This is a genomic window from Acidimicrobiales bacterium (genome assembly GCA_022452145.1).
Lineage (GTDB): Bacteria > Actinomycetota > Acidimicrobiia > Acidimicrobiales > MedAcidi-G1 > UBA9410.
Map to the genome: position 1 here is coordinate 1 of JAKURY010000013.1, position 55,732 is coordinate 55,732.

At 68.8% G+C, this 55,732-nt stretch carries 59 protein-coding genes and 1 other RNA gene (1 of these 60 cut by a window edge); 37 read left to right on the top strand and 23 right to left on the bottom strand.

Annotated elements, in window-relative coordinates:
* The coding region (gene argS / locus MK177_06255; GenBank protein ID MCH2426920.1) for an arginine--tRNA ligase at nt 1–860 on the bottom strand (860 nt) is incomplete at its 3' end.
* A gap of 196 nt (nt 861–1,056) precedes the next feature.
* Between argS and MK177_06260 the strand changes: the two genes are divergently transcribed.
* Nucleotides 1,057–2,055: a hypothetical protein gene (locus tag MK177_06260; protein MCH2426921.1), complete on the top strand. Its 999-nt coding sequence runs from the start codon at nt 1,057–1,059 to the stop codon at nt 2,053–2,055.
* Between the two features lie 26 nt (nt 2,056–2,081).
* Here MK177_06260 and MK177_06265 read toward each other — a convergent pair whose 3' ends face one another.
* The 3 genes from MK177_06265 to MK177_06275 form a co-directional block, all read right to left on the bottom strand.
* The gene (locus MK177_06265; GenBank protein MCH2426922.1) at nt 2,082–2,399 is read right to left on the bottom strand and encodes an antibiotic biosynthesis monooxygenase; all 318 of its coding nucleotides are present in this window, start codon (nt 2,397–2,399) and stop codon (nt 2,082–2,084) included.
* Nucleotides 2,400–2,403: 4 nt separating this feature from the next.
* Nucleotides 2,404–2,700, bottom strand: a complete 297-nt coding sequence (locus tag MK177_06270; GenBank protein MCH2426923.1) for a hypothetical protein — start codon at nt 2,698–2,700, stop codon at nt 2,404–2,406.
* Nucleotides 2,701–2,775: 75 nt separating this feature from the next.
* A complete protein-coding gene (locus tag MK177_06275) occupies nt 2,776–3,672 on the bottom strand; it encodes a DMT family transporter (protein ID MCH2426924.1) in 897 nt (298 codons plus the stop codon).
* A gap of 127 nt (nt 3,673–3,799) precedes the next feature.
* Between MK177_06275 and MK177_06280 the strand changes: the two genes are divergently transcribed.
* From MK177_06280 to phnE (MK177_06295), 4 genes are read left to right on the top strand one after another with little or no spacing between them, the layout of a single operon-like run.
* Entirely contained in the window at nt 3,800–4,849 is a 1,050-nt protein-coding gene (locus tag MK177_06280; protein MCH2426925.1) for a phosphate/phosphite/phosphonate ABC transporter substrate-binding protein, read from the top strand.
* Nucleotides 4,850–4,886: 37 nt separating this feature from the next.
* Nucleotides 4,887–5,696, top strand: coding sequence for a phosphonate ABC transporter ATP-binding protein (gene phnC, locus MK177_06285; protein MCH2426926.1), 810 nt, complete (start codon nt 4,887–4,889; stop codon nt 5,694–5,696).
* Nucleotides 5,693–6,493 (top strand): phosphonate ABC transporter, permease protein PhnE, encoded by an 801-nt coding sequence (gene phnE / locus MK177_06290; protein ID MCH2426927.1) that lies wholly within the window; start codon nt 5,693–5,695, stop codon nt 6,491–6,493. The genes phnC and phnE (MK177_06290) overlap by 4 nt, the downstream gene beginning before the upstream one ends.
* The gene (gene phnE, locus MK177_06295; GenBank protein MCH2426928.1) at nt 6,490–7,377 is read left to right on the top strand and encodes a phosphonate ABC transporter, permease protein PhnE; all 888 of its coding nucleotides are present in this window, start codon (nt 6,490–6,492) and stop codon (nt 7,375–7,377) included. Before phnE (MK177_06290) ends, phnE (MK177_06295) begins: the two co-directional genes overlap by 4 nt.
* Nucleotides 7,378–7,396: 19 nt before the next feature.
* Here the strand turns inward: phnE (MK177_06295) and MK177_06300 are convergent, their stop codons facing one another.
* The gene (locus MK177_06300; protein MCH2426929.1) at nt 7,397–8,572 is read right to left on the bottom strand and encodes an iron-containing alcohol dehydrogenase; all 1,176 of its coding nucleotides are present in this window, start codon (nt 8,570–8,572) and stop codon (nt 7,397–7,399) included.
* A 67-nt stretch (nt 8,573–8,639) separates the two neighbouring features.
* Between MK177_06300 and MK177_06305 the strand changes: the two genes are divergently transcribed.
* Nucleotides 8,640–9,587, top strand: a complete 948-nt coding sequence (locus tag MK177_06305; protein MCH2426930.1) for an ROK family protein — start codon at nt 8,640–8,642, stop codon at nt 9,585–9,587.
* On the opposite strand, the gene MK177_06310 is transcribed toward MK177_06305, so the two are convergent.
* Both MK177_06310 and MK177_06315 read right to left on the bottom strand, forming a co-directional pair.
* Entirely contained in the window at nt 9,584–10,480 is an 897-nt protein-coding gene (locus MK177_06310; protein ID MCH2426931.1) for a metal ABC transporter permease, read from the bottom strand. The genes MK177_06305 and MK177_06310 overlap by 4 nt on opposite strands.
* Before the next feature lie 108 nt (nt 10,481–10,588).
* Nucleotides 10,589–11,284: a dienelactone hydrolase family protein gene (locus MK177_06315; GenBank protein ID MCH2426932.1), complete on the bottom strand. Its 696-nt coding sequence runs from the start codon at nt 11,282–11,284 to the stop codon at nt 10,589–10,591.
* A 161-nt stretch (nt 11,285–11,445) separates the two neighbouring features.
* Between MK177_06315 and speB the strand changes: the two genes are divergently transcribed.
* The 7 genes from speB (at nt 11,446) to MK177_06350 (ending at nt 18,786) form a co-directional block, all read left to right on the top strand.
* Nucleotides 11,446–12,402, top strand: coding sequence for an agmatinase (speB, locus tag MK177_06320; GenBank protein ID MCH2426933.1), 957 nt, complete (start codon nt 11,446–11,448; stop codon nt 12,400–12,402).
* Nucleotides 12,403–12,912: 510 nt separating this feature from the next.
* Nucleotides 12,913–13,881, top strand: a complete 969-nt coding sequence (locus tag MK177_06325) for a hypothetical protein (GenBank protein MCH2426934.1) — start codon at nt 12,913–12,915, stop codon at nt 13,879–13,881.
* A gap of 159 nt (nt 13,882–14,040) precedes the next feature.
* Entirely contained in the window at nt 14,041–14,343 is a 303-nt protein-coding gene (locus tag MK177_06330; protein MCH2426935.1) for a DUF971 domain-containing protein, read from the top strand.
* A 145-nt stretch (nt 14,344–14,488) separates the two neighbouring features.
* Entirely contained in the window at nt 14,489–14,752 is a 264-nt protein-coding gene (locus tag MK177_06335) for a ferredoxin (protein MCH2426936.1), read from the top strand.
* A 219-nt stretch (nt 14,753–14,971) separates the two neighbouring features.
* The gene (locus MK177_06340) at nt 14,972–16,330 is read left to right on the top strand and encodes a beta-lactamase family protein (protein ID MCH2426937.1); all 1,359 of its coding nucleotides are present in this window, start codon (nt 14,972–14,974) and stop codon (nt 16,328–16,330) included.
* Nucleotides 16,331–16,404: 74 nt separating this feature from the next.
* Nucleotides 16,405–17,982: a molybdopterin-dependent oxidoreductase gene (locus MK177_06345; GenBank protein MCH2426938.1), complete on the top strand. Its 1,578-nt coding sequence runs from the start codon at nt 16,405–16,407 to the stop codon at nt 17,980–17,982.
* Nucleotides 17,983–18,093: 111 nt separating this feature from the next.
* The gene (locus MK177_06350) at nt 18,094–18,786 is read left to right on the top strand and encodes a hypothetical protein (GenBank protein MCH2426939.1); all 693 of its coding nucleotides are present in this window, start codon (nt 18,094–18,096) and stop codon (nt 18,784–18,786) included.
* 66 nt (nt 18,787–18,852) lie between these two features.
* Here the strand turns inward: MK177_06350 and MK177_06355 are convergent, their stop codons facing one another.
* The gene (locus MK177_06355; protein ID MCH2426940.1) at nt 18,853–20,082 is read right to left on the bottom strand and encodes an aminopeptidase P family protein; all 1,230 of its coding nucleotides are present in this window, start codon (nt 20,080–20,082) and stop codon (nt 18,853–18,855) included.
* A gap of 96 nt (nt 20,083–20,178) precedes the next feature.
* A complete protein-coding gene (locus tag MK177_06360; protein ID MCH2426941.1) occupies nt 20,179–21,345 on the bottom strand; it encodes an aminotransferase class I/II-fold pyridoxal phosphate-dependent enzyme in 1,167 nt (388 codons plus the stop codon).
* A 157-nt stretch (nt 21,346–21,502) separates the two neighbouring features.
* Between MK177_06360 and MK177_06365 the strand changes: the two genes are divergently transcribed.
* The 4 genes from MK177_06365 to MK177_06380 all read left to right on the top strand — a co-directional run bounded on the left by MK177_06365 (nt 21,503) and on the right by MK177_06380 (nt 26,162).
* Nucleotides 21,503–22,579, top strand: a complete 1,077-nt coding sequence (locus MK177_06365; protein MCH2426942.1) for an ABC transporter permease — start codon at nt 21,503–21,505, stop codon at nt 22,577–22,579.
* Nucleotides 22,576–23,508: an ABC transporter permease gene (locus tag MK177_06370; protein ID MCH2426943.1), complete on the top strand. Its 933-nt coding sequence runs from the start codon at nt 22,576–22,578 to the stop codon at nt 23,506–23,508. The genes MK177_06365 and MK177_06370 overlap by 4 nt, the downstream gene beginning before the upstream one ends.
* A gap of 113 nt (nt 23,509–23,621) precedes the next feature.
* Nucleotides 23,622–24,566 (top strand): BMP family protein, encoded by a 945-nt coding sequence (locus tag MK177_06375; protein ID MCH2426944.1) that lies wholly within the window; start codon nt 23,622–23,624, stop codon nt 24,564–24,566.
* A gap of 75 nt (nt 24,567–24,641) precedes the next feature.
* On the top strand, nt 24,642–26,162 hold the full coding sequence (locus MK177_06380; GenBank protein ID MCH2426945.1) for an ABC transporter ATP-binding protein: 1,521 nt from the start codon (nt 24,642–24,644) through the stop codon (nt 26,160–26,162).
* 11 nt (nt 26,163–26,173) lie between these two features.
* Here the strand turns inward: MK177_06380 and lpdA are convergent, their stop codons facing one another.
* From lpdA to MK177_06400, 4 genes are read right to left on the bottom strand one after another with little or no spacing between them, the layout of a single operon-like run.
* Nucleotides 26,174–27,565, bottom strand: coding sequence for a dihydrolipoyl dehydrogenase (gene lpdA, locus MK177_06385; GenBank protein MCH2426946.1), 1,392 nt, complete (start codon nt 27,563–27,565; stop codon nt 26,174–26,176).
* A 6-nt stretch (nt 27,566–27,571) separates the two neighbouring features.
* Complete coding sequence (locus MK177_06390) at nt 27,572–28,819, bottom strand: 2-oxo acid dehydrogenase subunit E2 (GenBank protein ID MCH2426947.1); 1,248 nt, start codon at nt 28,817–28,819, stop codon at nt 27,572–27,574.
* A 14-nt stretch (nt 28,820–28,833) separates the two neighbouring features.
* The gene (locus tag MK177_06395; protein ID MCH2426948.1) at nt 28,834–29,823 is read right to left on the bottom strand and encodes an alpha-ketoacid dehydrogenase subunit beta; all 990 of its coding nucleotides are present in this window, start codon (nt 29,821–29,823) and stop codon (nt 28,834–28,836) included.
* Nucleotides 29,820–30,821: a thiamine pyrophosphate-dependent enzyme gene (locus tag MK177_06400; protein ID MCH2426949.1), complete on the bottom strand. Its 1,002-nt coding sequence runs from the start codon at nt 30,819–30,821 to the stop codon at nt 29,820–29,822. Before MK177_06400 ends, MK177_06395 begins: the two co-directional genes overlap by 4 nt.
* Before the next feature lie 314 nt (nt 30,822–31,135).
* Here MK177_06400 and MK177_06405 point away from each other — a divergent pair, with 314 nt between their 5' ends.
* Genes MK177_06405 through MK177_06420 form a run of 4 tightly spaced genes read left to right on the top strand, consistent with a single transcriptional unit; the run spans nt 31,136 to nt 33,434 of the window.
* Nucleotides 31,136–31,609 (top strand): pyridoxamine 5'-phosphate oxidase family protein, encoded by a 474-nt coding sequence (locus tag MK177_06405; GenBank protein MCH2426950.1) that lies wholly within the window; start codon nt 31,136–31,138, stop codon nt 31,607–31,609.
* A gap of 52 nt (nt 31,610–31,661) precedes the next feature.
* Entirely contained in the window at nt 31,662–32,366 is a 705-nt protein-coding gene (locus MK177_06410; GenBank protein ID MCH2426951.1) for a hypothetical protein, read from the top strand.
* A 16-nt stretch (nt 32,367–32,382) separates the two neighbouring features.
* Nucleotides 32,383–32,868: a hypothetical protein gene (locus MK177_06415; GenBank protein MCH2426952.1), complete on the top strand. Its 486-nt coding sequence runs from the start codon at nt 32,383–32,385 to the stop codon at nt 32,866–32,868.
* The gene (locus MK177_06420; protein MCH2426953.1) at nt 32,868–33,434 is read left to right on the top strand and encodes a histidine phosphatase family protein; all 567 of its coding nucleotides are present in this window, start codon (nt 32,868–32,870) and stop codon (nt 33,432–33,434) included. Before MK177_06415 ends, MK177_06420 begins: the two co-directional genes overlap by 1 nt.
* An 11-nt stretch (nt 33,435–33,445) precedes the next feature.
* On the opposite strand, the gene MK177_06425 is transcribed toward MK177_06420, so the two are convergent.
* Nucleotides 33,446–34,537: an ecdysteroid 22-kinase family protein gene (locus tag MK177_06425; protein ID MCH2426954.1), complete on the bottom strand. Its 1,092-nt coding sequence runs from the start codon at nt 34,535–34,537 to the stop codon at nt 33,446–33,448.
* A gap of 158 nt (nt 34,538–34,695) precedes the next feature.
* Nucleotides 34,696–35,391 (bottom strand): pentapeptide repeat-containing protein, encoded by a 696-nt coding sequence (locus MK177_06430; GenBank protein MCH2426955.1) that lies wholly within the window; start codon nt 35,389–35,391, stop codon nt 34,696–34,698.
* 89 nt (nt 35,392–35,480) lie between these two features.
* On the opposite strand from MK177_06430, the gene MK177_06435 reads away from it, so the two are divergent.
* On the top strand, nt 35,481–36,338 hold the full coding sequence (locus MK177_06435; protein MCH2426956.1) for a hypothetical protein: 858 nt from the start codon (nt 35,481–35,483) through the stop codon (nt 36,336–36,338).
* A gap of 20 nt (nt 36,339–36,358) precedes the next feature.
* On the opposite strand, the gene rnpB is transcribed toward MK177_06435, so the two are convergent.
* Nucleotides 36,359–36,721, bottom strand: an RNA gene (rnpB, locus tag MK177_06440) — RNase P RNA component class A.
* Between the two features lie 71 nt (nt 36,722–36,792).
* Here rnpB and MK177_06445 point away from each other — a divergent pair.
* A complete protein-coding gene (locus MK177_06445) occupies nt 36,793–37,092 on the top strand; it encodes a WhiB family transcriptional regulator (protein ID MCH2426957.1) in 300 nt (99 codons plus the stop codon).
* A 17-nt stretch (nt 37,093–37,109) separates the two neighbouring features.
* Entirely contained in the window at nt 37,110–38,138 is a 1,029-nt protein-coding gene (trpD, locus tag MK177_06450; GenBank protein ID MCH2426958.1) for an anthranilate phosphoribosyltransferase, read from the top strand.
* Between the two features lie 89 nt (nt 38,139–38,227).
* Here trpD and MK177_06455 read toward each other — a convergent pair whose 3' ends face one another.
* Together MK177_06455 and MK177_06460 are read right to left on the bottom strand one after the other, a co-directional pair.
* Nucleotides 38,228–39,631, bottom strand: coding sequence for an alpha/beta hydrolase (locus MK177_06455; GenBank protein MCH2426959.1), 1,404 nt, complete (start codon nt 39,629–39,631; stop codon nt 38,228–38,230).
* Between the two features lie 37 nt (nt 39,632–39,668).
* Nucleotides 39,669–41,345 (bottom strand): DEDD exonuclease domain-containing protein, encoded by a 1,677-nt coding sequence (locus tag MK177_06460; protein ID MCH2426960.1) that lies wholly within the window; start codon nt 41,343–41,345, stop codon nt 39,669–39,671.
* Nucleotides 41,346–41,429: 84 nt separating this feature from the next.
* Here MK177_06460 and MK177_06465 point away from each other — a divergent pair, with 84 nt between their 5' ends.
* From MK177_06465 to MK177_06485, 5 genes are all read left to right on the top strand, one after another.
* The gene (locus MK177_06465) at nt 41,430–41,642 is read left to right on the top strand and encodes a hypothetical protein (GenBank protein MCH2426961.1); all 213 of its coding nucleotides are present in this window, start codon (nt 41,430–41,432) and stop codon (nt 41,640–41,642) included.
* A gap of 36 nt (nt 41,643–41,678) precedes the next feature.
* Entirely contained in the window at nt 41,679–42,785 is a 1,107-nt protein-coding gene (queG, locus tag MK177_06470; GenBank protein ID MCH2426962.1) for a tRNA epoxyqueuosine(34) reductase QueG, read from the top strand.
* Nucleotides 42,782–43,915, top strand: coding sequence for a glycosyltransferase family 4 protein (locus MK177_06475; protein MCH2426963.1), 1,134 nt, complete (start codon nt 42,782–42,784; stop codon nt 43,913–43,915). The genes queG and MK177_06475 overlap by 4 nt, the downstream gene beginning before the upstream one ends.
* A 137-nt stretch (nt 43,916–44,052) precedes the next feature.
* Nucleotides 44,053–44,511, top strand: a complete 459-nt coding sequence (locus MK177_06480) for an SRPBCC family protein (protein MCH2426964.1) — start codon at nt 44,053–44,055, stop codon at nt 44,509–44,511.
* A 62-nt stretch (nt 44,512–44,573) separates the two neighbouring features.
* A complete protein-coding gene (locus MK177_06485; GenBank protein ID MCH2426965.1) occupies nt 44,574–45,752 on the top strand; it encodes an aminotransferase class I/II-fold pyridoxal phosphate-dependent enzyme in 1,179 nt (392 codons plus the stop codon).
* Here MK177_06485 and MK177_06490 read toward each other — a convergent pair.
* Genes MK177_06490 through MK177_06510 form a run of 5 tightly spaced genes read right to left on the bottom strand, consistent with a single transcriptional unit; the run spans nt 45,712 to nt 49,623 of the window.
* Nucleotides 45,712–46,368, bottom strand: coding sequence for a GerMN domain-containing protein (locus MK177_06490; GenBank protein ID MCH2426966.1), 657 nt, complete (start codon nt 46,366–46,368; stop codon nt 45,712–45,714). The genes MK177_06485 and MK177_06490 overlap by 41 nt on opposite strands.
* A complete protein-coding gene (locus MK177_06495; protein ID MCH2426967.1) occupies nt 46,368–47,753 on the bottom strand; it encodes a HAMP domain-containing histidine kinase in 1,386 nt (461 codons plus the stop codon). Before MK177_06495 ends, MK177_06490 begins: the two co-directional genes overlap by 1 nt.
* Before the next feature lie 18 nt (nt 47,754–47,771).
* Entirely contained in the window at nt 47,772–48,452 is a 681-nt protein-coding gene (locus MK177_06500; GenBank protein MCH2426968.1) for a response regulator transcription factor, read from the bottom strand.
* A gap of 58 nt (nt 48,453–48,510) precedes the next feature.
* Nucleotides 48,511–49,302, bottom strand: coding sequence for an inositol monophosphatase (locus MK177_06505; GenBank protein MCH2426969.1), 792 nt, complete (start codon nt 49,300–49,302; stop codon nt 48,511–48,513).
* A gap of 15 nt (nt 49,303–49,317) precedes the next feature.
* On the bottom strand, nt 49,318–49,623 hold the full coding sequence (locus tag MK177_06510) for a hypothetical protein (protein MCH2426970.1): 306 nt from the start codon (nt 49,621–49,623) through the stop codon (nt 49,318–49,320).
* A gap of 78 nt (nt 49,624–49,701) precedes the next feature.
* Between MK177_06510 and MK177_06515 the strand changes: the two genes are divergently transcribed.
* The 8 genes from MK177_06515 to rsmH form a co-directional block, all read left to right on the top strand.
* Nucleotides 49,702–50,253: an NUDIX hydrolase gene (locus MK177_06515; GenBank protein ID MCH2426971.1), complete on the top strand. Its 552-nt coding sequence runs from the start codon at nt 49,702–49,704 to the stop codon at nt 50,251–50,253.
* A gap of 12 nt (nt 50,254–50,265) precedes the next feature.
* Entirely contained in the window at nt 50,266–51,510 is a 1,245-nt protein-coding gene (locus tag MK177_06520; GenBank protein ID MCH2426972.1) for a DNA polymerase IV, read from the top strand.
* An 88-nt stretch (nt 51,511–51,598) separates the two neighbouring features.
* Entirely contained in the window at nt 51,599–51,997 is a 399-nt protein-coding gene (locus tag MK177_06525; protein ID MCH2426973.1) for a DUF3040 domain-containing protein, read from the top strand.
* Between the two features lie 44 nt (nt 51,998–52,041).
* Nucleotides 52,042–52,956 carry an ROK family protein gene (locus tag MK177_06530; GenBank protein ID MCH2426974.1) on the top strand — a complete coding sequence of 305 codons (915 nt, stop codon included), beginning with the start codon at nt 52,042–52,044 and terminating at the stop codon, nt 52,954–52,956.
* Between the two features lie 8 nt (nt 52,957–52,964).
* Nucleotides 52,965–53,228: a hypothetical protein gene (locus tag MK177_06535; GenBank protein ID MCH2426975.1), complete on the top strand. Its 264-nt coding sequence runs from the start codon at nt 52,965–52,967 to the stop codon at nt 53,226–53,228.
* Nucleotides 53,229–53,311: 83 nt separating this feature from the next.
* Entirely contained in the window at nt 53,312–53,884 is a 573-nt protein-coding gene (locus MK177_06540; protein ID MCH2426976.1) for a hypothetical protein, read from the top strand.
* Between the two features lie 258 nt (nt 53,885–54,142).
* On the top strand, nt 54,143–54,568 hold the full coding sequence (locus tag MK177_06545) for a hypothetical protein (GenBank protein ID MCH2426977.1): 426 nt from the start codon (nt 54,143–54,145) through the stop codon (nt 54,566–54,568).
* A gap of 245 nt (nt 54,569–54,813) precedes the next feature.
* Nucleotides 54,814–55,732 carry the 5' portion of a 16S rRNA (cytosine(1402)-N(4))-methyltransferase RsmH gene (rsmH, locus tag MK177_06550; GenBank protein ID MCH2426978.1) on the top strand. Its footprint extends 44 nt past the window's final position, so the window shows 919 of its 963 coding nt (coding positions 1–919); it begins with the start codon at nt 54,814–54,816; the stop codon falls past the right edge of the window.

Below are 55,732 nucleotides of genomic sequence, written 5' to 3' on the forward strand. Positions count from 1 at the left end.
GATTTGACCAGCACTCGGTCCTTGTCGTCGCCGTAGTCGCTGCTCCGCAACCACAGGGCTCCATCGTCCTCGTAGGTCGCCCCGGCCCACTGCAGATCGGCAAGCGTGTCCTCCACGGCGCCCGACTCGACCATGGAGCGTTCACTGAACCAAGCGTCGAACCCGATGCCCAGAGACTCGAGGACTGCTCGCTGGTCGGCCACGGCCCGCTCCCTACCCCATTCAACCGGGTCGGCACCGGAGGGCATCTCGGTCGCCCAGTCGGCCACGTAGGCCCCCTGGTAGCCGGCCTCGGGGACGTCAGTACCGGCGGCCAGGGCGGCCAACGAGTCGGCGAAGAGACGCATCTGGGCGCCCCGGTCGTTGACGTAGAACTCGCGTGACACCGGATGGCCACACCTCTCCAAGAGGCGGGCTACTGAGTCGCCGAAGCAGGCGCCCCGGCCATGGCCGGCGTGGAGCGGTCCGGTGGGGTTGGCGCTGACGAACTCCACGATGATCGGCTGGTCGTGTCCGGTGGTGAAGCGCCCCCAGCCGTCGACCCCGGCGGTGACCACATCGGCCAATAGGTCGTGGAGCCAGGTGTGGGCAAGCCGGAAGTTGACGAAGCCCGGCCCAGCCACCTCCACCGCAGTGACGTGCGGCGGGGGTTCGGTGGTGAGCGCCTCGGCGAGGGCGGTGGCCAGTTCCCGGGGGTTGCGTCCCGCTGCTTTGGCGGTGGCTAATGCAGCGTTGGTGGACCAATCGCCGTGGTCGGGGTTGGACGGACGTTCTACCTGAACCACTCCGGGGTCCGGGGTCACCCCGAGTCGGGTCAAGACGGCTCGTACCGAGTCGATGAGGCTGTCGCGGACGTCCATGGTGTCGGCTCCGGAAGGCGGATGCGGCGCCGGGCGGCGGCAGCCCCGGTGCCAGCGATGCTACAGGAGGGGGTATCGGCCGGGCTCCGACTTCCCGTGCGGATCCGGCCGGGCGACCCGAGGGTCAATGGGCCAACTGCGAATAGTGTCGCGGCGTGAGGTCGCTCGGCGCACAGACTCTCGCTTCCACCGGCTCGTGAGCGCACGAGTCGTCGCCCTGCTCGTTGGGTCCATCGCAATCGGCTGCTCCGGTCCGGGTCCCTCGGCCGCCCCCACAACCACAACCGTTCCGCCGGAGGTGCTCAAGGTGGCGACCATCAACCTGTTGCACGGCCTCGAGTACGCCAGCGACTGCGCCCCCGCGACCGACCAGTGCGCTGCTCCGGCCCGACTTCGAGCCCTCTGGGCCCTGATCCAGGACGACCTGGGTTGTCCCGACGTGGTCGCCCTCCAGGAGGTCAGCCCCCGCCAGCAGGAACTGGTACCTGACACGCTCCTGGTCCTTTGCGAGGGGCGGTACCAACTGGTGGTCGACGACCGGGGCCTACCCGACCAGGAGATGATCCTGACCAACATCCCGGTTCTCGACGAGGCATACACCGAATTGGCCGGCGCTCCGATCTGGTCGGCCCACTGGGCCCGGTTGGGGACCGGGTTCGGACCGGTGGACGTGGTCGCTACGCACTTCGCCAGTGGCAGCTTCAACCTCGAGTGCGGGGAACCGGGGGTAATGGGCTGCAGCGAGGCGTGTGCTTTGGGCGACGACTACGGGGCTTGCCATCCCCGCCAGACACTGGCCCTGCTGGAGGGTCTCTCGACCGACGCGGTCCTACAATTGGTAGTAGGCGACCTGAACCGGCCGATCGGGGACTCCCGGATCACAACCCTTACCGACGCCGGATTTGTCGACGCCTACCTAGAGGCTGGCCGGCCAGAATGTGACCCGGAAACAGGCGAGGGATGTTCCTGCTGTGTCGAGGGTGGGCCACCCCTGGCCGGCCTGGACGACCCCGCCAAGCGGTTCACCGAGCGGATCGACTTCGTCCTGGCCCGGCCCGGACCGGGCTGTTCGCTAACCGTCGATCCCGGGACTACCAGACACTGGGCGGACCGACCACTGGACACCCCGGTGGAGGGCCTGTGGTGGGCCGCCGACCATGCAGGGGTGATGGCTGGTCTGTCGGTGACCTGCTAGTCAGACCCACCGAGAGACAGGGCCGATCAGTCAGGCCGTTGGAACTCAATGGCGCGGTCCACCCGGGCCACCTCAACCGTGTATTGGCTGTAAAAACGGTCGCGTCCCTCGCCCTGGGCCTCCCGGTGGTCCAAATCGGCCCTCCAGGCTGCGATGTCCTCCTCGGACCGCCAGTAGCACACCGTGATTCCGAAACCATCGAGCCCCCGGGCCGAGTACATGCCCAGGTAGCCGTCGTAGCCGCCGACCAGTTCGGCCATGCGGTCGGCGGTCTCGTCGTAGCCTTCGAGATCGCCGCTCAGTTGGGTCGTGAAGATCGTGGCGTAGTAGGGAGGATCCCCCACCGGGTCAGGCCCGGCTGCCGCTGAATGTGGCGGTGCCGAAGGCCCCCAGCTTGGCTTCGCCGCTGATCTCGTCGCCGTCGACGGTGGCCGTCGCCTCAATGGTGATGGGCATGGGCTGGGTCATATTGACCGTCCACGACAAGCTGTCGCCGTCCGCCGTGCCGTTCTCGAGTTCCATGCTGCCCTGTGGGCCCGACATGGTCCCGGTCAGCGTGTTGCCGTCTGTCGCTAGTTCAAGGGTGCCTGCTTGGGCGCCCATCGGGGTGTTTAGGGTCACGTTCCAGGTGCCGTCGGCGCTCATGACGCCCTCCGATCTCAGAGTGAATGGCTGGTGTGGGCCGCTCAACGTAGATGACTGTCAGAGGCCATGCCGAATTTAGGTCCCCCCTCTGGAGGCCAACCGGGCGTCTCGTCGCACCACCCCGGCGAGTACGCCAAGGACCACCACCCCCCCGAGGGCCTGGACCGGGGTGAGGTGCTGGTCGAGGATCAGCCAGGCTCCCAGGGCGGACAGCACCGGGATGGCCAGGGTTAGCAGACCCGCCACGCTGAGCGACACGTGGAGGTGTGCCCAGTTCATGAGGTAGTGGCCGGTTCCGGGGACGGCCAGCAGCACGAGGAGCCATGCGAACTGGCGACCGGACGGCACGGGGAGGACCGGCGTTCCTGCCTCGATCGCTGCGATGGGCAACACGGTGACGGCGCCGATGATCATGGCCACCGTTTGGAGGGTGAAGGTATCCACCGATGCTCGGATGTCCTTGACGACAACGAAGTAGGCGGAGAACAGGACCATGGCCAGCAGGGCTAGTAGGTCGCCGCGTGGGCTCCACACAGCCTCCGATGAGGCCCCCCACATGACAAGCACCACACCACCGATGGCCACCGCCGAGGCGCCGAACAGCCAGCCGGTGACCGTCTCCCGATAGCGGCGGGAAGCTACGGCCAGCAACAGGATGGGCTGGAGAGCACCGATGATGGTGGCGTTGGCGATCGTTGTGGTCCGGAGCGCGGTGAAAAACACCCCGATCTCCAGCCCGAGGAGCACCCCGGCCGGTACCACCAGGCGCACCGTCCGCCAGGTCAGGCGCCGACCGATCAGCAGGAACACCAGGCCATAGACACCAAACCCGATGAATTGGCGCCAAAAGGCAATCTGGATGCCCGGCATCTCCAGGCGGGCCACCATGATGTTCCCGGCCGACCAGCACACCACGGCTAGCGCCGCCGAAGCCCGACCGAGGCTGGCTTGGTCGCGAACTGGCCCAGTCATGGCGGCACCCTACGGGCCGGGTCGACCCCCGAGGCCGACCATGGTTAGCCGCCCTGTGCGCCGCCGGCCGACCTTGGCTAGTGTCGCGCAAAATGTGATCGCCCAGAGGAGGGTTTCCGTGCGAAAGATGCGACTCATTGGCGCCGTGCTCGCCCTGTCCGTTGTGGCAGCAGCCTGCAGTGACTCCGACAAAGAAAGGGTTAACGCCTCCTGGCCGGACAAAATCACCTTCGGTTTCGTGCCAAGCGCGGAGCAGGAGAAGCTCCAGGACAACGTCGACCCGATCATGGAGGTCCTCGAAGACGCTCTCGGCATCGAGGTCGAGGGTGTGGTGACCACCGACTACACCGGCCTGGTCACGGCAATGGGCACCGGTCAGGCGGACCTGGGTGCCTTCGGACCATTCGGCTATGTCCTAGCCCAACAGCAGTTCGGGAACATGGAGGTGCTGATCCAGGCCATCCGGTACGGCGCGGCGACCTACCACGGCCAGTGGATGACCAACGACCCGAGCATCTGCGACAGCCCGCCCCAGTCGGGCACTGCACTCGAAAACGGCGACGACGGCATCACCCAGGTGGGGGCGCTCGACGCGGTTGCCCTCCAGGTCGGCGTCTACTTCGGCGACTCGGGCAAGGCCCTCGGCGAAACCGTCGACGCCGGCGCGGTGTCGCCGGGTATGTCCTGCACTGCCGATCTGAGCAAGGTCGTTGGGAAGCGGGTCGCCTTCACCTCTGAGAGTTCGACATCGGGGTACATCTACCCGGCGCTCCAGCTCATCCGAGCTGGGATCGACCCCGAGACTGACATTGTTCCGATCTTCTCCGGTAGCCACGACGCTTCAGTCGCCGCGGTGTATAACGGCGACGCCGACATCGGCATCTCCTACGACGACGCGCGGCGGAGCATGCGTAAGACGAACCCGGACGTCGGCGACAAGGTGATCGTGTTCAACATCACCGGTGAGATCCCCAACGACGTCGTGGCAGCCAGTTCACTGCTGCCCGATTCGCTCCAGAACGCGGTCTACAACGCCATCTCGGCCTATCTGATGACCGACGAGGGCGAAGCGGCATTCGACGAGATGTACGGCTGGACCGACATTCGCCGGGCCGTCGAGTCCGACTTCGACATCGTCCGCGAGGCGGCTGCGATCCTCGGCATAACCGAGCCATAATGCCCGGTCGGGGCGTAACCCCCGAGCCGACAACGACATGGTGATCCAGCTCGAGAAGGTCTCGGTCACCTACCCGGGCGGAGTCGAGGCGCTCCGCGGCGTTGACCTCACGGTCGACAAGGGGGAGTTCGTCGTCATCGTCGGGCTCTCTGGTGCCGGCAAGTCGACACTACTCCGGGTCCTAAACGGCTTGGTTCCCGCCACCTCGGGTTCCGTCGTCGTCGACGGGACCGAGGTAGTCGGAGCGTCGGCGGCCACCCTCCGCCGGGTGCGGTCCCGGATCGGGATGATCTTTCAGACCTTCAATCTGGTGTACCGCACCACGGTGATCAACAACGTGCTCATGGGACGGCTCTCGGAGACCCCTGCATGGCGGTCCACCCTCGGGCTCTGGCCCGCCCCCGAGCGGGAGATCGCCATGCAGGCCCTGGAACGGGTGGGCATCGTCGAGAAGGCCTATGTCCGGGCCTCGGACCTCTCCGGAGGGCAGCAGCAGCGGGTGGGGATCGCCCGGGCCCTGGCCCAGGAGCCGTCACTGATGCTGGCCGACGAACCGGTTGCCGCACTCGACCCAGTTACTAGTCGGCAGGTCATGGGCGATCTTCAACGCATCAACCGGGAGTTGGGGATCACCACGTTGGTCAACCTGCACTTCCTGGACCTGGCCCGGGAATACGGCCGACGGCTGATCGGCTTGAGGGACGGACTGGTGATCTTCGACGGTGACATCGGTGACGTCGATGACGCGATCTTTCGGGATATCTACGGTCGGGATATCACCGCCGAGGACCTCCTGGCCGTCGGTGGGGAACCGAACCCACCCACGGCCGGTTCCCCGGACGCGTGACCCTCACCGCCGAAGGGCCGACCCGGCCGAACCGACCCCGGACCCGGCCGCTTACCTACGCTGTCGCCGCGTCCCTAGTCGCCGGCACCACCTGGGCGGCGGTCAAGGTGGGCTTCGACCCATCGACATTCTGGAAGGTCTGGTCAAATCCGCTGTGGGAGAAATTCTGGCCTGTTCCGTGGGACTGGGTGTTCGACGGGCGCAACGTGATTCGCCCCTTAATCGAGACGTTCCAGATCGCCATCGTCTCGACAGTCATCGGCTGTGGCCTGGCCTTGCCGATCAGTTTCGCGATGTCGTCGCTGACCACGCCGAACCGACCCACCTACCTGGTCAGTCGGGCAGTAATGAACGTGGTGCGCGCCGTACCCGACCTGTTCTGGGCCAAGTTGTTGGTCACGGCGATCGGTATCGGCGCCTTCGCCGGGTCGTGGGCCTTGTCGGTGTTCTCGCTGGCCGTGATGGTGAAGTTGTTCTCCGAGACGGTGGACGGTGCCGACCCCCGTCCCCTCGAGGCAGCCCGGTCGGCCGGCGGTCGGCACGCACCGGTGGTCCGCACTGGAGTGCTGCCCTCGGTCTTCCCGGCTTACGTGGCCTACGCCTTGTATGTCTTCGAACTCAACATCCGGGCCTCGATAGTCCTCGGACTTGTCGGTGCCGGCGGGATTGGCCGGGTGATCGAAGCGCAACGCCAGTTCTTCCGCTTCGACCGGGTGCTGGGGATACTGATGATCATCTTCGTCGCTGTGTGGGTCATCGAGCACGTCAGCGTGGCCCTCCGAAAGAGACTGACGTGACGGCTCCCACGACCACCGACTACGCCGCCCCCCGGCCCCTACCGCCCGGCAAGGTGCGCACCCGGCGCTGGGTCATCGCATTGGTGATCGTGGTGGCCACCGTCTGGTCGGTGTCCGGCCTGCAGGTGACCCTCGACCGGCTGCTGGGCGCTCCGGGCGACGCTTGGGCGATCCTCCGCCAGATGACGCCCCCGGCATTCTCCGAGGTTTACGAGCGGGGGGCGCTGGGCAAGATTCTGGAGTCGGTGTATATCGCCTGGATCGGGACGATCATTGGCGCTGCCCTGTCCCTGCCCCTGGCCTTTCTGGCCGCCCACAATGTGGCCCCCCACTGGGTGCGGGTGCCGATACGCCAGCTGTTCAACGCGATCCGGGCGGTGCCCGAGTTGATTCTGGCCGTGATCTTCATCCCGATCACCGGACTCGGAGCCTGGGCGGGCACCATGGCCATCGGCATCCACTCGATAGGCACGCTCGGTAAGTGGGCCGCCGAGTCGATCGAAAGCATCGACGACGGCCCCATTGAAGCGGTAGAGGCCTGCGGGGGCCGCTGGGCGAGCGAGATGCGGTGGGCGGTCCTTCCTCAGGTGATGCCGAACATTGCCTCCTACTGGCTGTTCCGGTTCGAAATAAACGTGAGGGCCTCGGCGGTCCTGGGGATGATCGGAGCCGGAGGGGTTGGGTCCGAACTGGTCTTACACCTGTCGTTCCGGAACTTCCCGGCAGCCTGCGCGGTGCTACTGATGACCATCACCGTGGTGCTGACCATCGACACGGTCTCGGCCGCGGTCCGCCGGCGGATCATCCGGGGGGCCACTGGGACCGGAGACGAGGCGTCCCGATCAACCGAGGCCCTCGTCGACCTGACCGGCCTCAGACGCTGAACCCACGACCCCGGTTGGTTCAGCGCAGGCCGTCCAGGTGGCCCTCACAGGCCGCGTCGAACACCCTGGCGGCGAACTCGGGCGTGCAGGGGACCGGGTTGGTGGCCGCCGACGGGTCGACGGCGGCCGCGGCGGCGATCCGCTGACCCGCGTCGGGGTCCACACCCAGTTCGACGACGGTGTGGGGTATGCCCAAGTCGGAGCGCATGGTCACCACGTGGTGCAGGAACCCGTCGAACCCGCCGTCAATGCCAGCCCGAGTGGCCAGCTCAGCGACCGCCGCTTCGGCCGGAGACCGGTTGGCGGCCAACACGTAGGGCATCACCACCCCGTTGGTGGTGCCGTGGTGGGTGTCGAAGGCGGCGCCTATCGGATGGGAAAGGGCGTGCATGGCACCCAAGCCCTTCTGGAAGGCCACAGCTCCCATCGAGGCGGCGACCAGCATGCCGGTCCGCCCCTCCAGGTCGGCCGGGTCGGCCACCACCCGGGGAAGGTGCTCAAGGACCAGCCGACATCCCTCCATACCGATGGCCTGGGCCATCGGGTGGAAGGTCGGCGAACAGATCGCCTCAAGATTGTGGGCAAGGGCGTCGAAGCCGGTGCCGACGGTGACGGCCCGGGGCATCCCCACGCTCAACTTGGGGTCGGCGATCACCTGCGCAGGGAGCATCACCGGGTGAAAGATTATGACCTTGCGCCCCTCGGCCTCGTTGGTGGCCACCCCGGAGCGGCTGACCTCTGATCCGGTGCCTGCGGTGGTCGGCAAAGCGACCACGGGGACGACAGCTCCCGTGTCGGCCCGCTTCCACCAGTCGCCAATATCCTCGAAGTCCCAGATAGGCCGGGTCTGGCCGACCATAAAGGCGGCCATCTTTCCCACGTCGAGGGCCGAGCCTCCGCCAACGGCCACCACCCCATCGTGGCTTCCCTCCCGGAGGCCAGCCACTGCAGCGTCCACGTTGGCTTCCACCGGGTTAGGTCGCACTCCGGTGAACAGGCCGTGGTCGAGCCCGGCTGCGGCTAGGGCGGCCAGCACCTCCCCGAACAGGGGTAGGTCGGCTAATCCCGGGTCGGTGACCACTAGGGGTCGGAAGATCCCCGCCTCGGCACACGCCGCACCCAACTCGGCTACCCGCCCCGGGCCGATCCGGATCCGGTTGGGGAACCCCCAAGTGGCAGTCAGGTTATGGGTCATCGTTGCACGGTAGCGCCCGACCAGGTGGGTAACCGGTGGACCGGTGGGCCGTTTACGCTGATGGGCCGTGGGGCGGGCAGTCATTGGGATCGACGTCGGAGGCACCAAGGTCCGTGCGGTGATGGTCGAGGTGGCTACCAACGAGGTCGTGGATCGGGAGGTGTCGTCGAGCAGCGACGACGGCCCGACTCTGGTCGACACGCTTGCCAACCTGGTGGTCGGACTTGGTGACCGAACCGGCCGCGAGGTGGCAGCGGTCGGACTGGGGGTGGCCGGCTTGGCCCACCGGTCAGGGGTTGTCCACTACTCCCCGAATCTTCCAGGCTTAGGCGGCTTTCCGATAGGCCCAGAACTTCAAGAGGCCCTGGGCGTGCCTGTGGTGGTCGGCAACGATGCCACCGCGGGAACGTTCGCCGAGTGGCGACTCGGTGCCGGCCAGGATGCCGACAACTTTGCCATGGTGACCCTGGGGACGGGCATCGGGACCGGGTTCGTGGTCGACGGTCGGCTCCTCCGGGGAGCAAGCGGCTTCGCCGGCGAGTCGGGCCACATGGTGGTGGACGTCGACGGCCCCGCGCACCGGACCGGGCAGCGGGGGCCGTGGGAGTACTTCGCCTCGGGGACGGCGCTCGACCGGTTAGGCCGTGAGGCTGCGGCCTCGGGCGAATTCCCCTGGGGGGTGGCCGAGGCCGGGGCGGTCGATGCGGTGGCCAGCCAGCACGTGGCTGCCGGGGCCGCTGAGGAGGAGGAGGATGCCCTGAGGATCCTTGACGGGTTCTGCCGGGAGGTGGGCCAGGGGCTGGCCAACCTGGTCCTGGTGCTGGACTTGGAGTTGGTGGTGATTGGTGGCGGGCTGTGCGGCATCGGTGAGCCATTGCGGGCCGGGGTCGAGCACTGGTTGCTGGAGTTGCTGCTGGGGTCCGAGTACCGACCCGCTGTCCGGGTGGTGCTGGCCGAGTTGGGGGCCGAAGCCGGAGCGCTGGGCGCGGCCCTGATAGCTACCGAGGTTCTCTAGCGGGACAGGGACGGCTCGGCGGGTCGGGGCCGGCCGACTCGGTTGCCGGAGATCGCTCGGCGGGCCGATGTTGCCACCAGCACCAGGAGGAAGACCACCACCGCGCTGAGGGCCATGGTCGCCCCGGCGGCGGTGTTGTGGTGATGGCCGATCAGGAGGCCGACCACCGCCGAGAACGTCCCGAGGGCCACCGCGGTGGTCATGATGACCGGCACCCGGCGGACCAGCAGGGTGGCGGTGGCCGGTGGGCCGACGAGGAAGGCGAAGACCAGAAGGTTTCCTACGGCTTGGAAAGAGGCCACGATCGAGAAGGCCAGAAGGGCCAGCAGGGCAGCGTGGGCCAACCGGGGCCGCAAGCCCAGGAGGCGGGCCTGGGACTCGTCGAAGGTCATGACCAGGAAGGGCCGGTGAAGGGCAAACGCTCCTCCCACGGTGATGACGGCGACGACGGCCTGTCGGCGCAGGTCATCCCCATCGACCTCGGTAATCGATCCGAAAAGGAACCTGCTCAGGTGGTGGAGATGGTCCTCGCCGCGCCCGGACATGATGACTAGGGCCAGGGCCAGGAAGCCGACGAAGAGGATTCCGATGGAGGTGTCCTCGGGCAGCGGAGAGCGGCTGCGAACCAGGTTGATGCCGACCACCATGGCCAGGGCGGCGACCAGTGCCCCGAGGTGGGTATCCACCCCGAGGATGAAAGCTACGGCGATCCCTGGCATCACCCCGTGGGCCAAGGCGTCCCCTAGAAAGCTCATCCCACGTAGCACCACCCAGGTGCCGATCACCGAGGTGGGGACGACGGCCAGGAGGGCCGTCAGGAGGGCGTTCCTCATGGAGCCGTCTGTGGTGAACGGTTCGATCCACCAGGTGGTGGGGTCGGTCAGGAACTCCACTGGCCGATCCACCCTGTCGGCTGGAGAGGCCGTGTCCGGTACATCACCGGCTGAGTATATGAGAATGAGTCCCGTTAGCAGTAGGCCGGCTGTTGCCGGCCGCATTGCCTAGAGGGTTCCGCGGAACAGGTCCAGGGTTCTCCCCCACGCCGTAGCGGTGGTCGCTTCGTCGTAGGTACCCAAAGGGTTCTCCTCATTGGCGAAGCCGTGGCCGGTTCCCTCATAGACGTGGAAGACCACGTCCTTACCCATCTCTCGGAGGTCGGCCTCAAGTTCGGCCACTGCCTCCGGGGGGAAGAAGTCGTCCGAGCCAGCGAAGTGGCCCTCCACCCGGGCGGTCAACCCCGACCAGTCGGGGCCGCCCGGGGCCCGCTCCAGGGGCGCCCCGTAGAACGGCGCCGCTGCGGCCACCCGGTCGCCCTCCCGGTCGGCAATGACCAGGGTGAGCATCCCGCCCATGCAGAACCCGACCACGCCGACGGCCTCCCCTGTGGTGGCGTCGTGGGCCAGTAGGTGATCAATGGCCCCCGACATGTCCCGGGCCGCCCGGTCGGGGGGCAGGGTGTTCATCAACTCCCCGGCCTTGTCCATCTCGGTGTGGCCGGCCAACTCGCCGTGGTAGAGGTCGGGGGCAAGGGCAACAAACCCCTCGACAGCTAGCTGGTCGCACACCCCCTTGATCTGCGGGGCCAGGCCCCACCACTCTTGGATCACCATCACACCCGGGCCGCCACCGTCGGGCACGGCCAGGTAACCCCTGGCCTGAGTCCCATTGACCGAGAACTCCACCATCTCTCCGCTCATCGTTCACCCCTCTGCTGGTGGCCGCCGTCGGACCCGCACCCTAGGGCGTTGGCGAAGGCAATCTCCCGCTGAGGAACGCCACGGGTCGCCTACCAGCCTGTTGGTGTGGAAGTTTCGGGTTCCAAGCGATAAGCCTGGTGGACTGACCGACGGAGGTCCCGATGACCAATCCGGCCAACCCGCAGCCCCTCAGCGGTAACGAAATGCCCCGCTTCGGCGGGATCGCCACCTTCATGCGCCTCCCCGGGAATACCGACCCGGCGGACCTCGACGTGGCCGTAGTCGGTGTGCCGTTCGACATCGGCACTTCCAACCGGCCGGGGGCCCGGTTCGGCCCCCGGGGGATCCGCGACGAGTCGGTGTTGCTTCGGCCCTACAACATGGCCACTCGGGCCGCCCCATTTGACAGCCTCAGGATCGACGACACCGGTGACGTGGCCAGCAGCCCATACGACTTGCTCGCCGCGGTCGAAGCCATCGAAGCGCACTTCGATGAACTGCTTGGCCACGGAGTGGTGACAGCCGCAATGGGCGGGGACCACACGGTGGTGCTGCCCATCCTCAAGGCCATGGCGGAGCGGCATGGACCGGTCGGATTGGTCCACATCGACGCCCATACCGACGTCAATGACACCATGTTCGGATCAAAGATTACCCACGGCACCCCGTTCCGACGGGCCGTCGAAGCCGGGGTCCTGGACTGTGACCGGGTTGTCCAGATCGGCGTCCGGGGCACCGGTTACGAGGCCGACGACTTCGACTGGTCCCGCCGGCAGGGCTTCCGGGTGGTCCAGGCCGAGGAATGCTGGCATCGCAGCCTCGAACCGCTCATGGACGAGGTCCGCGACCAGGTCGGGGGCGGGCCGGTCTACCTAAGTTTCGACATCGACGGCCTCGACCCGGCATTCGCACCCGGTACCGGCACCCCCGAGGTCGGTGGGCTGACCGTCCCCCAGGCCCTGGAGGTGATCCGGGGCTGTCGGGGCCTCGAACTGGTGGGCTGTGACGTCGTCGAGGTAGCGCCCATCTACGACACCAGCGGAACGACCAGCCTGGTGGGCGCCAACCTGCTCTACGAGATGCTCTGCGTGCTGCCGGGTGTCGACTACCGGACCTGATTGTCGCCGTACCGAAAGCAACACCAGTGGGCTCGACCCCCTCAGCACCGATCGACGACCTCGGCGCCGGTCAGCAACCGAAGGTTGCCGCTGGTCGAGGTAGTGAGCGCAACCGCGGCAGCCATGGCTTCCAGGTCACAGTTGCGCCTCACGTTGAGAGGCCGGTCAGGTCTGACCCTCGTCGTATCCGGCAAATCGGTCGAGCCAAATTTGGCTCGCTCGCTCCCGGCCCAGTTCGGCCACTAGTCGGGCAAACTCGCTGGCCAGGTCGTCGGGCGGGTCCGAGCACACGGTCCTGAGTCTCGCGAAAAACAGCGCCTAGTCATAGACCGACGTCACTGATCGTTCTAAGGACCTACCTGGAGTCGATCAGTTGCATAGGGCACCTCAATACCGACCCAGACCGTTCGGATCGGAGAATCGGGGACTTCGGCCGAGATTTCTACTCCAGATTAATCCCGATAAGATTGATCAGGAATTAGGGTTGACTCACGACGGGTGCGATCATCAATGTCCAAGGTCTTCGTGATCCACGAGAACTCGGAGTGGCTGCCTCCCTTTGCTGACGCGCTCGATGTCGAGGGAGTGGCGTGGGAGGAGTGGTACCTCGTTGAGGGTGCTCTCGACCTCGACGCCGCGCCGCCGGAGGGTGTCTTCTATTCGCGGATGAGCGCCTCGTCGCACACCCGGGGTCATGTCGCAGCCAAGGATTACACACGGTCGGTTCTGAGTTGGCTCGAGAGCTACGGCCGCGTTGTCGTCAACGGGCGGCGGGTAGTGGAGATGGAGATGAGCAAGATCGATCAGCACACGGCACTACGGGCCTTCGGGTTCGACGTCCCGTCCACTGTCGCGGTGATTGGCCGACACGACCTTAAGACACGAGCGAGAGGCATGGTCCTGCCGTTCATCACCAAGCACAACCAGGGCGGCAAGGGCCTAGGGGTGCGGCGTTTCGATCGCTTCGAGGACTTCGAGGACTATGTCGACGGATCCGACTTTGAGTGTCCAGTCGACGGGATCACACTGCTGCAGGAATACGTCCACCCGGCCGAGGGGTACATCACGCGGGTCGAGATCGTCGGTGGTGAGTTCCTCTATGCCCTCACCGCCGACACGAGTGCCGGGTTCGAGCTCTGCCCCGCCGATGAGTGTGAAGACACCAGGAAGAGTTTCGAGTTGTGTCCTGCTGACGCACTACCAGCGGCGAGCCTCTTCCACTGGCGTGAGGGCTTCAGCGATCCGATCATTGATCGCTATCTGGAGTTCTGCCGCTACTGGGGAATCGGGATAGCGGGCCTCGAGTTCATCGAGACCGAAGATCGGCGACTCGTCACCTACGACATCAATACGAACACCAACTACAACCCCGTCGTCGAGGAAGAGGCCGGGTGCTCCGGTCCGGCTGCCGTCGCCCGGTATCTTGGCACCCTGGCCAGAGAACTCGACGCCGACCGGATCGTGAACCCCTCGGCCTGACCCGACCTCTGGCCAAATGGGCGGCCAACACGAGGATGCGCTGAGACCTCCCCCATGATCCCGGAGTCGTCGGCCCACTGGACCTCAGCGTCCCGGAGGTGGCAAAGCGTCCTGTCGGTGGCAATGCGTCCCGCGGGTGGCAGGAGGCATGATGGGCAGGTGGAGGACCGCTACGACGCCGTTGACATCGTCGTCAAGCGCAGCGAGGGACTGACCGTCACCTTCGCTGACGAGCATGTGGTGAAGATCGACCTGATGCAACTTCGCCTGGCCTGCCCCTGCGCGACGTGTCGTTCTCTACGGGAGCGTGGTGAGGCAGCCTGGCCCCGTCATGGCAGCCCGACCCGGCTACAGATCACGAATGCCGACCTGCACGGCGCCTGGGGCGTGAACATCACCTGGAACGATGGGCACAGCACGGGCATCTACACGTTTGAACAGTTGCGGCGCTGGTCCGAATGACCATGCGGATCGCGATCACCGCCGAGTCGCCGTAGGAAGACGGGGTCTTCCAGGGGAGACCGGCGTGGTGGAGGTCTGGATCGACTACCCGGTATTTCCCCTATGGGCATAGTGGGAATACCGGGTAGTCAATAGGCTTGGCGTCATGAAGGTCTGGATCGACCAGGATCTCTGTACCGGTGACGGCATCTGTGCCGAGATCTGCCCCGACATCTTCGAGATGCATGACGACGGGTTGGCCTACGTCAAGGAAGCTGGATGGCCGTCCATGTTCGGACCCGAGGGTGCCGACGAGCCTGTCTACCGGATGGCGGCAGGTACGGCGGCCGTGACCGACGAGTTGGTTGACGCCGTCATCGAATCGGCGGAGGAGTGCCCCGGCGAGTGCATCTTCATCGATGTCGAGTAGGGCTGGAGCCATCCACAAACCAGCCACTCGATAGCGCCCAACAGGGGTAGGCGACGGGTAGTACCCGAAGCCTGAAGTCCACCCTGAACAGGTACAACGCGCAAGCCTGAAGGCCAATGCAATCGCAGGATCTGGCCTACAAGGACGGGGTCTGGGGTTCGAGTCCCTAGGCGCCCACCCGATTCTCGGGCCCAGATAGTCGATGTGTAGCGTCGCTCCGTGATCCGAACGGCCCGTCTGATCCTCCCGGCCCTGACCGCCCTAATGCTCATCGCAGCATGTGGCGGCGATTCCACCGATGTCTCCGAGGCTGCGGACGACTCCACGATGACGACAGATGAGTCCGTCGAGGCCGCGCCGGAGTCCACCACCGCGTTTGTTGTCGAAGAACCCGCCGAACAGCCGCCCGAGCCGACTGTCACCGTCGAGGCCGCACCGGAGACGACCACCACCACGACCACCACCACGTCCGTTCCGGAGGAGCCGACTGAGGTAACGGTGGCTCCGACGGTCACCGTCGAAGCCGTACCGGATCCCGCCAGGTACGACTTCACCGCCATTTCGCCGATAGTCCAGGACTTCGTCGACGAGAGGGGGCTGAACGGCGCCGGCCTGATCGTGGTCAAGGCCGACGACGGCGTCATCTACCACGACCACTGGGGCGACTTCGGTCCAGATCGGATCTCCCTGGTCGCCTCGTCGTCGAAGATGGTCGTAGCAGGCGTCCTTATGCGGCTCCACGACGACGGCCTCCTGGACGTCGACGCACCGGTTGCAGATGTCGTCGACTGGGGGACTGGGAACCCCGAGATCACCCCTGCCCAGTTGATCTCGAACAGCTCCGGCCTGGTCGGCCTGCTCCCGAATCCGGCCTACGGGCCCTACGTGTGCCAGTTCCTCCCCATCGGCACGCTCCAGGCATGCGCAGAGCAGGTCTTCACCACCCCGGATGACGATGCCGACATCGTTCCGCCGGACACGGAGTTCCGGTACGGCGGGGCCCAGTGGCAGGTCGCGGGCGCCGTCGCCGAGGCGGCATCGGGGAAGTCGTGGTCGGTCCTGATCGACGAGGTCTACGTCCAGCCCTGTGGGCTGGAGGCGCTCGCCTTCAACAACCACTTCATCCAGTTGGCGGGTGATCCGAACAGGTACCCGGCACCGTTCAACAGCGATCCGTCGACGCTCGCGCCGACCGACAACCCGAACATGGAGGGCGGCGCCTACGTGACGACGGGCGACTACGGCGCACTGCTCCTGATGCACCTCCGCGACGGCATGTGCGGGGAGTCCCGGGTGCTCTCCGCCGCCTCGATCGACCGGATGCACTCCGATCGGATCCTGGAGGCCTATGGGGATGTCGCCTGGGGTGCCGGTACCGGGTACGGCATGGGCTGGTGGGTGGATCGTGAGACCGGGCGGATCAGCGACGGTGGCCTGTACGGCTCCGTGCCATGGCTGGACCTCGAGGACGGCTACGGCGCCTACCTGGTGGTCGAAGCCGATTCGGGGACCGGAAACGCACTGGCCGGCCTGTTGTACGACGTGGTGGAGGCAGCGGTCACCGGGAGCTCCCGCTGACGCCGGACACCTGGCTCAGGGGGTGGGCCGCACATCGCGTCCACCGGGCCCCGGCCCTGCCGTAGTTTCAGGACATGGGTAGAGCGGCAGCCGTCGCCGGGGTACTCGCTGCGGGTATGGCGCTAGCCGTCGGAGAGGCGGTGGCCGCCGTCACCGGTGGTCCGTCGCTCGTGGTGGTGGTCGGCGACGTCGTCGTGGACCTGGCCCCCGGTTGGCTGGTTCGACGGACGATCGACCTGCTGGGGACGACCCAGAAGCCGGCCCTTCTCATCGGAATCGTCGTGGTCACCCTCCTGGCCGGTGGGGCCCTGGGTCGCAACGTCGGAGGCGGGCGTCGAACCGGTCGGGCGACGTTCGTGGCCTTCGGCCTGGTGGGCTTCGGCGCGGCGGCGTGGTCGGGTGCTCCGATCAGGGGCCTGGCGTCCGGGCTGGCCGCAGTATCGGTCGGTATCTCTGTACTGGAGGCAGGGCTCAGGAGGGTTCCCGTCAGTGGCCTACCGCCGAACGATCCGGCGACCGATCCGCCGACCGCCGTGCCGCTCGAGGATCCCCGGGTTAAGGCCACGACGCGACGCGGGTTCATCATGTACGCCGCGGGCATGTCCGTCGCGGCCGGCGCCGTAGCCGTCGGGAGCCGGGCGCTAGCAAGGCGAGGCACCGATGGGCTACGGGCACAGGTGGATCTCCCGTCGACCCGCAGGACGGCGGACGACAGGCCTGCTACGACTACCACCACGACCGAGGGCCCCTGGTCCCCGATGCCGGGGCTCGCCCGGTGGGTCACCCCGAACGACGACTTCTACCGGATCGACACCGCTCTCGTCGTTCCCCGGGTAGATCCGGGAACGTGGTCGATGACCATCGGGGGACTCGTCGACCGCCCACTCCGATTCGCCCTCGATGACCTGTTGGGCATGGACCTAGTCGACGCCGTGGTAACTCTCAACTGCGTGTCCAACGAGGTGGGTGGAGGCCTGGTCGGCAATGCCGTCTGGACGGGGGTGCCCCTGGCCGACCTCTTGGCAGAGGCGGGGCCGACCACGGGTGCCGAACAGGTGATGGCCTGGTCGGTCGACGGCTTCAACGCGGGGTTCCCGATGACGGCGGTCCTGGACGGCCGAACGGCGCTGGTGGCCGTCGGGATGAACGGCGAACCCCTTCCATACCGACACGGGTTCCCGGCCCGCCTCGTCGTGGCAGGGCTGTACGGGTACGTGTCGGCCGTCAAGTGGCTGGACCGGATCCAGTTGACCACGCTCGACGATGACGGCTACTGGATCCCGCGGGGATGGGCGAAGTACGGGCCGATCAAGATCTCCTCCAGGATCGACGTTCCCGTCGGATCGGCGGTTCCGGCCGGACGCCAGCCGATCGCCGGCGTCGCCTGGGCTCCCGTCACCGGCGTCGGCGGGGTCGAGGTGTCGGTCGACGACGGGCCCTGGACGGCGTGCCGGCTCCTCCAGGAGAGCGCTCCGGGCCGACCGGGGGACAGCTGGGTCCAGTGGTTCCTGGCCTGGGACGCCGAGCCGGGGGCCCATGTGCTGCGGGTTCGGGCACATGACGCCGACGGGCGCGTCCAGCCACCCGGGCCGAAGCCGATTGCGCCAGATGGAGCCGAGGGCTATCACACCCGACTGATCCGAGCTGCCTGAGCGTTGACGGCCGCCGACCGGAGGGTGGTGATCAGGGGCCCCGAGGGCCCACGGCCGACGTCTACGACGGGGCGGCGCGCATTGGCTGCGATCCTCTGGAATACTGCGGGCATGCATATGCGAACCCTCGCCCCGGCCACCCTCGTCATTATCGCCCTCGCCGCAACCGGCTGTGGCCTGCTCGAGACGAACGACGACGAACTGGAGACCCTGAGGGTCGAGATCATCCAGCTGCGCGAGGACTTCATGGACCTCGAGGCCGAGGTGTCCCTCCTGGCCCGGGTGCCGGCGACCACCACCACCTCGGCTTCGTCTGCGACGGCCACGACAGCGGCCCCGGCCACCACGACGTCCAAGGCGGCCTCCTCGGGCGGTTCGTCGTCCGATGAGGCCGACGATGCGTCGGCCGCCACCGTGCCGGTCGGGCTGAACGAGGATGCCATCCTGACGGCCACCTACAACTGGGGCCCGAGTGACCCGGCGCTCATCCTCCAGGAGATGCTGGGGATCACGGCCGACGGCTGGTACGGCAACGGCACCCGCGCCGCCCACCTGGCCGAGCTCGATGCCCGAGGCCTGACCACCGACGGCGTGCCGTCGCCGCCGACAACCACGGCAGTACCCGAAGAGGCCACCACCGAGGTTCCCGCCGTCGACGATGGAACGGCCGATACCACGGCCACCACCGAGGTTCCCGCCTCCGACGATGGAACGACCGACGCCACGACCACCACCGAAGCTCCGGCCGAGACGACCACCACGACCGAGGCTCCGGCCGAGACGACCACGACGGCTGGCGGATAACCCCGGCGAGAGGCGAGAGCGGTCCCGCCGCCGCGTCGACTGCCCGGTCGCCGACCGGGCAGGGGTTCAGTCGCCGATGATGTTGTGCTCGGGGCCGTATGGGAAGCCGGTGATGTTCTCGGCTCCGTCGTCGCCCACGATCAGGATGTCGTGCTCCCGGTAGCCGCCTGCACCCGGACGGCCGTCAGGGATGGCGATCATCGGCTCCATGGACACGACCATCCCTGGCTCCAGCACCGTCTCGACGTCCTCGCGGAGTTCCACGCCGGCCTCCCGGCCGTAGTAGTGGCTGAGCACCCCGAAGCTGTGCCCGTAGCCGAAGGACCGGTACTCCAGCAGGCCGTGTGACCGGTAGACGTCGTTCAGCTCGGCGGCGATGTCGCAGCACCGGGCACCGGGGCGGATCAGGTTCAGGCCGCGTTCGTGGACCTCGACGTTCACCTCCCAGAGGCGGAGGTGCTCGTCGGAGGTGACGTGGTCGCAGAACAGCGTCCGTTCCAGGGCCGTGTAGTAGCCGAAGATCATCGGGAACGTGTTCAGCGACAGGATGTCACCCGACTCCACCACCTTGTTGGTGACCGGGTTGTGGGCGCCGTCGGTGTTGATGCCCGACTGGAACCACGTCCAGGTGTCCATGAGCTCCACGAACTGGAAGCTGGCGGCGATCTCACGCACCATTGCCCGTGTGGTGGCCAGGGCGACCTCGTGTTCGGGCACTCCGGCGGCCACCGCGGCGACGCAGGCCTCGGCACCCAGGTCGCAGATCCGGGCGCCGTGGCGGATGAGGTCGTGTTCCTCGGCGGACTTGATGGTTCTCATCCACATGGTGGCCGCTCCGACGTCCACGAGCTCCACACCGGGCAGCGCCGCCTCCAGCGCACGGAACTGGTCGACGGTGAGGTGGTCGAGCTCGACGCCCAGGCGCGATACGCCGGCGGTGAGGTCCCGGACGGCCCTGTAGTAGTTGTCCCGCCGCCAGTCGGAGTAGACGAGGTTGTCTCCGTGGGTGCGGCGCCACGGCTGGCCGCCGTCGATGCCGGCCGAGATGGTGGTGGCCTGATCGGCGTCTATGAGCATCCCGTACTTGCGGCCGAAGTAGCAGAAGATCCAGCCGGAGTGGTAGCAGATGTTGTGGTACGAGGTCAGGAGGCAGGCGTCGATTCCCTCTATCGCCATGTGTGCCCGCAGGGCGTCCTGGCGCCGCTCCATCTCGGCGGCCGAGAACGGCGACCACTCCTTCTCACCCCAGTGCCAGCGGGTGACGTGGACCATGTCATCGGTGTGTGAAGTGTCCATCGGGGCCTCCTTCGGCGTACTGCGTATCAGATCGGCAAAACGGCGAACGGACCACCTCGTCGGCGGCCCGCAGATCCCTCCTGTGTGGAGGGGAGGCTACCGGGCCAGGCCGGCCACGATTCGGTCCAGCATCTCGTCGAGTACGGCGGTCGAGGTTCCGAAGGTCATGCGGACGTGGCCCCCACCACCCGCGCCAAACGGGGGTCCGCTCTTGCAGGCCACCCCGGTCCGCTCCCGAAGCCACCGGCCCGGCCGGTCGCCGGGCTCGAACGCCGAGAGATCCAACCACGCCAGGAAGGTGGACTCGGGAAGGTGCACCCGGACCTCGGGCAGCTCGTCGGCCAGTCGCTCCACCAGGTGGTGGCGGTGGCGGTCGAACAGGGCGACCAGGGCGTCGACCCACTCGTCGGCGGTGTCCCAGCCGGCGATGACCGCCTCGCAGCCCAGGCGGTTGACGCCCCCGAGCAGTTCCGCCGGGACCTCGGCGAACCTGGCGTGGAGGTGCTCGTCGGCGAACGAGGCTACGGCGCACCTGAGGCCGCCCATGGCGAACGTCTTGACCCCCGACGTCAGGACGACCGTGCGTTCGGTGGCGCCGTCGATGAGGGGCAGGGGCCGGTGGATGGCCCCCGGGTAGACGAAGTCGGAGTGGATTTCGTCCGATGCGATGACCAGGTCGTGCTCGTTGGCCAGATCAACGATCCGGGCCAGCTGGTCGTCCGTGAGGACGCGGCCGGTCGGATTGTGGGGATGGCAGAGCACTAGCAGGCGGATCCCCTTGTCGTCGGCCAGCAGCCGTGCCAGGTGGTCCAGGTCGTAGTGCCAGCCGTCGGCGTCGCGGACCAGGGGCCAGTCGACGGTGCGTCGTCCGGTGGTGGGCCCGATCTCGTTGAACGGAAAGTAGATGGGCGGGGTGAGGAGCACGCCGTCGCCGGGGTCGGTGAATGCCTCGACGACCGCCCAGACGCCCTGCAGGACCGACACCGTGGGGAGGACCAGGTCGGGATCCGGCGTCCACCCGTGACGGCGCGTCATCCATCCGGAGAAGGCGGGGCCGAGGCGGGCTACGGCGTCGTGGTAACCGAAGGCACCCAACTCCACGAGCTCGGCTAGGCGTTCGGTCATGGCCGGCACCGGACCCAGGTCGTGCTCGGCGACGAATGACGGGTACACGGATCCGTCGTGGCCTGCCCACTTGTAGCCGCCTCCGGCGACTTTTCTGGCCACGTCGACGTGGTCGAGGTCGTCGGGGCTGATCGGCACGGGCGCCGATGCTACCCGTCGCCCCGGCATGGGTAGCCCGTCGGTTCGACAAACTGTTGACGGCGTTGTGGGCACGGGAGAGACTGCCGCCCCGATGGGAGACTGGCTGCGATCTCGACTGGCTCGGATCGCGGGACCACGGCTGGCGGGTCCGCTCGTGCCCGTCGTGGCCGTCATGGCGGCTTTCCTGGTCGGCGGGGTCATGCTCCTTATGCTCGGCGCCAACCCGATCGAGGGCTACGGCGCGCTCCTGGACGGGGCATTCGGCGATGCCGACGCCCTGGCCGACACGGCGCTCAAGTCCATGCCCCTCCTGCTGGTGGGCATCGGAATCTGCATCGCCTTCCGAGCGTCCGTCATCAACATCGGCGGCGAGGGACAGATGATCGCGGGGGCGATCGTGTCCACGCTGGTCGCCCTGGGCCTACCCGACTTGCCCCGGGTGCTCCTCGTGCCGCTCGTACTGCTGGGTGGCCTGGTCGGCGGCGCCATCTGGGGGGCCATACCGGGAGCGTTGAAGGCCTACAGCGGGGTCAACGAGATCCTCTCCACGATCATGCTCAACATCGTCGCCGTACAGCTCATGAACTTCCTGCTCAGGGACATGATCATGGACCCCTACGAGAAGGATGGCGGCCGGATCCCCCAGACCCGGAGGCTGTCCGACAACTCCGACCTTCCCCTCCTGCCCGGCGGCACCCGCCTCCACATCGGCGTGCTGGTCGCCCTGGCCATGGCGGTCCTGGCGTGGGCGCTCCTCTGGAGGACCTCGCTCGGCTTTCGCCTCCGCGCCGTGGGCCACAGCTCGGCCGCCGCCCGCTACGCCGGTATGCCGGTCAAGAGGACCATCGTGGCGGCTCTCACGTTCAGCGGCGCCATGTGCGGCCTGGCCGGGGCGATCCTGGTCTTCGGCAGCGAGTCCCACCGGTTCGTGACCGACGGTTCCAGCGTCGGCTTCACCGGCTCGGCTGGCTTCAACGGCATCGTGACGGCGCTGTTCGGCGGCCTCCATCCGCTCTGGACCATCCCGTCCTCGTTCTTCTTCGGTGGCCTCCTGTTCGGAGCCAACGCCATGCAGCGGGCGGTGCAGGTACCGGCCGCCCTGATCGTGGCCCTGAACGGCCTGGTGGTCGTATTCGTGGTCAGCAGCGATCGGCTCCGGCGGGCCGTGGGGGAGAGCCTGGGTCGTGAGCGGGAGTCCTCGGCCGGCGGGGACGTGGAGGTGCGGTCATGACCGACTTCTTCACCATGGCCTCCCTGGTGTTCGTGGTCGGCTCGGGGATCCGGCTGGCAACCCCGTTCCTGCTGGCGGGCCTGGGTGAGACGATCGGCCAGCGCAGCGGGGTCCTGAACCTCGGCGTCGACGGCGTCATGCTGCTGGGTGCCTTCGGCGCCTACTGGACCATCCTCGAGACCAGGAGTCCGGTCACCGGCGTCCTGGTCGGGCTGGCCGTCGGACTGGTGATGGGCATCGTGTACGGCGTCGTCACGGTGACCCTGCGGGCCGAGCAGGGGGTCAGCGGTATCGGGATCTTCCTCTTCGGCCTGGGCATGAGCGACCTGCTCTTCCAGAAGAAGGTGGGTACGCCCCTCCCCATCCGGGGCTTCGCCGACTGGCACGTGCCGGTGCTTTCCGACATCCCGAAGGTCGGCGAGATGTTCTTCCAGCATTCCGTACTGGTGTACCTGGCATTCCTGCTGGTGCCCGTGGTGGCATTCCTGCTGAACCGGACGACCTTCGGGTTGAACGTCAGGGCCGTGGGCGAGAACCCGGCGGCCGCCGACAGCCTCGGCGTGAGCGTCGCCCGGGTGCGCTACACGACGATCCTGCTCGCCAACGGACTGGCCGGCCTGGCCGGTGCGGTGCTGGCGATCGAGTTGGGCATCTTCCAGCAGAACCTCACCAACGGCCAGGGGTTCATCGCCATCGCTCTCGTCTACTTCGGGGCGTGGAGGCCCGTGGGGGTGATGGGCGGAGCCCTGCTGTTCGGGATGGTCTCGGCCACCGTGCTCCAGTGGAAGACCCTCGGCCTGGTGTCCGGCGCCACGTCCAGCCTTACCGCCATGGCGCCGGCCGTCCTGACCATCGTCGCCCTGGTGGTGATCAGCCGAACCATCGGCCAGCCGGCGGCACTAACCCGCCCATTCGACCGTGGACGGTGACAGCGACTATGAACAACACGGATCTCGGCCGGGACCACCGGTCGGAGGAGAATCCCCGAGGGAGGGACACCATGTACACACGTAGGAATCGAAAGTGGCTAGGTCTCACGGCCATGCTGGCCGTGCTGGCCCTTGCCGCAGGAGCCTGCAGCTCCGATGAGGAGGCAGCCGACGACGGCCTGTTCAAGATCGCCGTCGTGGCGCCCAGCGCCAGCAACGACCTTGCATTCACCCAGAGCATCGTGGACGCAGTCCACGCACTCGACGGCGTGGACGCCATCGACATCACCGACGGCACGTTCATCGTGGACGATGCCGCTGCGGCAGTCCGCGGCTACGCCAAGGACGGCTACGACCTGGTCATCGCCCACGGCTCGCAGTACGGCGGGTCGCTGCAGGAGATCGCCGGAGACTTCCCGGACACGGCGTTCGCCTGGGGCACCTCGAATGACACCTTCGGTCTCGACAACGTGTCGGCCTACACGGCTGCCTCCGACCAGGGTGGCTACGTGATGGGCGCCATGGCGGCCGCCATGACCTCAAGCGGCGTCATCGGCGTCATCGGACCGATCGCCGTAGGCGACGCCAAGCTCTACGTGGACGGCTTCGTCAACGGCGCCGCGGCACAGGATCCGGGCGTGACGGTGAACGTCAACTACATCGAGTCGTTCAGCGACGTGGCACTGGCCGCCGAGGCCGCCGAAGGCCACATCGCCAACGGTGCCGACATCCTGACGGGTACGGCCCAGATGGTGGTCGGTGCGACGGGCGTGGCTGCCGAGAACGGCGCCAGGTGGTTCGGCACCCAGTCCAACCAGACCTCGCTGGGCGAGGACATGGTGGTGGCCTCACAGGTCTACAAGTGGGAGAAGGCCCTCCAGGGCATCGTGAACGGCGTGAAGAACGGCGACCTGGGTGGCAGTTCCCACACCATCAACCTAGAGAACGGCGGCATCGTCATCGAGTTCAACGACGGCGTGGACGCCGGAGACGCCCGGGCAATCGGTGAGGGCCTGATCGCCGACATCAAGGCCCGGATGGTGGACACCGGAGCCTGATCCCATTTCCTCCCTCGGTGCCGGGCGGCCGCCTCCGGGTCGGTCGCCCGGCACCAACGGAGCGATCCAGCAACCATGGCCGACACCACGACACTGTTAGCGCTGACGGGGATCACCAAGCGGTTTCCCGGCGTGCTTGCCAACGACGACGTCCATCTGGAGGTCGCGGCTGGCGAGATCCACGCGCTCCTGGGAGAGAATGGAGCCGGCAAGAGCACGCTCATGAAGGTCCTGTACGGGCTGTACCGGCCCGACGCGGGCGAGGTGCGCCTGAACGGGGAACCGAGCGGGATCACGGCGCCGGCCGACGCCATCAGGGCCGGGGTAGCGATGATCCACCAGCACTTCATGCTGGTGCCCACCCTGACCGTCGCCGAGAACGTGGCCCTTGGCCTGGCCGACAACGGCGTCCTGCTGGACACCAGTGGGGTTGCGGAGCGGGTCGGCAAGCTGTCGTCCCGGTACGGGCTCTCGGTGGATCCGGCGGCTTACGTGTGGCAGTTGGCGGTGGGGGAGCGACAGCGGGTGGAGATCGTGAAGGCCCTCTACCGGGACTGCCGACTCCTGGTCCTGGACGAGCCGACGGCCGTCCTCACCCCGATCGAGGTGGATGAGCTGTTCGTCACGCTGAGGACCATGGCCACCGACGGCGTGGGCCTGATCTTCATCTCCCACAAGCTGGACGAGGTACTGGCCCTGGCCGACCGGATCACCGTGATGCGCGACGGGCGGGTCACCGGCGAGACGACTCCGTCGGCGACCTCCAAGGAGGATCTTGCCAACATGATGGTGGGTCGCCCGGTCCAGCTGGCGCCCGACCGACCGACGGTGGAGGTGGGACCCGTTCGGCTGGCCATCGACGGGCTCCGTGTCGACGGCGACCGGGGAACCGAGGCGGTCACCGACTGCAGCCTGGGGGTCCGTTCCGGAGAGGTCGTGGGGATCGCGGGGGTCTCGGGAAACGGGCAGCGGGAGCTGGCTGAGGCGGTGGCAGGACTGCGACCGGTCGTTGCCGGTCGGGTGGACATCGACGACGTCGACGTGACGGGCCTGCATCCGAGCGAGGTGCGGGCTGCAGGCCTGGCCTACGTCCCCGAGGAGCGGATGCGAGACGGCGTGGTCGCTGAGTTCTCGGTGGCCGAGAACCTCATCCTGGTGGACCACAATCGGCGGCCGTTCTGCCGATGGGGACTGCTTCGCCTCGGAGCGATCGCCGACCGCTGCAGGGACCTCGTCGAGCGGTTCACGGTGAAGACGCCCACACTGGAAACCCCTGCCGGCAACCTCTCCGGCGGGAACATCCAGAAGCTGATCCTGGCCAGAGAACTCTCCAGTGAACCGGGTGTCCTGCTGGCCTCCCAGCCGACCCGGGGGGTCGACATCGGTGCCGCAGAGTACATCCATCGTCGCCTCATCGAGGAACGGCTGCGAGGTGCCGCGGTGCTCGTCATCTCCGAGGACCTCGACGAGGTCCTGGCCCTCAGCGACCGGATCGCCGTGATGTCCGAAGGCCGGATACTGGCGGTCATGGACCGCTCCGAGGCGACCATCCAGCGCATCGGCCTCCTGATGGCCGGAAGCGAAGCCGCTGCCTGAACCGAGTACGCCTACCGGCCGGTGTGGACCGGCCTCCCCGCCAGCCCAAGTGCCGCCTCCATGAGCGATTCTCCGAGGGTGGGATGGGCGTGGATGGTGCCGGCCAGGTCCTCGACGGTTGCCGCCGTCTCGACGGCGAGGGCGGCCTCGCCGGCCAACTCCGCAACGTGCGGACCGACCGCCTGTACACCGACGACGGTTCCCTCCGCGTCGGCTACCACCGTCACCGTGCCCTCGGCCCCACCGAGGGTCCAGGCCCGTCCCGAGGCGGCCAGCGGGAACCTGAACGCCGCCGGCCGGAGGCCCGCCTCGGTGGCCTCGTCGAGGTCCATCCCGACGACCATCACCTGAGGGTCGGAGAACACCACCATGGGTACGCACGTGGGGTCGAAGGCCGCCGGGCGGCCGCACGCCACGTCGGCGGCCACCTCGGCCTCGGCGGTGGCCTTGTGGGCCAGCGCCGGCCCTTCGGTCAGGTCGCCGATGGCGAACACCGCGTCGGTCGCCCGCCTACCCGGATCCACGGAGACCAGGCCGGTCCCATCCACCGTGGCGCCCGCCATCTCGATGGCCACGGTGTCGGAGTTGGGACGCCTACCCACCACGACGGCGATCCGGTCGGCGGGAAGGGTTGCCTCTCCATCCGGGCCGGCCACCACTAGGCCGTGTTCGTCGGTTCCGACCGCACGATGCTCGAGGCAGAGGCCCACGCCGAGTCGGCGGAGCCCCCTGGCGACGAGCCGACCGGTGCGGGCCTCGAAGCCTGGGAGGATCCGGTCCTCCGCCTCCACGATGGTCACCCGGCTCCCCAGCTTGGCGAAGGCGCAGCCCAGCTCGACGCCGATGTAGCCCCCTCCGACCAGCACCAGGTGTTCGGGCAGCCGGTCGGTGAACAGCAGGGAATCGGATCCGACGACACGGTTCCCGTCGACCGGGATGTCTGGCAGCTGGATCGGCCGGGAGCCCGTGGCCGTGACGGCCTGCGCGTAGTCGAGGAACTCCACGGTGTCGCCGTGTTCGACGGCCACGCGACCCGGTCGGGAGAAGCGGGCATGGCCCTCCAGGACCCGAACGCCGGCATCGGCCAACAGGCGGGCCACGCCTCTGGTGAGGCCGTCGACGACCTCACCGAGGTGCTCGGCGACCCTGGCCATGTCCACGCTCGTAGTGGCGTCGACGCCCCAGGATCGGGCCCGGTCTGGCAGGGCGTGTGCCTCAGCCACCTCGATCAGAGCCTTGGACGGGATGCAGCCCACGTTCAGGCAGGTGCCGCCCACGGACCCGCGTTCCACGAGCGTGACCGAGCGTCCCATGCGCGCCCCGTGCAGTGCCGTCGCATATCCCCCTGGTCCTCCGCCGATGACCAGCAGGTCGACCACCGTGGCCATCTCGCCGACCACCACCGGTTCTCAGCTTCCCATGAGCAGGTGCAGCGGTTCGGACAGGTCGTCGACGATCGAGCGGCGGAAGGCCTCTGCGAGGTCCCCGTCGATCAGGCGGTGGTCGGCCCCGAGGACGACCGGAAGCGTGGGCCTGGCCACGACGGCTCCGTCCACCACGATCGGCCGCTCGGCGACGGCTCCCAGCCCCAGGATGGCTCCCTGGCCCGGTGGGATGATCGGGGTGGCGAACCGACCCCCCAGCGAGCCGTAGTTGGTGATCGTGAAGGTCGCACCGGAGAGGTCGCTGGCCGAGAGGTCGCCCTGTCGGGCCCGGTCGGCCACCCTCGCGATCGCCGACGACATTGTGAACAGGTCGAGTCGGTCGGCGTCGGCCACGACGGGCACCATCAGCCCGCTGTCGGTGGCCACGGCGATGCCCAGGTTCACCGATTCGGGGATGACGATGTCCTCGCCGGGGTGGCCCTCCACGTGGCCGTTGACCATCGGGAAGCGTCGGAGTGCCCGGGCGGCGGCCACCGCGGCGACCGACAGGTGGGTGACCAACTCCGCGCCGGGACGGCCCATCGACCGCATGCGGTTCCGGAAGTCGACCAGGAGGCTGGCGTCCAGCTCGTCCATGGTGTGGATGTGGGGGATCTCCGACCAGGAGGCGGCCATGTTCCTGGCCACCACGCCGCGGATGCCGCGCAGCGGGTGCCTGCCTACTGGCATCTGTCCCAGGTCCGGCCTGATGGGCGGAGCGGTCGGTGCGGGTGGGGCCGTCGCGCCTGCAGCGGTAGTGGTGCGGTCCGCTGCTGCGGCCGCCCGGACGTCGTCTGTGGTGATCCGACCACCCGGTCCGGACCCCGTGACCGTGGCCAGGTCCACGCCGGACTCGATGGCCAGCCGTCGGGTGGCCGGCGCGGCCTTGGCGCGACCCGTGGTCGGCCGGTCGGGTGTCGGCGGGTCTGCGGTGGCGACGCCTTCGTCGACCGGCGGCATCTCCGGGTCGAGGGCCCCGGTAGCGCCGTCCACGGATCCATCGTCGATCTCGATGAGCAGGGCGCCGACCCTGATCCGTTCACCCTCGGATGCTCCCAGTCGGAGGATGGTGCCGGCCACGGGTGACGGCAGCTCGGAACTGGCCTTGTCCGTGAGCACCTCGACCAGCGGCTGGTCCCGGACGACCACTTCGCCGGGGGCCACCAGCCACTCCACGACCTCGGCCTCCTCGAGGCCCTCGCCGATGTCGGGCAGGTGGAAGCGGTGGGGCATGGTCCTGTCCGGGCTCAGGCCATCTCGAGCGTGCGGCGTACAGCTGTGGCGATCCGGGCCTCATCCGGCACGTAGGCGCCCTCCAGCATCCCGACCGGGTAGGGCACGTCGAAGCCCGAGACGCGGGTGATCGGGGCCTCCAGCGACCAGAAGCACTCCTCGACGATGGTGGCCACCACCTCGCCGGCGAAACCACCCGTCTGGGCGGCCTCCTCGACCACCACGGCCCGTCCGCAGTGGTCGACGGCCCCGGCGATGGCGGCGATGTCCAACGGGACGAGGCTTCGGAGGTCAAGGACCCCGACGGACAGGCCCTCGGCGGCCATCGAATCGGCCACCCGGCAGGCCACCTCTACCTGGTAGCTCCAGGCGATCACGACCAGGTCGTCGCCGGCCCGGGCCGTCCGGGCCTGCCCCAGCGGCACGAGGTGCTCACCGTCCGGGACATCGCCACGGATGCCCCGGTAGCCCCGCAACGGCTCCAGGAACAGGACCGGGTCCGGGTCCCGGATGGCCGATGCCAGCAGCCCCTTGGCGTCCGACGCGGTCGCCGGCATGACGACCTTGAGGCCGGGCAGGTTGGCCAGCTGGCCCTCCAGAGAGTCGGAATGGAGTTCCGGCGTGCGGACGCCTCCGCCGAACGGCGATCGGATGGTGATGGCAGGTTCGAACCTGCCCTGGCTCCGGTACCGAAGTCGGGCGATCTGGCCGGCCACTTGGTGCATGGCCTGGTAGGAGAAGCCGAGGAACTGGATCTCCGCCACCGGCACCATCCCGGCCATGGCCAGGCCCACCGCGGCGCCGGCGATCATGCCCTCCGCCAGCGGGGTGTCGACCACACGGCTCTCGCCGAACTTCTCGAAGAGCCCCTCTGTGGCACGGAATACACCCCCGTTCCGGCCGACGTCCTGGCCCAGGACCACGACCCGTTCGTCACGGGCCATCTCGGCGTGGAGCGACTCGTTGATGGCCTGGAGCATCGTGATCTCCGAGGTGCCGGTCACCGTCCCGCCTCGGGGGCCCCCAGCAGTGAGTCCCGCTGGCGGGCCATGCGCTGGGTGTCCTGAGCGAAGCAGTGGTCGAGGACGGCGTCCGGTGCGATCGGCCTCGCCAACGCCATCTCGAGGGCCTCGTCGATGCGGGCCATAGCGGCGGCCTCGGTGGCCGCCTGTGCGTCGTCGTCCCAGAGGCCCAGGTCCGTGAGGTGCGCACCGAGCCGCTGGACCGGGTCGTCGCGCCGCGCTGCCTCGATCTCCTCGGGGGGCACGTAGCGGCTGGGATCGTCAGCCGTGGTGTGCGGACCCAGTCGGTAGAGCCGGGCCTCGATCAGCGTCGGCCCCCGGCCGGCCAGTGCCCGCTGCCGGGCCTCGTCGACCGCGTCGTACACCTCGGCTGCGTCGTTGCCGTCGACGACCACTCCACCGATTCCGAACGCAGCCGCCTTGTCGGCGATCGTCTCGGCCGCAGTCTGCTGGTGGAGCGGGGTGGAGATGGCCCACTGGTTGTTCATGCAGAGGAAGATCACCGGAGCACCCAGGACGCCGGCAAGGTTGCCCGCCTCGTAGAAGTCGCCCTCGGAACTGGAGCCGTCTCCGAAGAACACGGTGACCACGCCGGGTTCGTCGCGCAGCGTCATACCCCATGCCAGTCCCACGGCATGGGGTATCTGGGTGGCCAGCGAGATCTGCAGCGGCGCTACGCGTACCGATTCCGGGAGACAGCTGCCGGCTGGGTGGCCGATGTTGTAGAGCATGTACCGGTCGAGGACCTCCGGACCGAAACGCTGGAGCGCCAGCGGCTCCCGGTACTGGGGGAGGATCCAGTCGTGCGCCGGGTCCAGGGCATGGGCGGTGGCGGCGACCGTGGCCTCGTGGCCGTCGATCGGAGCGAGGGTTCCCACCTGCCCCTGGCGCTGGAGGTTCCAGAGGCGACCGGCCTGGGTACGGGCCGACACCATGTCTACGAACATCGACCGGAGCTGGTCATCCGACGGTCGCGTCACCTCGTCGACCCTAGCGGCGGTGGTGAAGCAGGCCAGCGGTCACAGGTGCCCCATGTCACCGGTGTCCGACCGTGCCGGAGGGTTATCGACCGGTAGGTTGATCCCCATACCGGTTCCTGCACCCCTCGGGAACCGACGACCTCCGGCCGGAACCACCCCCCGGTTCTGCAGCCGAGAGCGACCGCACGCCCCACCTTCCCGGTGGGGTGTGCGACGTTTTCGACCCATCGCTTCCGCTGCTGGCTTCATGGCCGACGTTTTCAGGTGCCTACGATCAGTCGACCCGCCCAAGATGCCCGGAGGAAGGAAAAGACATGTCCAGCAACCGCCGCGACCTGATCCGGATGACCGACGACGAGATGGCGGCGTTCATCGAGGAGCAGAAGAGCCTCCAGGTGGCCTGCCACGATCGGGATGGATCGATCCACCTGTCGACCCTCTGGTTCGCCGTGATGGAGGGCCGGCTGGCCTTCGGCACCTATACGAGGTCGCAGAAGATCTTGAACCTCCAGCGCAACGACCGGATCACCCTGCTGCTGGAGGACGGGCTGACGTACGAGACGCTCCGCGGGGTCATGATCAAGGGTAGGGCGATCCTCCACGGGTCGGACGATGTCGAGGAGGTGCGCCGGGTGGCACGCGCTGTCATGAAGCGCAACCAGATGGGCGTCCCCGAGGAGCACCTCGAGGCTGCCGCGGCGGTCTGGGCGGCCAAGCGCACGGCGGTGGTGGTCGAACCGGAGACCGTCATCTCGTGGGACCACACCAAGTTGGACGGTGTCTATTGACCCTCGGTGAACCGGCCCGGGATGCCGGCCGACGACGCCTAGCATGAGCGGCATGGAAGCCCTCTTCGCCCTCCAGGACGAGGACGTCCTCCGAGGACAGTTGGAATATCGGAGGGCCAGGCTTCCGGAGGGAGACGCTCTGGTGGCGGTCCGGGCTGCGCGGACCGCCACGACCGCCGAGGTCGAGGGCCTCCAGGTCCAACGCCTGGACCGGGCCCGCCGACAGCACCGCCTCGAGGGCGACGTGGCGGCCATAGAGGTCCGCCTGGGCGAGCTCGACCAGAGGCTCTACGGCAGCGCCATCACGTCGCCCAAGGAGGCGACCGCGCTCCAGAACGAGATAGAAGGCCTCCGCCGTCGCCGGGATGACCTGGAGGGCGAGGTCCTTGAGATCATGGAGGCCCTCGAGCCCGTCGAGTCCCGTCTAGACGAGCTGGCCGCCGCAGGGCTTGCCGGCGACGCCGAGATCGAAGGCGCCCGTGCCGCCTTCGCCGATGCCGAGGCCCTCATAGACGGCGAGCTGGCCGAGTCGGCGACCCGTCGGGAGGCAGCCGTCGGGTCGCTCCCCGCCGAGGTGCTCGCCCGCTACGAGCGCAACCTGCCATCTTTCGGGTCGAGCACCGTGGTCCGATTCTCGGGAGCTGACTGCAGCGGGTGTCCGTACTCCATGCCGGCCGTCGAGGCCGACCGGGTGAAGGGACTGGCCACCGGGACGCTGGCGGACTGCAGCGAGTGCGGTCGGCTCGTGGTCCGCTGATCCGGACCGACATCACATGCTGGTCTGGTTCGCCGTAGCGGCGCTCGTGGGGGTCGCCCTGGTGTTCGACAGCCCGTCGATGGACCACCGGTTCGTCGTCCTCGGAGCCGTCCTGCCGGTGGCGGAGGGCCTTGTCGGTGGCCCCTGGATCCTGCACACCCCGATCCTCGGCGTGGCCCTCCTGGCTGCCGTCATGCTCGGGGCCCGCGGTCGTCGCCTGACGCAGCGCCGCTGGTTGGGTGTGCCGATCGGGATGCTGGCCCACCTGGTCCTGGACGCCACATGGGCCGATACGGGGATCTTCTGGTGGCCGTTCGCCGGGGTCGACAGCCTCGGCTCCCCGCCGGTCCCGGAGTTAGGCCGTGGCTGGGGAGGCGTCATTCTGGAGTTGCTGGGCTTGCTGCTTGGAGCCTGGGCCTGGCGCCGCTTCGGCCTGGCCGATCCCGTCCGCCGGACCGAGTTTGTCCGGCTGGGGCGCCTGGAAGCAGTCCGGGGTCGCTGATGCTGTTCGTCGTACGGCACGGTCGGACTGCGGCCAACGCATCGGGGCTGCTCCTAGGGCACCTCGATCCCGACCTGGATGAGCTCGGCGTCAGGCAGGCGGCGGCCACAGCAGCGACCCTCGGTCCGGTTGACCGGGTGGTGTCCAGCCCGCTGCTCCGGACCCGGCGGACCGCCGAGGAGTTCGGAATGGACGTGGAGGTGGACGATCGGTGGATCGAGATGGACTACGGCGAGTTCGACGGCCGGCCGGTGGCCGACATCCCTGCCGCGACGTGGAGGGAATGGCGCCGTGACCTGGACTGGGCCCCACCAGGCGGGGAGTCGCATCGGGAGCTCGGCCGCCGGGTCCGCTCCGCCCTCGAGGACCTCTTCGAGGCCTCCCGGACGTCCGATGTAGTAGTGGTAACCCACGTATCGCCGGTGAAGGCGGCCCTGGCCTGGACCCTGGGCGTCACCGACGAGGTGGCGTGGAGGACCTTCGTGGCCCCCGCCTCGGTGATGACCGTCGGCGCCGGTCCGTCCCTACGCGGCTTCAACGACGTGGCCCACCTGTCGGAGGTCTGAAGGCCGGACGGTCAGGGCATCAGGGACGCTGCGTCGAGGTCCCTGATGGCGGCCACGACGCGGTCCAGCATGAGACCCACCAACTGGACGGCCCGGTCGTTCACAAGCTCAACGCTGCCTCCCGCCTGGATCGGATAGCAGAGGCAGAACAGGACCGTCCGTCGGTAGTCCTCGACGAGTTCGTCGGCCGGGTAGTCGATGCCGGCCTCGGCCAGGGTCGCCCGGTAGACCTCCAGCAGGCGTTCCTCGTGCGACCGTCGGTCCTCGACGGTGAGGCTCTGGCTGATGAAGTAGCCGAGGTCGTAGGCGCCGACCGTCTTGACGCAGATCTGCCAGTCGATGGCGATCACCTCCGGGCCGTCGTGGTGTCGACGGAAGAAGAGATTGTCCAGCCGGTAGTCGCCGTGGGCCAGCGTGGTCGCCTTGTCCGGGAAGTACATCATCTCCTCGACGACGGTCGGGAACCTCTCGCCGATGGCCCTGATGTCGTCGTCCACACGGTCGCCGAAGCCGGCCAGGAACGGCTCCCAGGCGGTCGACACCCCGTGCTGCACGCCCTGGGGCATGGGTGGGTCCCAGCCGAACGGAAGCCAGGAGAGCTCGGCGTCGAAGGTGGGTGACTCCCAGAACTCCGTGTGGTGGCGGGCCAGGGCACGCACCGCCGCCTCGGCCAGGTCGGGAGGGCAGCCGTCCAGCTGGTTGTGTACCTCGGCCTCCCCCAGGTCCTCGAGGAGGAGCACGAAGTCATCGCTCTCGGGGTCGTGGGCCGAGGCGAGGCAACGCGGGGTCGTCAGCGGGCTGCGGTCGGCGGCGGTGCGGTAGAAGGCGACCTCCTTGCCGTAGAACTGGAAGGTGCGGGCCACGAACCGGGTCATCTCGTGGTCGACCGGCGTCTTGAGCACGACCGTCGCCGGGCCCGATCCACCGTCGTAGGTGGGCGTCAGGCGATGGAGCAGGCCCATGAGTCCGATTCCCTGACCGATCGGCTCAGCCCCGAAGCCGGTCACCGTGCCGCCGTCGAGTGCCCCGCTGCCCCGGAGGGCGTCGGTCAGCCAGGCCGGTGTGACCTCTTCGACGGTCGTCGGTATTCCGTGCTCCGGCATCTGGGACCCCCGATCTCCGACGGTGCATCCCGTCGATCTGCCACCCGGCCACGGACGGTAGCAGTCGCCCCGGGCGGGTTCAGCGGACGGCGGCGGACCCGGTCCGGATGTGGGCAGCAGGGTTGTCCGGAGCCCGGGCGGAGCCGACGGAAGGCCGCTCAGTCGTGGTCGTCGAGGCCGCCCGACGAGGGCGGGTCGAAGCCTTCCGGCCAGAGCGTCGTGTCGTCGTGCCGGATGCCGTCCAGGACGACGCCGTCGAGCTGGGCACCGGTGAGGTCGGCGCCGACCAGGTCGGTGAGGCTCAGGTCGGCCTCGATCAGCGAGGTGCCCCGGAGGATGGCGCCCGACAGGTTCGCCGCCCTGATGGTGGCCCCGTTCAGGACCGCACTACGAAAGTCGGCACCTCCGGCGAACGCCCCGGTCAGGTCGGCGTCGCGCATGCAGGTCCGGGTCAGGGAGGCTCCTGCGAGGGTCGAGGCACCCAGTAGGGCGCCGGTGAGGTCCGCGGCGATGAGCCAGGCGCCGCCCAGGTCTGTGCTCCGGAGGTCCGTGCCGGTGAGGCGGGCACTGCCCAGCCAGGCGCGGCTGAGCATGGCGCCACCCATCCGCGCATCGCTCAAGTCGGCGCTCCAGAGGTTTGCGTGGTGGAGGTCCGCGTCGGCGAACACGGTGCCCTGGCAGATGGCGTGTCGGAGGTCGGCACCGACGAGGCGGGCGTCGGACAGGTCGGATCCGCTCAGCACGGCGCCCCCCAGCCAGGACCCGCTGAGGTCCACCGACCTCAGGTCGGTGTCGGTCAGGTCGGCGCCCGCCAGGTCGGCTCCGATCCCGAGCTCGTATCCGCGGACCTCCATCGGACCGAGGCTAGGGCAGTAAGCCCGTCGGCGTGTCCGGGCGCCGGCCCGGGGTGGGCCCCGTGCCGGTGATCGGGCAGCATTCCCCTGTGACCGTCCTACTGGCTGCCGCGTCGGCGGTCTTCTTCGGTGTCGGCGACCTCCTGGGGGGCATTGCCATCCGCCGCTCGGGCCGTCCCGGGGCGGCCATCGCGGTGGCCATGACGGCCACCGCTGTCGGAGCGGTGGTCGTCGGGCTGGTACTGGTGGTGCGGCCACCGGAGGCGGTGGGCGTGGCCGACGTGGTGTGGCCGGTGATGGCCGGCCTGTTGATGGCCGCCACCCGGCCGTTGCTCTACCTCGGCATGGCCCGTGGCCCGATCGCCGTCTTTGCTCCCGGCTACGGCCTGACCATGATCGCCGTGCCGGTACTCGTGGGTCCGTTTATCGGCCAGCGCCTGACCGGTGTCGAGGTGCTCGGGGTGGTGCTGGCCGTCCCGGCCGTTGTGCTGTTGTCCGGCGAAGGTGGCCTGCCCCGGATCCGCGACGTCGTCCGGAGCCGGGTGTTGGGCTTGGCCTTGGTGGTGGGGTGCAGCATCGGCGTGGCCGGGATCCTCCTCACCCAGGCCGATCCGGCGGCCGGCGAGGTACCGGCCCTGCTGGTCCTGTTGACGGGTCTGGTGCTGCTGCCTGCCTTCGCCCGGGCCCGGTCGGAATCGGTGTGGCCGGATCCTGTGGTCCGACGGTTCGGGCTGGTGCTCGGCTGCACCAGTGGCACGGCTATCGTGCTCAGCACGGCGGCCTACCTTCGGGGATCGGCGGCCGTGGTGACGGCCCTGATCGCCCTCAGCCCGGGGGTGAGCGTCGGCATCGCCTGGCGGTTCCTCGGCGAGCGGGTGGCGCCACTCCAGGCGCTGGGAGGTGCCTTCGGCGTGGCGTCCGTGGTGGCCTTCACCCTGGGGGTCTGACCGACCGGAGGCCGGGGGTGACGGTGAGCCGACCTGTAGGCGGGGTTCTGTCCACCGGCCCCTTGCGGGGGTCCGGATGGGTGACCATCTATCTGTGCGGCCCACCTGGGAGTGTCGGCGGGCGGGCAGCCCTCTCCCTGTTCGGCCTTGCTCCGGATGGGGTTTGCCGAGCCGACCGGATCACCCCGGTCGCTGGTGCGCTCTTACCGCACCGTTTCACCCTCACCTGTGCCCATTCCCCGAGGGGACCGGGCCATCGGCGGTCTGTTTTCTGTGGCACTTTCCTGCGGGTCGCCCCGACTGGCCGCTAGCCAGCATCCTGCCCTGCGGAGCCCCGACCTTCCTCAGCGTGGAGACCACGCCGCGGCCACCCGGTCGGCTCACCGTCGGCTCCAGTCTGGCAGCAGAATTTCCCTTGCGTCGCAAGCATGGGCGCACTAGCAACGCTCCGGACATGGAAACACTCGTCGAGGCCCCGATTCCGGTGGCCGTTCGGCCGATTACCTCGGCCGACCACCGGATTGTCGAAGGCTGGTACCTGCGCGGGGCCTGCCGCGGGCTGGACTCCTCGATCTTCTATCCGGATCCGGCCGAAGAGGCCGTCGTGGCGCGCGCCCTGGCCGTCTGCGACCGATGCGAGGTGCGTAGCGACTGCCTCGACTACGCCCTGTTCCGGCGGGAACCGACCGGCATCTGGGGAGGGACCACCGAACGCGATCGCCGTCGGATCCTCCGTCGCCGCCGGACGGCCTGACCTACGGGGTCGGAGGGGTGGCTCTGGATGACTATGGCGGCTGGCCGGGCCTCCTGGAACGCCTCTGCGAAGGTGAGCACCTGTCGGCCGAAGAGACCGAGGCCATCCTCACCGAGATCCTGAGTGGGGAGGCCGAGCCGGCGCAGATCGCAGGCTTCCTGGTCGGGCTGAAGGTCAAGGGCGAGACCGCTGAGGAGACGACCGGGCTGGTCAAGGCCATGGTCGCGGCGGCAGAACCCCTGACCCTGCCGGAGGGGACGATCGACATCGTCGGAACGGGCGGGGGTGTGGTGCGTCGTCAGGCGGCGCTGAACGTCTCGACCATGGCCTGCTTCGTGGCGGCGGGCGCAGGCGCCACCGTCTGCAAGCACGGCAACCGACGGGCGTCGTCGACCTCCGGCGCCTTCGACGTGCTGGAGCTCCTGGGTGTGGACATAGAGATCACGCCGGAGCGCCTGGCCGCCCAGGTCGCCGAGCACCGGATCGGCTTCGCCTTCGCCAGGACCTTCCATCCGGCCATGCGCTTCGCCGGCCCCATCCGTGCAGGCCTGGGGATCCCGACCGTCTTCAACGTGCTGGGTCCGCTCTCGCATCCCGGGCAGCCGAAGCGTCAGGTCATCGGTGCCGCCGACCCGGGGCTGGCCGACCGCATGCTCAAGGTGTTCCGTGCCAACGGGTCGCTGCACACCTGGCTGGTCACCGGCCACGACGCCCTGGACGAGATCGCGCTTACCGGCCCAACGCGGATACTCGAGTTGCGCGAGGGGGTCGACCGGGAGTGGACGCTGGACCCGGTCGAGATCGGAATGTCGTTGGCGGACGCCTCGGACCTGGCCGGGGGTGGGCCGGAACGCAATGCCGAGATCGCCCTGGCCATGTTCGCGGGTGACGAGAGGGGGCCGCGTCGCGACATGGTGGCGCTGAACGCGGGAGCCGGCCTGGTGGTGGCGGGCATCGCCGACGGGATAGCGGACGGCGTGGAGCGGGCGATCGCCGCGCTCGACGACGGTTCGGCGGCGGCGGCGCTGGACTCCATCAGCACCTGACCGGCCAGACGGCGGCGGACCGACGACCGGTCACCGGCCGGGCGCCCGGCCTGGTGCGCGACCGGGAGCCGGTGCGGGCGGCGGTCGGATCAGCAGTCGGGCAGCCCCACCGCCCGGTCACCGGCCAGGAACCGGGCCACCAGGTGGGCGGCGCAGGGGTCCGACATCGACGGGACGTGGGTCCACCGGGGGGACTCGACCAAGGTGGCGTTCTCCAGACCGTCTGCCAGTCGTCGGGCCCATGCGAAAGGGGTGATCGGATCCAGGTGGCCGGACAGAACCAGGATCGGCACCGTCGATGTGACCGCCCGGTCGACTACCCGCTCTGAGGCCGGTACGTCCCACAGGGCGCACAGGGCGCGCACCTCGATGCCGGCGCCGGCCACCGCATCCAGGATCGGGTCGCCGGTGGTCATGGCGGACATGGCGTTGAACGGCACCTCGTCAGCGCACTCCGAGGAGAGTTGGGCTCCTTCGGAGACCGGGTCGCCGACGGATCGGCCCGTTGAGGCGATCTCGGTAAGCCGTGCCACCGCCTCGGCCAGCCGGTCGGAGGCGGCCAGCGGGATGGCGTCGCGGACCACGGCCGGACCGACAGGGTTGGCGAGGGCGTCGGACACCAGTCGTACGAACCGGACGTCGTCGTAGTGCACCGCCTCGCCGGATCGGATGGTCACCGCCACCGCCCGGTAGGCCAGGCCGGCCAGCACCTCTCGGAGCGGTTCGAGGAGTCCGTGTGGGCAGGCATCCCAGTCCAGGCATCCCGCCTCGAGGACCTCGAGGGCGAGGAGCACGCCGGCCGGCAGGTCGTCGTAGGCGTCCACCTCGGGGGGCAGGGGTGAGTCCAGCACGGCGGAGTCCACGGCCCCGCCGTCGATCCGGAGCAGCTCGAGGGCGATCCGGGTGCCGAACGAGACGCCGTGGAGGTGCCATGAGTCCAGCCCCATCGCCTCCCTGAGGGTGACCATGTCGGCGCCGATCCTCTCCACGGTCGTGGAGTTCCGGTCGACGCCACCGTCGTCCAGGCGCTGCCGGCAGGCGCGGTAGCCGTCGAATCCGTCGACCGGCCCGTCGTCCAGTTCGGGGCAGTCGAGCGACGGCGTCGAGGCACCGCCGCCCCGCTGGTCGACCAGGATGACGTCGTGCCCCTCCAGGATCCCGGAACGGGGGGCCAGCCACCGGTACCGGTCGAGAACGGCGCGCCCGCCGGGCCCACCGTGCAGGTGGAGCACCGGTGCACCGGTCGGGTCGGCCGCATGAAGCACGACGACCGAGAGGGACGCGTCCTTGAGTTCCAGGCGGTGGCAGGTGACGGTCAGGTCGCTCGGAACCTCTTCGCCCGGACAGTCGGCGTCGACCAGCCTGTCGTCGCTGCCAACGTCGGGGACGGAGGATCCGTCGGAAACGGTGGATCCGGTGCATGCCATGGAAACAGCTACGAGGATCGCAACGAGCCCGTGGATGCGGAGGTGGGTGCGCATCGGGATCCTCACGCCGTCCACGGTACCCACGGACCCTTCCGTGGCTGGATCAGGTGCGCGGGTCCGGCGGTGCCCTGAAGGTGGGGATCCTGGCCAGCGGATCGGCCAGCGTGCCGTCACAGTGCTCCAGCCGCAGTCGGTGGGACTCGCCGTCCAGCCATGCCGCTACACAGTGCAGTTCGTCTGCCAGGTCGCGGGGGATCGGCTCGCCTGGCACCGGCCGGTCGTCGGCTGCCGGCGAGAACCGCAGGGCGAGATCGCCGTCTGGCTCGCCGCACCAGGCATGTACCAACAGTCCGTCCTGGAACTCGGCGCCACCATGGTCCTGCACCCGGACCCGAAGCCGCCCCGATTCGCGGAGCCGGCGCAGGCGATGTTGGCGGCCCAGGGCTCCAGCCAGGACCGCGGTCCGGTCCCTGAGGTCCGCCGCCTCCTCGAAGCGTTCCTCAGCTGCAAGCCGTCGCATCCGATCGGCAAGGGGGTCGATCAACAGGTCGGGTCGGGAGGTGAGCCCGGCCACCGCCCTGGCGACGATCGCGGCGTAGCCGTCCTCGTCGATCTGACCACTGCACGGGCAGGTCGCCAGCCCGAGCTGTGCCGGCACGCACGGTCCGGTGCCTGGGGTTGGCGCCGGTCGGGTCGTGCAGCGACGCAGCGGGACCACCGCCTGGATGGCATCGATGACCATTCGGGCCGCCGACGTGGAGGTGACCGGCCCTATGTAGAGCCCGCCGTCCTGCTTCAGGACCCGGGCGGTCGACAGCCGCGGGAACCGTTCCCCAAGGGAGAGCTTGACGTAGGCGTAGTGACGCCAGGTTGTTCCCTGACGGTTGAAGCGCGGCTCGTGCTCGTGGATCAGGCGGATCTCGACCACGGCGGCCTCGAGTGGGCCGGTGCAGTCCCGATGGTCGATACGGGTCGTCTCACGGAGCATCTGTGCGGTCTTGCGCCGGGTGTCGGTCGAGAAGTAGCTCCGGACCCGCGCCCGGAGGTTGGTTGCCCGGCCCACGTAGATGACCTCGCCACGGCGACCTCGGAACAGGTATACGCCGGGCGATCGTGGGAGGGACTCGGTCATGCGCAGCTTGGCGGCCTGCGGATGGCCGGCCATCTTCGGGAGCAGGAGCAGGTCGTCCAGCCCGGTCACACCGAGCGCCCCGGCACGTTCGATGAGCAGGTGGAGTAGGTCACCGGTGGCCAGGGCGTCGTCCAGCGCCCGGTGGGAGGGTCGGTGGTCGAGGCGTAGCAGCGATGCGAGGGTGTCGAGGCGGCAGTTGGGTACCTCCTCCCCGAGTAGGCGTCGGGCCAGGCCGCAGGTGTCGATCGAACGGTTGGAGAGCGGCGGGCGGTCCGCCCCGGCCAGCGCAGCCCGGAGGAACGCCAGGTCGAAGCGGACGTTGTGGCCCACCACAACGGCGTCGCCGAGGAACTCGAGGAAGGAGGGGAGGACCTCGGCGATCCGTGGTGCGTCGACCAGCATGGCCGAGGTGATGCCGGTCAGGACCGTGATGGACGGTGGGATCCCGCACCCCGGGTCGACGAGCGACTGGAAGGTGCCGAGGCACTCGCCGCCCCTTAGCTTCACGGCGCCGATCTCGGTGATGGAGCACTCGGCGGGTGAGATTCCGGTCGTCTCCAGGTCGACGATGCAGAAGGTCACGTCGGCGAGCGGAGTGCCGAGGTCCGCAAGGCTCCGTTGGAGCGGGTCTGCCACCGATTTCGTCACCGGTCCAGTCAACCGAACAGGTGTTCGTGCGTCAAGGACCGGTTCCGGACACGGCTGTCACACCCCGCTGGGAGGATGCAGGGCATGCGAGACGACACACTGCTCATCGACTGCGGCACCTGCGCCGAGCGCCATACGGACACATGCGACGACTGCGTGGTGACCTTCATATGTGGGCGCAGGCCAGGGGATGCCGTGGTGGTCGACCTGGCCGGGTTCCGGGCCATCGGGATGCTGGGCCAAGTCGGGCTGGTACCACCGCTGCGCCACTCGGAACAGTTGACGGCGGGCCGCTGATCGCCCCACCCCTCGGCGCCGTGCGACCATGGCCCGATGGAGGAGTCCGCCCACCTGCTGAAGGCCGACCTCCTCGCGCTGGGGCGATCCGTTGGCCTCGATGCCGTGGGGGTGACCGGTGCCGAGCCGTTCCCCGAGGTGCGCTCAGAGTTGGAGAGACGTAGAGCGGATGGCCTGCACGGCGGAATGCAGTTCACCTTCCGCAACCCGGCCCGGTCGACCGACCCGAGGCGAATCCTGGAGGGTGCGAGGTCCATCCTCGTAGGAGCCCGGCGGACCCCGGCACCGCGCCTGGCCGACGTCGGTGCCGGCCGCCTCCGGATCGCCGCCTACGCCAGGCACGACCACTACGGAGCACTCCGTGCCGGCCTCGACCACTTGGCCGACCGCCTCAGGGCTGATGGATGGGCGGCCCGGGTCGTGGCCGACGACAACGCCCTGGTGGACCGGGCGGCAGCCGTCCGGGCCGGGATCGGGTGGTACGGCCACAACGCCAATGTCCTGCTCCCCGGACGGGGAAGCTGGTTCGTCCTCGGCGCAGTGGTGACGGATGCCGCACTGCCGCCATCGGACCCGGTCGACGAGGGTTGCGGAACCTGCAGGCGGTGCATCGACGGCTGTCCGACCGGGGCCATCGTGGAACCGGGGGTGGTCGACGCCCGGCGGTGCCTGGCGTGGCTGGTCCAGGCACCCGGGTCCATTCCGCGTGTGTACCGGAAGGCCCTCGGCGGTCGGCTCTACGGGTGTGACGACTGCCAGGAGGTGTGTCCGGTCGGCCGGTCGGAGGTGGTGGCGGACGGGACCGAGGATCCGGCGGCTGACGTGGAAGCGGTCGACGTGCTGGAAGCCGACGACCACGAGCTGCTGGAGCGCTTCGGGCGCTGGTACATAGCGGAGCGGGATCCCCGGTACCTCCGACGCAACGCCCTGGTGGCCCTCGGGAACACTGCGGCCGGCGACGATCCGACGGCCGTCCGGCTGCTCGTGGCGTTCCTGGCCGATCCCGATCCGATCCTGCGGTCCCACGCGGCCTGGGCCGCGTCGGCGCTGGGCCGTTATGACCTCCTGGGGGACCTGGACGATGACGGGGATCCGCTGGTCGCCGAGGAGATGGCGGTGATCAGGGGCAGGGTGGGACCGTGAGGCGACACCTGTTGGTGACCAACGACTTTCCGCCGAAGGTCGGGGGCATCCAGTCCTACCTGTGGGAGCTCTGGCGACGCCTCCCCCCGGACGACGTCGCCGTCCACACCACGCCGTACGCCGGGGCGGACGCCTTCGACGCCGACCAGGCCTTCACGTTGAGTCGCTCCAGGGAGCCGGTGCTGCTGCCCACGCGGAGCGTGGCCCGTCGGGTCGGACGGCTGGCGGCCGGACACGATGCCGAGTTGGTGGTATGGGATCCCGCCCTCCCTGTCGGGTACGCCGCGTCCCGCGTGGACCGTCCCTACGCCGTGGTCCTGCACGGTGCCGAGGTCACGGTGCCCGGTCGGCTCCCGGTCGGTCGTTCGCTGCTGGCGCGGGTCCTCAGCGGGGCCTCGCTGGTGATCTGTGCCGGCAACTATCCGGCCATGGAGGCCTCGCGCGCCGCCGATCGCGACCTGCCCACGGTGGTGGTACCCCCCGGGGTTGACACCGACCGCTTCCGTCCCCTGGATGCCGGGGAACGGGCCTCTGTCCGTACCGACCTGGGGCTTCCGGTGGATGCGCCGCTGGTGGTCGGCGTCAGCCGGCTGGTCCCCCGCAAGGGCATGGACACGCTGATCCGGGCCGCGGCACGCCTCCGTCGACGGGAGCCCGACCTGGTGGTCGCCATCGCCGGATCGGGGCGTGATCGGCGGCGCCTCGAGGGCCTGGTGGCATCCACCGACGCGCCGGTACGCCTGTTGGGCCGTGTTCCGGAAGAACTCCTGCCCGGGCTCTACGGGGCCGGCGACGTGTTCTCCATGCCGTGCCGGACCCGCTGGGGAGGCCTGGAGCAGGAGGGGTTCGGCATCGTGTTCGTGGAGGCGGCCGCCGCAGGGGTGGTCCAGGTGGCCGGCGACAGCGGTGGTTCGGCCGAAGCGGTGGAGCATGGTCGTACCGGATTGGTGGTCGGGCCCCCTGGAGTGGTCGACCGGTTGGCAGACGCCCTGGCAGGCCTGCTGGGCGATGACGATCGTCGCGCGGAGATGGGGCGGCGAGGCCGGGAGAGGGCCGTGTCCGAGTTCGCCTACGACGTCCTGGCCGACCGCCTCCGTGACGGGATCGACGGTGCGACCCTAAAGGGCTGACAGGCTGACGGTGAGCTGGGCTGACGGGCTGACGGTCCAACACGAAGCTGGAAGGTCCCGGCCCGGTCCGATGGGGCCGGAGGAACCCACCACCGGGAGTTCGACGGCCGGTAGTGTCGGCGGTGAGGAGGCCATCCATGACCGATCACGCCAGCCAGCGCATCATCGTGCGGGCGACCCCGGAGCGCTGCTATGAGACGGTGCTTGACGTCGAGCGGCTTCCGGAGTGGGCGCCCGACATCAAGGAGGCCGAGGTCCTGGTCCGCGACGACCTGGGGCGTCCGGGCGACGTGGCCTTCCGCGCGGCTGCGATGGGCCGGAGCACCAACTACACCCTGCGGTACACCTACGGTTCCAACCCGCTTCGCATCTCGTGGCGCCTCGTCGAGGGAGACCTTCTGAGGCGGATGAGCGGTGGCTACGAGTTCCTCGCCGTGGAGGGGGATGCCGACGCGGCGCTCGTGGTCTACGACCTCGACGTGGACCTCATCATCGGGCTTCCCGGCTTCGTGAAGCGTCGCCTGGAGGCCAAGGTCGTCCACGCCGCGATCGACGACCTGAAGGCCCGCATAGAGGTAGGCGCACCCACCAGCTGATCGGGCCGGTCCGGCTCCTCCGACCGGCCTCCGGGGTGGAAGGCCACAGGTACGCTCCGACGATGGAGTTCCGGCGCATCACCTCGCTGCCACCGTACGTATTCACGATCATCGACACGCTCAAGGTGGAGGCACGCAGGGCCGGCGAGGACGTGATCGACCTAGGCTTCGGCAACCCCGACCTGCCTTCGCCCGACGTGGCCGTGGAAAAGCTCTGCGAGGCGGTGCACAACCCCCGGAACCACCGCTACTCGTCAAGTCGCGGGATTCCGAAGCTGCGAGAGGCTGTCGCCGACCTCTACAAGCGCCGCTTCGACGTCGACCTGGATCCGGAGACCCAGGTACTCAACACGATCGGCGCCAAGGAGGGGTTCTCCCACCTCATGTGGGTGCTCCTGCAACCTGGCGACGCCGCCCTCGTCCCGTCCCCGTCGTATCCGATCCACCGTTATTCGCCGCTGTTCGCCGGTGCCGAGGTGCGGGAGATGCCGTTCACCACCGACGGCGACTTCATAGCCATGCTGAAGGATGGCTGGGACTACTCGTGGCCCAGACCGCGGGTGATCGTCCTCTCCTTTCCCCACAATCCCACGACGGCCTGTGTGGACCTTGCGTTCATGGAGGAGGTCGTGGGCTTCGCCCGTGAGCGTGACGTGGTGCTGGTCCACGACTTCGCCTATGCGGACCTCGGGTTCGACGGCTACCGACCGCCCTCGATCCTCCAGGTGCCCGGCGCCGACGAAGTGGCTGTCGAGCTCTATTCGATGACTAAGAGTTATTCGATGGCGGGGTGGCGGGTGGCCTTCATGGTCGGCAACGCCGGGGTGGTGGCAGCCCTCACCAAGCTGAAGTCCTACCTCGACTACGGCACGTTCCAACCGATCCAGATAGCGGCCACCGTGACCCTGAACGAGGCCTCGGAGCATCCCTCCGAGGTGTGCGGCATCTACCAGTCCCGTCGGGATGCCCTCTGTGACGGTCTGAACCGGATCGGATGGGCCATCCAGCCACCGAAGGGAACGATGTTCGCCTGGGCCCCCATTCCGGAGCCCTACCGCTCCATGGGATCGGTGGAGTTCGCCTCCCTCCTGGTCCGGGAGGCCAACGTCGCCGTCTCACCCGGCTTGGGCTTCGGCCCGGGCGGCGAGGGCCATGTGCGCTTCGCCCTGATCGAGAACGAACAGCGGATCGGCCAGGCGGTCAGGAACCTGAGGGGAGCGTTGGATCGCCTGGATCCGTGACCTGGTTGGCCAGGAAGCCGACGTAGTTCCCGCAGGTCACCGGAGCCCCCTCCTCGGGGGGATCGCCGTCGCTGACCGGCACGTTGATGGCCTCGAGGCCCTCATCGCCGGCGAGCAGGATGGCCACCCGGTCGATCTCGGCACCGGCAACCAGGTTCACCGCCGTGCAGACCAGCATGGCGAAGGCCAGCCGGTTGCCGGCGCTGTCATCCTGGGGGAAGCCGTCCAGGCTGTCGAGGTGGATCTCCAGCAGGCCATTGACGAGGACCGTGCCGATCACCGTGGAGCCCTCGGCGAACGGGGAGATGAGCTCGGACTCCTGTTCGGCGGCGGTGGGCCCTGCGAGGACCTTGTCGAGGATGACGTTGATGGATCCGTCTCCTGCGATCTCCCGGTCGACGACCTCCAGGATCATCCGGTCGTCCTCAGTCAGCCGGGCCATGTAGATCTGCACCGACTCCGTGGGGGCCGGGGCCTCGGTGGTGGTCGACGCAGCGGGCAGGAGGGCGTCGGGAAGCTCGGCCACGAGGTTTCGGGCCTGATCGTCGATGGGGATCGCGCAGCCGGCGAGGACGGCAACGACAAACAGGGCGGTGATCGGGCTACGAACGCCCATCAGGCACCCTCCCCGGGGAGGGGCAGCTCGAGCACGAAGCGGGCGCCCGGTCGGCCGTCGGGGCGGTCTTCCACCCACACCCGGCCACCATGGAGGCGGAGGTCCTCGACCACGAGGCTGAGGCCGAGTCCCGTTCCGCCGTCGTCGGTCCGACGTCCTCCGGCCGAGCCGCGGGAGAAGCGCTCGAATATCGCCTCGCGTTCCCGTACCGGGACGCCGGCACCCTCGTCCTCAACGATGATCCGGAGCGACTCGTCGTGCTCGAGGGCCATGGCCGTGGCTCCGCCGCCGTAGCGCTCGGCGTTGTCAAGGAGGTTGGACATGACGCGGGCGAGGCGGCGCTTGTCGGCGACGATGACGATGGAACTGGAATCGTCGGGCAGCCGGAGCGGAACCCGCCCGGTACCCCGGGCAGTCGCCTCGAGGAACCTTGCGATGTCGACATCGGCCAGGTCCAGGGCCGCCATCCCTGCGTCGAATCCGGAGATCTCCAGTAGGTCGTTGACCAGCCTGTTGAAGCGCTCCAGGTCGGCGACCAGCAGGTCGAGGGCGGTCTGGGACCGCTCCGAGAGTTCCCCCCGGCGTGACTCCAGCACCCCGACCCCGGCCATGAGGGTCGTTAGCGGGCTGCGGAGCTCGTGGCTGACGTCCGAGGCGAACCTGGCGTCCCGTTGGATCCTCCCCTCGAGCGCCCGAGCCATCTCGTTGAAGGAGTCCGAGAGTCGGTCCAGGTCGGGATCGGCCTGGGCTCCGAGACGGGTGTCCAGTCGCCCACCGGCGATTGCTTCGGCGGCTTCCCGGACCCGACGTAGTGGGCGGAGCGTTCGACGGCTGGCCCAGGACCCGAGCAGGGCGGCCAGGATCGTGGTCACGGCGCCCGTACCCAGTAGCACGAACCGGAGGTCGTCCAGGGTCCGCTCGACCTCGGAGAGGTCGCTGATCGTGTAGTAGTCGGCGTCGAAGGCGACCAGCGGGATGCCGACCACGAACCGTGGCTCGCCCCGGACCCTTGCCAGCATCTGTCCGGAGCGCCGGTCGGCCAGCCGGGCCACCAGCAATTCCGGCAGATCGGCCCGGTCCAGCTCGGGTGCGAGGAGCCAGTCGTCGGCGAGCCGGATGATCCTCTGACCACCTTCGATCCTGGTCAGGGAGTCGACGATGGTGGGGAGGTCCTCGATGGAGGAGTCCGGGGTGAGCTGGTTGGAGAGCCGGGTGGCGTTGCTCACTGCCATGGCCGCAGCGGCGTCCTCCCGGGTGTCGAGCAATTGCTGGCGGGTGAGCAGCAGGGTCATTCCGCCCAGCAGGACCGAGATGAACAGCCCGCCGATGGCGAACATGACCGAGATCTGGGCACCGAGCCCCAGCCGGGTGGTGTCGTCGGTCATCGGCACGTCCAACCCTGCTCAGGTCTGGAGCTTGTAGCCCATGCCACGAACGGTGACCACGTAGCGGGGGTTGGCAGGGTCGGGCTCGATCTTCATGCGCAGGCGCCGGACGTGGACGTCTACGAGGCGACCGTCCCCGAAGTAGTCGTAGCCCCAGACCCGTTCGAGCAGGTCCTCGCGGCTGAGGACGCGGTCGGGGTTTGTGGCCAATTCGAGGAGCAACCTGAACTCGGTCCGTGTGAGGTGGACCTCCTCGCCGCGGTAGCGGACGACACCTGCCTCGGGGAGTACCTCCAGCTGGTCGACCTGGATCTGGGTCGGCCTGTCGGCGTCAGGTCGGATCCGGCGGAGCAGTGCCCGGATTCGGGCTGAGAGCTCCTTGGGATCGAAGGGCTTGCGGAGGTAGTCGTCGGCGCCGGCCTCCAGACCGGCCACCACGTCGTGGCTGTCGGAGCGGGCCGTCACCATGACGATGGGGACGTCACCCAGGCGGCGGATGCTCCGGCAGACCTCGAAGCCGTCCATTCCGGGCAGCATGATGTCGATCAGCACGACGTCGGCCGGCGTACGCGTGAAGGCCTCAAGGGCCTCCTCTCCACTGGCCGTCTCTTCGACGTCCCACCCCTCCTCCTCGAGGGCCAGGCGGACCGCGGTGCGGATCCGCTGGTCGTCCTCGACGGTCAGGATGCGGGTGCTCATGGGGAGATGCTGCCCCATGGAGGGCACCGCTGTCCCATATCGGGCGATCCGGTACGCATCAGGCCACCTCGGCACCCGCGGAGCGGAGGAGGTCGAGGAGTGGTCCGTGCAGGCCTACCGGGGCGGCCACGACCATCTCCCCGGTGGTCGGCTGGCCCTCCAGGTCGGTCACACGTCCACCGGCTTCGGTTACCAGCAGGATGCCGGCCGCACAGTCCCAGGGGTTCAGCCCGCGCTCGAAGTAGGCATCCACCCGGCCGCAGGACACCGAGGCCAGGTCCGTGGCCGCCCCGCCGCAGCGTCGGATGTCGCGGACGTTGCCGATGACGGCCACCAGGGCCTCGGCCTGTCGGCGGCGTCGCCCGGGGTCGTATCCGAAGCCCGTTGCCACCAGGGCCGAGGAGAGGTCGTCGACCTGGTTCACCCGCACCGGCCGACCGTTGCGGGTCGTTCCATGGCCCACCGCGGCACAGAACTCATCCTGCAGGAGGGGGTCGACGACGACCCCGGCGGCCGGTCGGCCATCCACCTCGACGCCGATGGACACTGAGAACCCCGGGTGGCCGTATACGAAATCGGTGGTGCCGTCTATCGGGTCGACCACCCATCGGACGCCGGAGGTTCCGTCGACCCCGGTGCCCTCCTCGCCGAGTACTGAGTCGTTCGGGCGGGCATCCAGGATGCGTTCCACGATCTGCTCCTCGGACCACCGGTCGACCTCGGTGACGAGGTCGGTCACCGTGGTCTTGGTCCCCGAGACGTCGACGGCCCCGGCCAGGCGACGGAGTTCCGGGGCGACGGCCCGGGCTATGTCTAGGGCCAGGTCGCGGAGGGCGGCGGGGTCGGCCATGGAACCTGGTAGGGGTCAGTCGACCGGGTGGTCGTCCCGGGCCGCCTGCTGGAGTTGGCTGGTCCGCCATTCGGACATGGCACGCAGGGCGAGGACGGCGACGATGCCCACCCCGACGGCTGCCAGGCCGGCGCCCAGGACCCCCATGGACCCGGCGAGCGTGGGGCATTCGTCGGCACACTGGAGGTTCGTCACGGAGTGGCCGACCAGCCCGCCGCAGACGCCGGCCACCAGGATGGCCAGGAGCGCCAGCAGCCGGGCCGTCGTCGAGGGTGCCGCCGACGGGACGGAACCGACGGTTCGGGACCGAACGCCGTTCACGGCCCGGAGGCTATCGCCATCCGGAAGGGCAGCCCGGCCGTCGGGAGGCCCTTCACCGGGAGGTGCCAGACTGCGCCGGTGGGTGACGGTGCGGCTCGACGGTGGGACGGAGGCCCAGAGAGCTACCACGTGGTGGGCGGCCTCCTGACGGAGCAGTGCTCGACCCTGCTGGTGGCCAACCGTCGTCGCGACGGTCGTCTGGAGTGGACCCCTCCGGGCGGGGTGGTGGACTACGGCGAGGCGTCGTTGGATGCGCTGTCGCGCGAGGTGGTGGAGGAGACCGGATTGACCGTGGACGGGTGGTCCGAAGCGCTCTACCGGGTGACGGTGGACTTCCCGGACCGTTACATGCTGCTGGGCGTGGAGGTCCACCTGGCCCGTTCATGGCACGGCGACCTGGCCCTGGACGATCCGGACGACATCGTGGAGGACGCCCGCTTCGCGGACCCCGACGAGGCACGCCGGCTCCTGGCGACCGCACCACGGTGGGTCCGCGAGCCAGTCACGGCGTGGATGTCAGGTTTCCTGCCGAAGGATCCGGGCGACGGGGTACCACACTTCGGGTACGTGGCCCGCGGCTCCAATCCATCGGATCTGGTGGTCGAACGCCTCGACGCCGGTGTCGATTGACGGTCTCCGCCGGTGACCCAGCCCACCCCGATCCTCCACGTGGACATGGATGCCTTCTTCGTGTCCGCCGAGTTGGTACGGCGACCGGAGTTGCGTGGCCTTCCGGTGGTGGTGGGCGGCGACGGTGAGCGCGGGGTGGTGGCAGCGGCCTCCTACGAGGCCCGGGCCTACGGGGTGCGCTCGGCCATGCCGTCGACGCGGGCCCGGCGCCTCTGCCCGGACGTGGTGTTCCTCCCGGGTGATCACCGGCACTACGGCGAGGTGAGCCGCCGGGTGATGCTGATCTTCCGTCGCTACACGCCGCTGGTCGAGCCGTTGTCGCTGGACGAGGCGTTCCTGGACGTTTCCGGCGTCGTGCGACTCCACGGGCCACCGACCGAGGTGGCTGCGGCCATCCGAAGCGACGTCCTGGCAGAGGAGGGCCTGGGTTGCAGCGTCGGGATCGCAGCCAACAAGTTCCTGGCCAAACTGGCCAGTGCACAGGCGAAACCGACTGCCGGAATGGACGGCCCGGCTCCCGGTCGTGGAGTCCAGGTGGTGCCGGCCGACGGGATCCGGGAGTTCCTGGATCCGCTGCCGGTGGAGGCCATCTGGGGAGTCGGGCCGCGCACGCTCGAGCGCCTCCAGCGACTCGGGGTCCGGACGGTGGCCGAACTGCGCGCCGTTCCCGAGCCGACGCTGGTGTCATCGTTCGGTCGGGTCGCCGGGGCCCAGTTCTGGCGTCTGGCCCGGGGCATCGACGAGCGTCGGGTGGACCCCGCCCAGTCCGTGAGGTCGATCGGCCATGAGGAGACCTTCTCCCGTGACCTGACCGAACCCGGGGATCTGCGACGCGAGTTGATCCGCATGGTCGATGCGGTGGGGCGGAGGCTGAGGGAGGCGGGCGTGGCGGGGCGCACGGTGACGGTGAAGGTTCGCTTTCCGGACTTCACCACCGTCAGCCGGTCGCAGACCCTCCCGGATGCCACTGACCTCGTGGTGGAGATCCTGGAGGTCGCCACGGGCCTCATGGAGTCGCTGGACACGATGTCGGGTATCCGCCTGCTGGGGGTGTCGCTCAGCGGCCTCCGGGATGGCTCTGTCCGCCAACTCCGGTTCGAGGACCTCGGGGATCCGGGCTGGCTGGAGGCGGAACAGGCGGTCGACCGCATCCGCGACCGCTTCGGGGTCGGATCCATCGGTCCGGCGACCACGGTGGGCCCCGAAGGGCTGCGTCCCCGGGAACGGGGCGATGGCCAGTGGGGTCCCGAGGACTGAGATCCTCGGGTCGGCGCGTTGTCGCTGGAGACCCGTTGTGCGATGCTTTACGGAGAGTCACACGACCGGCTAGGCGAGGAACTGCCAGGTGCCACTGTCCGAGGACGAGGAGAGAATCCTCAGCGAGATCGAAGACCAGTTGTTGGAGACCGATCCCGACCTCGTGCGTGAGGTGAGCGAGACCACGGTCTACACGCAGCCCCTTCGTAGCATGAAGTGGGCGATCGTCTTGTTCGTGGCCGGGGTCACGGTGATGGTCGCCACCCTGTCCACCTCCTTCCTGCTGGCATTCGTCGGCTTCCTGGTGATGCTCGGAGCCGCTCTCACCCTGGAGCGCAACGCCCGACAGGTGGGCCGGGTCGGCCTCCGGACGGCCGTCGGTTCCGGGCGGGCCACCGGCCTACGCGATGCCGTCGGGGGGACCCGGGCGAAGGTACGGGAGCAGATGCGCGATCGCTTCCGCCGGGGGGACCAGGGCCGCGCCTGATTCGGGCGTCCTATGGCCTGGTAGCTCCCTGGGCCTTCGTCGCGATGACATCTGTCGTAGTGGCCTGCGAGGGGTCTGCGCCCGTACTGGCCGTCGACATCGGCGGGACCAAGCTCGAGGCCGGGCTGGTGGATTCCTCCGGCCGCATCCTCGACAGCCGGCGGGCTGCCACGGCGGGTGTCGACGGCGAAGCGCTGTTCGAGGAGCTGATTGGCATCGTCGACCCACTGCTGGCCCTCGGCCCGGTTGTCGGAATCGGCGTGGGCTGCGGTGGCCCGATGACCGGGGGTGGCCTGTTGGTATCTCCGCTGAACATCGGGCAGTGGAGGGACTTCCCGTTGGCCGCGCGGTTGGCCGAGCGGACCGGAGCGGCGGTCGAGGTCGACAACGACGCCAAGGCACTCGCCCTGGGCGAGGGTTGGTGTGGAGCGGCGGTGGGTGAGCGGAACTATCTGGCGATGGTGGTGTCAACCGGGGTCGGCGGCGGCGTGGTCCTGGACGGGCGCCTCCTGGACGGGGCGGCTGGCAATGCCGGGCACGTGGGCCACGTGGTGGTTGACCCTGACGGGCCACCCTGCGCTTGTGGCAACCGGGGCTGCTTGGAGGCGGTCGCCTCTGGACCGGCGATCCAGCGCCAGACCGGAGCGCCCCCTGCCATGGCGACTCCGGAGGTCCGTAGTCGGACCGGCGACCTGGTTGGAAAGGCGGTGGCGACGGTGGTGAACCTTCTTGACCTGCGGCTGGCGGTGGTGGCCGGCTCGGTGGCTCTCGGATTCGGTACCCCGTTCTTCGATGCGGCGCAGAGGCGCTTGGACAGCGAGTGCGGCCTCGAGTTCACCCGTGGAGCGAGGGTCGTTCCCGCCGGCCTGGGTGCGGACGGGCCGCTCCTCGGTGCTGCGGCCGTCTGGCACCATGCCCGGCTGTGGGGCGCCGGGGCCGATGTGGCGGTCGGTTCATGAATGGGTGGATGGTCCGCATCCTGGTTGCCGTGGTACTCCGTCCCAGGCTCTGGTCAGTGTCCGTACGCCAGGCGTTCCGGCTGGCCGGCCGGGGCTGGTGGCATCGTCCCCCGTTCCTTCCTGTGCCGGCGGTTCCCTACGCCCGCTTCCGGGCCATCACCCAGTACGGGGATCCGGATGCCCCGCCGACGGTGGCGGACGTCCTGATCTGGCTGGAGTGGGCCCGACGGTTCCCCGAGGGGGTACGCAGCGGCCTTCCAACAGTCGACTGACGGCGATAGTGGAGGGCGTTGCGATGGGCTGGATCCTGGAACGTCCGACGGGGACGGTGGCCGAGCGGCATGGTCCGATCGGGATGATTGCAGCGAGGTCGCTGCTGGTCCACGAGATAGACCGACCGACCCTGGTGCTGGGCAGCGCCCAGCGGGATGTGTGCGTGGGCCCGGGCATCGACGTCGTCCGGCGACGCTCCGGTGGCGGGGCGGTCCTGCTCCGACCCGACGGCGTGCTCTGGGTCGACGTCCTCCTGCCCCGGAACGACGTCCTGTGGGATGAGGACGTGGGTCGGTCCACCTGGTGGTTGGGCGAGGCGTGGAGCGCGGCGTTGGCCGACCTGGGCATCGACGGCGCGGTCCACCGGGGTCCGCTGGAACCGGGGCCGTGGGGCGACCTGGTCTGCTTCGCCGGAGTGGGACCGGGCGAGGTGCTGGTCGGGGGGCGCAAGTCGGTGGGTATAAGCCAGCGCCGGGACCGCTCGGGGGCCCGTTTCCAGTGTGCGGCCCTCCTGGAGTGGTCGGGGTCGGAGTTGGTCCACCTGCTCGGCCTCACGCCCCCGGAGGAGGCGGAGCGGCATCTGGCAGCGGCGGCCGGTGCCATTCCTGTCCGGTCGGGTCCACTGCTCGAGGCGCTGCTCTCCCACCTGCCCTGACCGGGCCCGGGCCCACCAACGGGACCGCTGGATCCCGTCATCTCCGGCCCTCAGCCTCGGGCCATCTGGAAGTCAGGTTCGTGAACGGCCACCCGTGTGCCCCGGTGGAGGAATCATTTGCTGTGGTGGGAGAAAAAGGGGTAATATGGTGATTAATATCGGAGAAGTGGGGGATCGGAGTGACGCTTCGGCATCCCGGAGGCTTCCGCCGCTCCGACGGGACGTCGACCGGACGAGACGGGAAGGGGAGGAACGGCCATGGCATTCGTGGGAACCCACGAACACTCTCTGGACGAGAAGGGTCGCCTGGTCCTTCCGGCCAAGTTCCGCAGCGACTTCTCGGGTGCCGCCTACCTCACGCCCCATGCGGGATGCCTCGCCCTCTGGACCCCGGAAGGCTTCGACGAAATGCTGTCCCGGCTGAAGGAGCAGATCCGGACCGGCGAGGTGGAGGCCCGGGTACGCCGTGGCCTGGCGTACAACTCCACAACGGTCCGGCCAGATGCCCAGGGTCGCGTGATGATTCCAGAGAAGCTGCGCACCCTCGCCTCCCTCGAACACGAGGTCATGGTCTGCGGGGCCATCGACTGGATCGAGATCTGGAATCCGACGACGTGGTCGGAAATGGCTCCGGGCCTGGACAGGTCGGTTGCCGACGCCTTCCTGCAGGGAATCGGGATCTGACCGATGGGCATCCGACCGAGAGGAAGCGTGAACGACGACACCAGATGACCACGGCGGCCGGTCCACGACCGGCTCGTCCCTGGACCGTCCCCCGGTCGGCAGGATGGGAGGCCCCTACTCCGCCCGCTTGCCATCCAGCCCGATTCGGGGAGACATCCCGACGTGCGCCAGCCGATCGGGGGACGGTCGAAGGACGAGCCGACGGGGTCGGGATCGTCTCGGCCACCGGATCGGCGGAACGGACAATGACGGACCATCGCGATGACGACAGCGGGAGGGGACCGACCGGGTTCCACCACCAGCCGGTGATGGTCGAAGAGGTCCTGGCAGCCCTGGCCGACGTCCCGGGTGGCGTCGTGCTGGACGCCACGGTCGGCGGTGGCGGCCACGCCGAGGCGATCCTGGAGTTCCGCGTTGACCTCCGTGTCGTCGGCCTCGACCGCGACGACCAGGCCCTCGCGGCGACGGAGCGGCGCCTCTCCGGCTTCGGCGATCGGATCCAACTGCGCCGATCGGCGTTCATCGACCTGGGAGGCGTCCTGGACGAGATGGCCATCGATGGCCTTGCCGGCTTCCTGTTCGACCTCGGCGTCTCCTCCCCACAGTTGGACCATGCCGAGCGAGGCTTCAGCTACAGGGATGCCGGACCGTTGGACATGCGAATGGACCGGCGCCAGTCGCTCACCGCAGCCGACGTCGTCAACTGCTACGACGAGCGGGCCCTTACACGCATACTGATCGACAACGCAGATGAACGCCACGCACGTCGTATCGCCAGGGCGGTCATAGCAGCCCGCCCGGTTGCCGACACTGCCCGCCTGGCCGAGGTCGTCCGCGACGCCATCCCCGCACCGGCCCGGCGCAGGGGTGGGCACCCGGCGAAGCGCACCTTCCAGGCCATTCGCATAGAGGTGAACGCCGAGTTGGAGCAGTTGGCTGACTCCCTGGAGGAGGCCATCGGGCGCCTGGTGGCCGGCGGTCGGGGAGCGGTGCTCTCATACCACTCGGGAGAGGACCGGATCGTGAAGCGGTGCTTCGACCTGGCCGCGACCGGTGGCTGCACCTGTCCACCCCGCCTTCCGTGTGCCTGTGGTGCGACGCCGCTGGCCGTGCTCCCTCGTCGTGGTGGCCGGGTTCCCGGCGCCGTCGAGGCGGCAGCCAATC

What these genes read in the sequence shown, in the direction of transcription:
- MK177_06270 (MCH2426923.1), bottom strand. Translation starts at nt 2,700, where the DNA reads ATGAGCGCCGACGGCACCTGGAACGTGACCCTAAACACCCCGATGGGC.
- MK177_06275 (MCH2426924.1), bottom strand. Translation starts at nt 3,672, where the DNA reads ATGACTGGGCCAGTTCGCGACCAAGCCAGCCTCGGTCGGGCTTCGGCG.
- MK177_06280 (MCH2426925.1), top strand. Translation starts at nt 3,800, where the DNA reads ATGCGACTCATTGGCGCCGTGCTCGCCCTGTCCGTTGTGGCAGCAGCC.
- phnC (MCH2426926.1), top strand. Translation starts at nt 4,887, where the DNA reads ATGGTGATCCAGCTCGAGAAGGTCTCGGTCACCTACCCGGGCGGAGTC.
- MK177_06300 (MCH2426929.1), bottom strand. Translation starts at nt 8,572, where the DNA reads ATGACCCATAACCTGACTGCCACTTGGGGGTTCCCCAACCGGATCCGG.
- MK177_06315 (MCH2426932.1), bottom strand. Translation starts at nt 11,284, where the DNA reads ATGAGCGGAGAGATGGTGGAGTTCTCGGTCAATGGGACTCAGGCCAGG.
- speB (MCH2426933.1), top strand. Translation starts at nt 11,446, where the DNA reads ATGACCAATCCGGCCAACCCGCAGCCCCTCAGCGGTAACGAAATGCCC.
- MK177_06325 (MCH2426934.1), top strand. Translation starts at nt 12,913, where the DNA reads ATGTCCAAGGTCTTCGTGATCCACGAGAACTCGGAGTGGCTGCCTCCC.
- MK177_06335 (MCH2426936.1), top strand. Translation starts at nt 14,489, where the DNA reads ATGAAGGTCTGGATCGACCAGGATCTCTGTACCGGTGACGGCATCTGT.
- MK177_06345 (MCH2426938.1), top strand. Translation starts at nt 16,405, where the DNA reads ATGGGTAGAGCGGCAGCCGTCGCCGGGGTACTCGCTGCGGGTATGGCG.
- MK177_06350 (MCH2426939.1), top strand. Translation starts at nt 18,094, where the DNA reads ATGCATATGCGAACCCTCGCCCCGGCCACCCTCGTCATTATCGCCCTC.
- MK177_06355 (MCH2426940.1), bottom strand. Translation starts at nt 20,082, where the DNA reads ATGGACACTTCACACACCGATGACATGGTCCACGTCACCCGCTGGCAC.
- MK177_06370 (MCH2426943.1), top strand. Translation starts at nt 22,576, where the DNA reads ATGACCGACTTCTTCACCATGGCCTCCCTGGTGTTCGTGGTCGGCTCG.
- MK177_06375 (MCH2426944.1), top strand. Translation starts at nt 23,622, where the DNA reads ATGCTGGCCGTGCTGGCCCTTGCCGCAGGAGCCTGCAGCTCCGATGAG.
- MK177_06380 (MCH2426945.1), top strand. Translation starts at nt 24,642, where the DNA reads ATGGCCGACACCACGACACTGTTAGCGCTGACGGGGATCACCAAGCGG.
- MK177_06390 (MCH2426947.1), bottom strand. Translation starts at nt 28,819, where the DNA reads ATGCCCCACCGCTTCCACCTGCCCGACATCGGCGAGGGCCTCGAGGAG.
- MK177_06405 (MCH2426950.1), top strand. Translation starts at nt 31,136, where the DNA reads ATGTCCAGCAACCGCCGCGACCTGATCCGGATGACCGACGACGAGATG.
- MK177_06410 (MCH2426951.1), top strand. Translation starts at nt 31,662, where the DNA reads ATGGAAGCCCTCTTCGCCCTCCAGGACGAGGACGTCCTCCGAGGACAG.
- MK177_06415 (MCH2426952.1), top strand. Translation starts at nt 32,383, where the DNA reads ATGCTGGTCTGGTTCGCCGTAGCGGCGCTCGTGGGGGTCGCCCTGGTG.
- MK177_06420 (MCH2426953.1), top strand. Translation starts at nt 32,868, where the DNA reads ATGCTGTTCGTCGTACGGCACGGTCGGACTGCGGCCAACGCATCGGGG.
- MK177_06425 (MCH2426954.1), bottom strand. Translation starts at nt 34,537, where the DNA reads ATGCCGGAGCACGGAATACCGACGACCGTCGAAGAGGTCACACCGGCC.
- MK177_06430 (MCH2426955.1), bottom strand. Translation starts at nt 35,391, where the DNA reads ATGGAGGTCCGCGGATACGAGCTCGGGATCGGAGCCGACCTGGCGGGC.
- MK177_06445 (MCH2426957.1), top strand. Translation starts at nt 36,793, where the DNA reads ATGGAAACACTCGTCGAGGCCCCGATTCCGGTGGCCGTTCGGCCGATT.
- MK177_06465 (MCH2426961.1), top strand. Translation starts at nt 41,430, where the DNA reads ATGCGAGACGACACACTGCTCATCGACTGCGGCACCTGCGCCGAGCGC.
- queG (MCH2426962.1), top strand. Translation starts at nt 41,679, where the DNA reads ATGGAGGAGTCCGCCCACCTGCTGAAGGCCGACCTCCTCGCGCTGGGG.
- MK177_06480 (MCH2426964.1), top strand. Translation starts at nt 44,053, where the DNA reads ATGACCGATCACGCCAGCCAGCGCATCATCGTGCGGGCGACCCCGGAG.
- MK177_06485 (MCH2426965.1), top strand. Translation starts at nt 44,574, where the DNA reads ATGGAGTTCCGGCGCATCACCTCGCTGCCACCGTACGTATTCACGATC.
- MK177_06490 (MCH2426966.1), bottom strand. Translation starts at nt 46,368, where the DNA reads ATGGGCGTTCGTAGCCCGATCACCGCCCTGTTTGTCGTTGCCGTCCTC.
- MK177_06495 (MCH2426967.1), bottom strand. Translation starts at nt 47,753, where the DNA reads ATGACCGACGACACCACCCGGCTGGGGCTCGGTGCCCAGATCTCGGTC.
- MK177_06500 (MCH2426968.1), bottom strand. Translation starts at nt 48,452, where the DNA reads ATGAGCACCCGCATCCTGACCGTCGAGGACGACCAGCGGATCCGCACC.
- MK177_06505 (MCH2426969.1), bottom strand. Translation starts at nt 49,302, where the DNA reads ATGGCCGACCCCGCCGCCCTCCGCGACCTGGCCCTAGACATAGCCCGG.
- MK177_06530 (MCH2426974.1), top strand. Translation starts at nt 52,042, where the DNA reads ATGACATCTGTCGTAGTGGCCTGCGAGGGGTCTGCGCCCGTACTGGCC.
- MK177_06535 (MCH2426975.1), top strand. Translation starts at nt 52,965, where the DNA reads ATGGTCCGCATCCTGGTTGCCGTGGTACTCCGTCCCAGGCTCTGGTCA.
- MK177_06540 (MCH2426976.1), top strand. Translation starts at nt 53,312, where the DNA reads ATGATTGCAGCGAGGTCGCTGCTGGTCCACGAGATAGACCGACCGACC.
- MK177_06545 (MCH2426977.1), top strand. Translation starts at nt 54,143, where the DNA reads ATGGCATTCGTGGGAACCCACGAACACTCTCTGGACGAGAAGGGTCGC.